This is a genomic window from Rhodanobacter sp. FW021-MT20, from assembly GCF_041107475.1.
Lineage (GTDB): Bacteria > Pseudomonadota > Gammaproteobacteria > Xanthomonadales > Rhodanobacteraceae > Rhodanobacter_A > Rhodanobacter_A glycinis.
Genome location: NZ_JBGBPX010000004.1, coordinates 57,672 through 114,005, shown reverse-complemented (window position 1 = coordinate 114,005; position 56,334 = coordinate 57,672). Strand labels below are relative to the sequence as shown.

The window sequence follows — 56,334 nt, the reverse complement described above, 5'->3', positions numbered from 1 at the left end:
AATCTCCGGCAACGCGATCGAGGTGCATGTCTCGCGACTGCGTTCCAAGCTCGGCGCGGATGCCACGGTGCGCAGCATCCGCGGCCTCGGCTACCGCCTTGAAGACGCCTGAGCCACGCCGCGCGCACAGCATTCGCGGCCGCCTGCTCGGCTATCTGCTGCTGCCCTTGCTGCTGCTGGTGGCAGCCGGCTTCTGGATCGACCACCACACCCTGGTGATGCCGGTCTATGCCGCGTTCGATCGTTCGCTGTCGCGCACCGCCACCGAGATCGCCGCGCACATCGAGCAACAACCGGATGGCCAGCTGAAAGTCCGTTGGCCGGAGCCGCCGGGAGCTTCGCGCGGTTTCGGAAGGCACCCGCCGCCGCGACTCACTTGGCATGGTCCATCGCACCGACCACCATCTCCGGGCTTTGCCGCCCCCTCCTTCGCGCACCACGCCCCACCGCCGCACTTCCACCCGCACGAGACCTTCCTGTTCCGGGTCAGTCGTGCCGATGGCAGCACCATCGCCGGCAATGCCGATCTGGTAGCCGCCCCGATCCAACACAACAACCTCGGCTATCGCAACGCCGACTATCACGGTACGCCGGTGCGCGCAGTCAGCTTGCGCACCACGGTGGCCGGCGAGGCGCTGCTGGTCACGGCCGCCGAAACCATGCACTGGCGCGACCGCGTGGTGCATCGACTGGACACCATCATCGGCCTCGGCGACAGCCTGCAGCTGCTGCTGGTGCTGGCCATTTCCATGCTCGGCATCACCGTGGCACTGCGACCGCTGCGCCGGCTGCGCGAGCAGATCGCCAGCCAGTCGCCGGAAAAACTCAAACCGCTGCCAACCGCCCCGATACCCGGCGAAGTGCGCCCGCTGGTCGACTCGCTCAACACCTTGCTGATGACGGTGCGCGACTCGGCGCAATCGCAGCAGCACTTCCTGACCAATGCCGCACACCAGCTGCGCACGCCGCTGACCGGGCTCAAGGCCCAGCTCGAAGTGCTGGCCCGCGAGAATGCCGGCGGCCCGCAACAAGCCCGCATTGCCGCACTGCAGGGCGGCATCGATCGCCTTGCGCATACCGCCAACCAGTTGCTGGCACTGGCCCGCGCCGAACCCTCCGCACACCGCGCCAGCGACTTCACACCGCTGGCGCTGCCCGAACTGGTCGGCGCCGTGGTGTCGACGTTGCTCGACCGGTCACTGGTGGCCGATGTCGATCTGGGCGCCGACTGCCAGCCGGCCGAGGTCGAGGGCATTCACTGGCTGCTGCACGAATTGCTGGTGAACCTGGTCGACAATGCGATCCGGCACACGCCGCCCGGCGGCCAGGTCACGGTGCGCTGCGGCACCACCGAGGGGCTGGCCTATCTGGAAGTGGAGGACGACGGCCCCGGGATCCCGCCGGACCTGCGCCAGCGGGTGCGCGAGCGCTTCTACCACGCCGGCGGCAATGGCCAGGGCAGCGGCCTGGGACTGTCCATCGTCGAGGAGATTGCCCGCACCCATCGAGGTCGGCTGCTGATCCTGGACGGCTCGACCGGTGGCGCACGCATGCGCGTCGAATTCCCGGCCGCCGGCTGATCCCGGTCAGGGGAGACGACGGCCCGCCGGTGGTACTTTGAATCGATCCTGACCGCCCCCACTGTGTCAGCCTCCCCGACGAGGATTCCCCGTGTCCATACCCAGTGCCGTCAAGCGCACCCCGATCAGCAGCCGCCAGCAACTCGTCGACTACATCGCCGCGGGCGAGAAGCCGCGCGAGGCGTGGCGTATCGGCACCGAGCACGAAAAGTTCGGCTTCCGCACCGACGACTTGCGGCCGCCCACCTTCGAGGGCGAGCGCGGCATCAAGGTGCTGCTGGAAACGCTGGCCAGCCGCTACGGCTGGGACGTGGCGCGCGAAGGCGAGAATCCGGTCGCGCTGTCGCGCAAGGGCGCCTCGATCACGCTGGAACCGGCCGGCCAGCTGGAACTGTCCGGCGCGATGCTGGAAACGATCCACCAGACCTGTTGCGAGGTGAACTCGCACCTCAAGGACGTGCGCTCGGTCGCCGATGAACTCGGCCTCGGCTTCCTCGGCATGGGCTTCCAGCCGAAATGGCGTCGCGACGAAATGCCATGGATGCCCAAGGGCCGCTACAAGATCATGCGCGAATACATGCCCAAGGTCGGCTCGCTCGGCCTGGACATGATGACGCGCACCTGCACCGTGCAGGTGAACCTGGATTTCGAAAGCGAAGCGGACATGGTGAAGAAATTCCGCACCAGCCTCGCCTTGCAGCCGATCGCCACCGCGCTGTTCGCCGATTCGCCGTTCACCGAAGGCAAGCCCAACGGTTACCAGTCGTATCGCTCGCACATCTGGGAAGACACCGACGCCGACCGCACCGGCATGCTCGATTTCGTGTTCGACGACGGCTTCGGCTACGAGCGCTACATCGACTACATCCTCGACGTGCCGATGTACTTCAGCCTGCAGAACGGCCAGTACCTCGACCTTGCCGGACAGGATTTCAAGAAGTTCATGGCCGGCGAGTTGCCCGCCCTGCCCGGCACCCACGCCACCATGACGGATTTCGCCGATCACCTCACCACCGCGTTTCCCGAGGTGCGCCTGAAGCAGTACCTGGAAATGCGCGGTGCCGACGGCGGCCCGTGGAACCGTTTGTGCGCGTTGCCCGCGCTGTGGGTCGGCCTGCTCTACGACGACGAGGCACTGGATGCCGCCTGGAACCTGGTCAAGGACTTCACCCGCACCGAACGCCACGCCCTGCGCGACGGCGTGCCGAAACAGGCACTGAAACTGCCGTTCCGTCACGGCAGCGTGCGCGACCTCGCCCGCGAAACATTGAAGATTGCCGCGCACGGGCTGAAGCGCCGCGCCCGCCTCAACCAGCACGGCGCCGACGAGAGCATCTTCCTCGAACCGCTGATCGAAATCGTCGAAGCCAACCAGACCCCGGCCGAACGCAAGCTGGAACTGTTCCACGGCGCCTGGGGCGGCAGCGTGGATCCGGTGTTCAAAGAGTTCGCGTACTAGCGAGCGCGCAGGAGCGCACCCTGTGCGCGATGCTCTTGGCGGCGTAACGAAGAGCATCGCGCACAGGGTGCGCTCCTACAGAAATTCCTAGCAGACCCAAGAAAAAGGCCGGCATTGCCGGCCTTCTTCTTGTCATCGGGCGAAACGTTTTATTTCTTCGGCGCAGCCTTCAAGCCACGATCGATCAGCATGGGCTGGATGCTCGGTTCCTGGCCGCGCCAGTCCTTGTACATCTTGGCCAGGTCTTCGGTGTTGCCGCGCGAGAGGACCATGTTGCGGAAGCGGTCGCCGTTGGCGCGGGTCAGGCCGCCGTTGTCCTTGAAGTCCTCGAAGGCGTCGTCGGCGAGCATCTCGGTCCACAGGTAGGCGTAGTAGCCTGCGGCGTAGCCGTTGCCCCAGATGTGCTGGAAATAGCTGGAACGATAACGCGGCGGCACGTAGCTGAGGTCCACGCCGTCCTTCTTCAGCGATTCGGCCTCGAACTTGTCGGCATCCTGCTTCGGCGCGCTGGCCGGCAGCATGTGCCAGTTCATGTCCAGCAGGGCGGCCGAGACCAGCTCGGTCATGTCGTAGCCCTTGTTGAACATGCCAGCCTTCTTCATCTTCTCGACCAGTTCCTTGGGCATCGGCTTGCCGGTCTTGTAGTTCGTCGCGTAGTGCGCGAACACCTTCGGGTTGGTCGCCCAGTGCTCGTTGAACTGCGAGGGGAACTCGACGAAGTCGCGCGCCGTGTTGGTACCGGACAGGGTCGGGTATTCCTCGTCGGCGAACATGCCGTTCAGGGCGTGGCCGAACTCGTGGAACATGGTGATCACATCATCCATCGACAGCAGCGCGGGCTGGCCCGGTGCCGGCTTGGTGAAGTTGGCGACGTTGTAGATGACCGGCTTGGTGCCGAGCAGCTTGGACTGGCCGACGAAGTTGTCCATCCAGGCGCCGCCGCCCTTGTTGTCGCGCTTGAAGTAGTCGCAATAGAACAGCGCCAGCGGCTTGCCGTCCTTGTCGTCCACCTCGAACACGCGCACGTCCGGCTGGTACACCGGGATGTCCTTGCGCTCCTTGAAGGTCAGCCCGTAAAGCTGGTTGGCGGCGTAGAACACGCCGTTCTGGAGCACGTTGTTCAGCTCGAAATACGGCTTGATCTGGTTCTCGTCCAGGTCGTACTTCGCCTTGCGCACCTGCTCGGCGTAGAACTCCCAATCCCACGGCTGCAGCTTGAAGGTCGGCTGGTGCAGCTTGGCCTGGTCCTGGTCGATCTGCTTCTGGATGTCGGCCGCCTCGGTCTTGGCACGCGCCACTGCGGCGGGCGTGAGCTGGGCCATGAACTTCATCACCGTGGCGGGATTCTTCGCCATCTGGTCATCGAGCTTCCACGCGGCATAGTTCGGGTAGCCGAGCAACTGGGCTTCCTGCGCGCGGATCTGGGCGAGGCGCTCGATGGTGTCGCGGGTGTCGTCGGCACCGCCCTTCTCGGCACGGTTCCACGAGGCTTCGTACAACGCCTTGCGGGTGTCGCGATCGCTGAGGTCACGCAACTCCGGCTGCTGCGTGGTGTTCTGCAGCGGGATCACCCACTTGCCGTCCAGCCCGCGCGCCTTGGCGGCCTGCGCCGCGGCGTCGATCTCGGCATCGGACAGGCCGGCCAGCTTGGACTTGTCGTCCACCACCAGCGCGCCGTCCTTGGTGGCGGCCAGCAGCTTGTTGGTGAACTGGGTGCTGAGCGTGGAGGCTTCCTGGTTCATCGCCTTGAGCTTGGCCTTGTCCGCGTCGGACAGCTTGGCGCCGGCATGCACGAAGTTCTTGTAGACCACTTCGACCAGTCGCTGCGATTCCGGATCGAGCTTCAGCGAATCGCGTTCGTCGTAGACCTTCTGGATGCGCTGGAACAGCTTGTCATTGAGGTAGATCGCGTCTTCGTGCGCGGCCAGCTTCGGCGCTTCGGTTTCCTGCACCTTCTGCAGCGCGTCGTCGGTGTTGGCGCCGGTGACGCCGTTGAACACCGCCATCACGCGAGTGAGCATCACGCCGGTCTTCTCCAGCGCCACATAGGTGTTCTCGAAGGTGGCCGGCTCGGGATTGTTAGCGATCTTGTCCACTTCGGCGAGCTGGCGCTTCATGCCTTCCTCGATCGCCGGCTGGTAGTCGCCGTCCTTGATCTTGTCGAACGGCGGCGCCTGGAACGGCAGCGTGCTGGCGGTGAAGAACGGGTTGGTGGCACTCACATCGGCCACCGGCGCAGCCGCCGTGGCGGCTTTGGCCGGCGCTGTGGCGGCCGGAGCCGGCGCGGTCTTCCCGGCGTCGTTGGTCGGCTGCGAACAGGCAGCAAGGGCGATCGAAGTGGCAATTACAAGCAGGCGCATGCGCGGCATGGACATTCCCCGGAATGGATGCGGCCGCGACATGCGGCCACGTAAGTCATGGCCGCCGACTGTACCCACAGCTGCCACATCTTCCAAGGGCGATTGCGCAAAAGCACGCCGCGGCAAAGGTCAGGCGTTGCGCACGTCCCGCAGCTGCCAATTCGCTCCGATCAGCCAGTTCAGGCGTTGGCGCAACAGGCTCATCGGCAGGCTGGTGAGCACTTCCACATCCACGTGCAGATCGGCCACATTCGCGCTGACCTGGGCTTGCGCGTCGGTCGCACCCAGCGTCGGATCGACGTCGTCCGGGTCGGCCTGCAGCGCGCGCCAGTGCTCGAACAGCACCGGACTGCGCAACGCCTCCTGCAGTGCCGCGGCGAAATCGCCGGGACCGGCACCGTCATAGCTCAGCGCCGGCTCGCTGCCGCGCGCGTGCGCCAGGTCATCGATGGAAAGGTAGTAACGGTTGCGACTGGCCATGGATCCTCCTTGTGATCGCCCCAGAATGCGTATATCCCGGCATGCTCCGCGTGAAATTCACCCCGCCAACGCCGTCAGGTCCAGGCTCGATGCCGCCTGCGCCGGCGCCACGCCATGCGCCAGGATGCCCAAGCACGGCGCGGGCAGCAGGTCGCGCAAGGTGGCGATGTTTTCATCCGGCGCATCCATCGACGGATCGATACGGTTGCCGACCCAGCCCAGCAGCGGACGCCCATCGGCCACGATCGCCTCGGCCGTCAGCAACGCATGGCTGAGGCAACCCAGCCGCAAACCCACCACCAGGATCACCGGCAATTGCCATGCCCTGGCGATATCCGAGGCGAACAGCCCCGGCGCCAGCGGCACGCGCCAGCCACCGACACCTTCCACCACTACTGCATCATGCTCGGCGCACAAGGCGTCGAAGGCCGCACGCAGCGGTGGCAGCGCGATGGTCACGCCTTCGTGCGCCGCTGCCAGGTGCGGCGACAACGGATCGCGCAGCGCCACCGGATTGACCCGCGCATATGGCAGCGGCGCGCTGCCGGCCGCCAGCAACGCCAGTGCATCTTCGTTGCGCAAGCCATCGGCCGTTTCCATGCAACCACTGGCCACCGGCTTCATGCCACAGGCCACCTGGCCGGCGGCGCGCAGTGCATGCAGCAGCGTGCAGGACGCATGGGTCTTGCCGATGCCGGTGTCGGTACCGGCGATGAAAAACGCGTGGGTCATCTCAACTCATTCCATGCTTGCGCTGGAAGCGCCTGGTCAACGGACCGATCAGAAACATCAGCACATACAGCCAGCCCGGCAACGACCACCACAGCGACGGAACCGTCAATGGCAGGGCCAGCGCCAGCAGCGCCGACAGCAGGCCCAGCACCGTCGGCACCATCCAGGTCAATTGCTCGCGCTGCGCGACCAGCGAACTCAGGCCCTCGCGTCGTTCGCAACGCGCGGCATGCCGGAACAGCAACGCCAGCGTGCCGGCCATGCAGGTGAACACCAGGCCATAGCAGACATACAGGACGCGCATCTTGGCCGACGTGTCGAGGACGAATTCGCTCGGCAGCGCACCCATGCTGAAGGCGTTGAACAAGCCCGCAAACATCATGTGCAGCGGATAGACGAAGATCAGCGCGAAGAACACCAGCAGCAGTGACAGGAACAATCCGCGTCCATCGGCTCGCAGGCAATGCTGGCGCCAGCGCACGTGACCATGCCAGAAGAACGCGATCATCGAAAAGCTCGCCGCGAACGCGGGAATGCCGCCGAGCATGTGCAGCAACTCGGCAGCGCTGGCCGGAATCGAATCACGGCCGATTACCAGCAAGGTCAGGGTGAACGCGAACGCGCCATCCACGAACATGTCCAGTCGTCCCGCCTCGATGCCTTCGCGATGTTCGACCAGGCTCATGCCGCCCTCCCTCCCGTGGTGACGAGCGCATAATAAGGCCTTTGCCGCCGGACCCGAATCCATGTTCGAACTGAAACCGCACGTTCACGCCAGCAAGCGCGAGCATTACGAGGAACTCGTGCAGCAGGCGCGCGGCCTGCTGGCCGGCGAACGCAACCTGATCGCCAACGCCGCCAACTTCAGCGCGCTGGTGTTCAACAGCCTGCCCCAGCTCAACTGGTCCGGCTTCTATCTGTACGACGGCACCGAGCTGGTGGTCGGTCCGTTCCAGGGCAAACCGGCGTGCATCCGCATCGCGCTGGGCAAGGGCGTGTGCGGCACCGCCGCGCAGACGCGCCAGACGCAGATGGTGCGCGACGTCAACGCACACGCCAACCACATCGCCTGCGACGCCGCCTCGCAATCGGAGATCGTGGTGCCGCTGGTGAAAGTCGACGGTTCGCTGCTCGGCGTGTGGGATGTCGACAGCCCGGTCACCGACCGGTTCGACGACGAGGACCGCGCCGGCATGGAAGCACTGTGCGCCGTGTTCATGGATGCCGTGCGCGCCTGACCGCTTTTGCGCGTAGCAGCCCGCTCGCGGGCAATGCTCCTGCTCTGAATCTTGCCGAAGAAAAAAGCATCACCCGCAAGCGGGCTCCTGCTCACCTGCAGCCAGGCATGACTCGACTCAGCGGTCGCGTGGCGTATGCAGCAACGCCATCACCGCCGCACGCGCTTCGTCCACGCCGGTACCGGCGCTGGACGAGAACATCTGCGCCGCCTGCCCTTCGCCGAGCGTCTTGCGCACCGCCGCCCAGGCCTGTGTCGCCTGGCTGCGCGACAGTTTGTCGGCCTTGGTCAGCAGCAGGTGGCAAGGCAGGTGGGTGGCCGCGCAAAAATCCAGCATCATCCGGTCGAACTCCTTCAGCGGGTGGCGGATGTCGGCGATCAGCACCACGCCACGCAAGCTCTGGCGTCGATGCAGGTAGAGATCGATCTCTCGCTTCCAGTGCTCGCGCAGTTCCTCCGGCACCTTGGCGTAGCCGTAGCCGGGAAGGTCGATCAGGCGGGCTTCGGTGCCATCGCCCAGCGGCGGCAGCGCGAACGACACCATCTGCTGGGTCCGCCCCGGCGTCTTGGAGGTGCGTGCCAGTCCCTTATGGTTGGTCAGCGTGTTGAGCGCGCTGGACTTGCCGGCATTGGAACGGCCGGCAAATGCCACTTCGGCGCCCTGGTCGGCGGGAAGCTGGTTGATGCGATGGGCGGCCAGCGTGAACTGTGCGCCTTGGAGTGGATTGGACATGGTTTGACCGGTTGCGGTGGCACGGAGATAATCCGGGGGTTTCTGCCAGTCATGGGTGCGCGCGACATTTCGAGCGCGCCGTGCAGCCACAAGCAGTTTTCCTGGAGACAAGTGTATGAGTTTTCGGCCTGTCGGTTCTCGACCTGCTGTAGTCAGCGCAGTCGCTCTCGCCCTTGCACTGTCCGCAGGCATGGTTTCGGCACATGCTGCCACCACTCAGGCCAAGGCTCCCGCTACCGCCAGCAGCACCGCCAAACCAGCCGCTGCCAGCACCTCCACGGCGCCCGCTGCCGCCGCCAGCGCCGCCCCTGCGGCCACGCCCGTCGCCATGGCCGCGGTGAAACCCGGCGATCCCAAGGCTGGCCAGACCAAGGCGGCCGCCTGCGGCGCCTGTCACGGCATGGATGGCAATTCCACCGATCCGCAATACCCGAAGCTGGCCGGCCAGAGCGAGCAGTACATCGTCCACCAGTTGCAGAATTTCAAGAGCGGCAAGCGCCAGAACCCGATCATGCTGGGCATGGCCACCCCGCTGTCCGAGCAGGACATGCATGACATCGCCGCCTGGTTCGCCAGTCAGAAGGTCCTGCCCGGCGTGGCCGACCAGGCGCTGGTCGAAGCCGGCGAAAAACTCTATCGCGAAGGCGATGCCAAGCGCGGCATTCCCGCCTGCATGGCGTGTCACAGCATCGACGGCAGCGGCAACCCCGGCGCGATGTATCCGCACCTCGGCGGCCAGCACGCGCAGTACATCGAGGCCCAGCTGAAGGGCTGGCACGATGGCGACAGCTGGGGTACCGATGCCCATTCGCAGATCATGCCGGCGATCGCCAAGAAGCTCGACGCGCAGGACATCAGCGCCGTGGCCAGCTACATCGAAGGCCTGCATGCGGCCGATGCCGCCGGTGCAGCCGCGCCGGCAGCCACCGCGCAATAAGGCTCCTGTTCCCGACCCCGGTGCGGGCAGCCGGGGCCGCGAGCACGCATTCCGCCCGCGACCGCCATGGCGGTCGACACTGTTGCCCCCAGAGGTCAAGTCATGCTGAAGCGTTTGCCGTTCCTTTGCGCCGCCCTGTTCGCGCTCGCTGCCTGCAGCAGTTCCAACAGTGACACCGCCGCCACGCCGGCGCCTGCCGCGCCTGCCACCACCACGACAGCCCCGGCCGCCAGCGCACCGGCGACACCGGCGCCCGCCAGTACCGCGACCGCTCCCGCAGCCAGCAGCACCGCCGCTGCCGCTGCCGCGTCGACGGACACCAGCACACCGCCGCCCGCTCCTGCCGCGGCACCCGCCGAACCGTTCGTGGACAACGGCAAGTGGGTCGAGGGCAAGAACTACTTCCTGATCCAGCCGGCGCAGCCGACCGACCAGCCCGGCAAGGTGGTCGTCACCGAAGTGTTCTCCTACGCCTGCCCGGCCTGCGACCACTTCCACCCGATCTGGGACCGCCTGGTGCGCAGCATGCCCGCCAACGTGGTGGTGGAATACCTTCCCGCCGCGTTCCGCCCGGACGAAAACTGGCCGCTGTTCCAGCGCGCCTACTTCGCCGCCAAGGCGCTGGGTGTGGCCGACAAGACCTACGACGCGATGTTCGATGCCGCCTGGAAGACCGGCGAACTGGCTACCTACGACCTCGCCGCCGGCCGGCCCAAGCCGAAGTCGGCCTGGCCCACTCTGGACGACGTGGCCAAGTTCTACGCCAAGTACGGCGTTGATCCGAAGCAGTTCATCGGCGTGGCCAACTCCTTCAGCGTGAACACGCAGATGAAGCGCGCCGACGATCAGCTCAAGGCCTTCGGCGTCGCCGAAACGCCGACCATCGTGGTCAACGGCAAGTACCGTCTGACCCCGATCAGCGCCGGCAAGAACTACGACGACACCATCGCGCTGACCAAGTGGCTGGTCGCCAAGGAAACCGCCGGCAAGTAAGCCGCATCCGCCACGCCCGGCCATGCCGGGCGTGGCCGTCGCTCCATTCGCAACCCAGCGGCGCGCGACTGCCGCGCCCGCGGAGAAACTCCATGTCCAAGCGATTCGCCTCGATGCGCATGCTCGCCCTGCTCGGCGGACTGGTGCTCGCCAGCGCCTGCAGCGCGGCCAGCAACAGTGCCACGGCGCCTTACACGAATGGCGACGAGTACGTGACCTTGCCCGGCCCGCACCAGCGCTACAGCAATGACGGCAAGGTGGAAGTGGTGGAGGTGTTTTCCTACGCGTGCATCCACTGCGCGGAATTCGCACCGGATGCGGAAAAGCTGCGCAAGGCGCTTCCGCCGGGTGTGAAGTTCAAGCTGTTGCCGGCACCGTTCAACCAGGCCTGGCTGCCGTACGCACGCGCCTTCTATGCCGCCAAGCAGTTGGGCGTGGTGCAGCAGACCCACCTGAAGCTGTTCGTGGAAAAGTTCGCCCAGCACTATCCGCTCAACTCGCTGGATGACCTGGCCGATTTCTACGCGCGCCAGGGCGTCAACCGCGCCAAGTTCATGCAAATCGCCACCTCGCCAGAGGCCACCACGGCACTCAAGGCCGATTTGGCGCTGATCCAGAAATGGGGCGTGGACGCCACACCGACCATCGTCGTCGACGGCAAGTACCGCAGCAACAACATCACCAGCTACAGCCAACTGGTCGCGCTGACCCAGTGGCTGGTCAAGCGTGAACTGGCCGAAAAGGGTGGCAAGTAAACACCCTCCGGCATGCCGGGCGTTCACGCCCGGCACCGTTTTCGCGGTGTAACGTGATCCGATGACCCGCAACGCTCCCGACACCGCCGGACGCCGCCTGCGCCTGCTGAGCTGCAACATCCTCGCCGGCGGCAGCGTGCAGCGTTACAGCGAATACGTCACCCGCAGCCTCAGCGCCGTGCTGCCGGGGCGCAGCAAGCTGGACAACCTCGACCGCCTCGCCGACCTGCTGCCACAGTTCGACGTGATCGGCCTGCAGGAAGCCGACGCCGGCGGCCTGCGCTCGGGTTTCCTCAACCAGACCCGCTACCTCGCCGAAACCTCCGGCATGCCGTTCTGGAGCCACCAGCCAAACCGGCCGATGGCGCGACTGGCGCACTCGGCCAACGGGCTGATCAGCCGGCTCGAACCGCAGGCGGTGATCGACTATCCGCTGCCCAGCCGCATCCCGGGCCGTGGTGCGCTGCTGGCCCGCTTCGGCGACGGTGACGATGCATTGGCGGTGATGATTGCCCATCTCTCGCTGAGCGCACAGGCCCGCGCGCGCCAGCTCGCCTACATCGCCGAAGTGCTGCAGGACTATCGCCACGTGGTGTTGATGGGCGACCTGAATACCGATGCGCGCAGCACCGAAATGGATCACCTGTTCTCGCGCAGCAACCTGCAGCCGCCGGCGCAACCCACGCCCACCTTCCCCAGTTGGAAGCCGCGCAAGGCGCTGGACCATATCCTCATTTCGCCATCGATCACGCTGGAGAAAGTCTGGACGCTGCCGCAGGCGTTCTCCGACCACCTGCCAATCGCTGCCGAAGTGCGCCTGCCCGCGCTTGCCGTCGGGAAAAAACGTTGAGCTTACGTCGACTGCTGTCGCTGGCGCTCCCTTGGCTGCTTGTCATCGTGGCGGCCCTGCTGGCAGCGTGGCTGCGTTTTGACCTGGTGCAACCGCCCGCGCTGGCGCACCAGTGCAGCGCCGGCAACGGCCCGGCGTGGTGCCCGTTGCGCACACTCGCCGTGCAAGCCTTCCTCAGCTATGCGTACGGCTACGCCGCACTGGCCGCCGCCGTGCTGGCACTGCTGTGGAAACACATCTTCCCCGCATGGCTGGCCGCTGCCTTGGGCGCATTCGCGTTGATGATGTATTGCCCCGACGCCGGTGCGCTCGCGCTGCTGGTCGGCAGCCTGCGCCTGCTACGGCTGCAGGCGACGAACACGGCGCCACTCGGCGAACACCGGCACGGCGATCGCCAGGCACAGCCCCAGCCATAGCCACGCCGCCACGTTCTGCCTGCATTCCTGCACCACGATCACCACACCGAGCAGCGGTGCCGCCACGGCGAGAAAGCGCTGTTCCAGCGACGGCATCGGCATGGCACGTTGCAGCAACGCCAATACCGCGTAGCCGATGCACGGCAGCGCAAACAGGCCCAGCGGGAAGTCGCGGTAGCGCCCGTCGAATACCTGCAGCAATCCGTACAGCGCCAGCGCAAACAGCCAGGTGAAACGCCAGCCCTGCCACGGCACCGTCGCGAACTCACCGTGATCCAGCCCGGCGGCGATCGCCCGCGCCAGGCGCAAGGCCACCCCCAACGCCAGCACGCAGGCGGCGATCGAGATCGACCAGTCCCAACCGTTCGTGCAGGCATACATCATCTGCCGCGCCTGCCACGCCAGCGCGGCACCTGCCGCCACGCCCGCCAGCGCTGCGGCGAGCCAGCCACGTGCGCCGCGGCGCCAGCCGGCCAGCAGCGCGAACAGCAAACCGCCTGCCGCAGCTGCCAGCCAGCCCAGCCACCAGCGCGGCACTTCGGTGACCGGGCCGCGCATCGGAAACTTCGGTTTCGCCTGCGCGTCGAAGATGCCCCAGTAGCCGCCCACGGTGCCTTCCTGCGTGCGCTTCCACGGCTGGTCGAACGCCTCGATCACGTTGTACGGCATCTTCACCGTGGCCGCGTAGGCAAGGAATTCGCGCAGGTAGCGCGCCTCGTTCACCACGCTGGGCACGGCGGCCCGGCGCGGGCGACCTTCGCTGGGCCAGCCGGTTTCGCCGATCATCACCCGCTTGCCGGGAAACGCCCGCTGCATCTGCGCATATACCCGGGCGACATGGCGCACGGCGTGTTCGGGCGAGACTGGCGCGTCCTCCCAGTACGGCAGGATATGGATGGTGAGGTAATCCACCGCCGCGGCCATGTGCGGATAACGCAGCCAGTTCTCCCAAACGTCGGCGTAGCTCACCGGCACCGACGCGGGAATCGCCGCGCGCACTTGTCGTATATCGGCCGTCAGCGCCTTGGGCGAAAGCTCGCCACGCAGCAACACCTCGTTGCCCACGATCACCCCGCGCAATGCCTGCGGATGTGCGCGCGCGTTGGCGATGCCCTGCGCGATTTCGCGGGCATTCGCCCTGGCGTCGCGGTCCAGCCAGATGCCCATCAGCACCTTCATGCCGTAGCGCTGCGCGATCGCCGGCACCGCCGACAGGCCTTGTCCCTGCGAATACGTGCGCACGCAATCGAAGCGCTGCGACAACGCGCGCAAGTCCTCATCGATACGGGCCGGGCTGATGAAGGCATGCGGATCGAACGGCGTCTCGCCCGACAACCGGTACGGCGCATAGGACACGCAGGCGATGCGCGTGGAAGGTGCATCCGGCAGATTCACCGGCCGTCCCGCCGACCACCACCACCCCAGGCCGGCCACAGCCGCCAGCACCAGCAACAGCCAGGCCGGCCAGGTCGATCGTGATGGAAGCGCGGGCGATGATGACATGCCGTTCCTTGGTGCGATGCAGGCAGTAACGATGAAGGCGAGCCAGCTTAACAGTCCGCTTCACGCCGGCCCGATACGGCGCATGAATTACACTCGTCAAGGAATGCATGCAGGAGCTCCCATGTCCCCCCACGTCCCCGCCCCTCGCCGCTTCCGCCATCGACTGCTCACGCTGTTGGGCGGCGTGTTGCTGGCCGGCTCGGCCACCGCGCAGGCGCCCGCCACCGACACACTGACCGCGCAACGCACCGCGTTCCGCCAGGCCTGGACTTCCGCCACCCAGCAGGGCGGCAACGGCTGGCGCGCGCTGGCCACGAACCTGCGCGACTATCCGCTGTACCCGTACCTGCCTGCCGCCGCACTGGAACACGACATCCGACAGGTTGACCTGCCTACCGTGCAGGCCTACCTGAAGCAGTATCCCGAGCTGATCCCGGCCCAGGACCTGCGCCGCAACTTCCTCGAAGAACTGGCGCGCCGCAAGGACTGGCAGGGCTTCCGCACGCTGTACCAGCCCGGCATCAACCTCACCCTGACCTGCGATGCCTTGCAGGCGAAACTGGCCGACGGCACGGCACTGAATTTCCAGCAGGATCTGGCCGCCCTGTGGCAGCACGCCAGCCTGCCGAACGCCTGCGATCCGGTGCTGCAGGCCGCCCACGACCAGGGATTGCTTACCGACGCACGGCTGTGGGCGCGCATCGATCGCGCTTTCGATGCCGACAAGGGCGGCACCGTCGCCGCGCTGGCGGGCTGGCTTCCCGATGACCAGAGGCAGACCGCGCTGAAACTGGCGCAAGCACTGCGCGACCCCGCCGCCGCGGCCACCGCCGCGGCCCAATGGCCCGACACCGTGCGGCTGCGCCAAGCCGCCGCCACGGCGCTGCAACGGCTGGCCCGGCGCGCACCGGACACGGCCAACACCGACTGGCAAACCCTGCAACACCATTTCCACTTCAGCAGCGCCCAGCGCAATGCCATACGCCACGCGGTGGTGCTGTTCCGCGCCACCGATTTCGAACCGGATTCGCTGAGCCAGCTGATCGCACTGCCGGCCGCGGCCCAAAGCGACGCCACCCGCGAATGGCGCGTGCGCGTGGCGCTGGCACAACAGGACTGGCGCGCAGTGCTGGCTGGCATCGAAGCGATGCCGGCCGAGCAGCAGAACGACGACGAATGGCGCTACTTCCGTGCTCGCGCCCTGACCGAACTGGGGCATGCGGATACTGCACAACCGCTGTTCCAGTCGCTGGCCGGACAAGCCACCTATTTCGGCTTCTTGGCAGCCGACCGCATCGGCGCCCCCTACGCCATCTGCCCGCTGCAGCCGACCATCGACCCGCAACGCGAGCCGGCCCTGCTGGCCATGCCCGGTCTGCAGCGTGCGTTCGAACTGTACGCGGTGGACCTGCCGCGACGGGCCCGCCGCGAATGGTCGCGCGCGCTGGCCGGTGCCGACGCGGCCACCCGTGCGCTGGCCGCCGACCTCGCCAACCGGCGCGGCTGGTACGACCGCGCGGTGTTCACCTTCAGCCACGGCGACATGCTGCACTACTACGACCTGCGCTTCCCGCTGGCGCGCCAGGACGGCCTGGTGGCGCAGGCCGACGAAGCCGGCATCGACCCGGCCTGGGCCTACGGCATCCTGCGCGCGGAAAGCGCGTGGATGACCGACGCGCATTCCGGTGCCGACGCCCGCGGCCTGATGCAGTTGCTGCCCGACACCGCCGCCGGCGTCGCCAAACGCAACGGGCTGGCCTGGGGCGGTGGCGACACGCTGTACGACCCGGCCGTGAACATCGCACTGGGCACGCGCCACCTGGCCGAGCTGGACGCCCGCTTCGGCGACGCGCCCTGGCTGGCCAGCGCCGCCTACAACGCCGGTTCGGCCAAGGTGAAACAGTGGCTGGGCGCGCGCGGCAGCCTGACCCCCGACGTATTCGTCGCCACCATTCCGTACAAGGAAACCCGCGAATACGTGGCGCGGGTGATGGCCTTCAGCGTGATCTACGACTGGCGCCTGCACGGCAAGGTGTTGCCGATGAGCGCGCGCATGCCAGCCTTCGTCGACCCGCCGGACGGGCAGCCACAACCCGCCGCAAGTCCAGCCGCCCATGCCGCGCGCAAAACCGTCGATTGCCCGGCCAGCGAAACGCCCGCGCCAGCCACTTCCGCACCGGCTGGCGCGACCAGCGCTCGCCAAGGGAAGCCATGAGCGCACAAAACCTTGTCGTCCTCGGCGGCACCGGTTTCGTCGGCAGCCGTCTGTTGTCGCGACTGTCGGCCGACGGCCACCGCATCACCGTGCTGTCGCGCAACCGCGAGCGACACCGCGCGCTGGCCGTGTTGCCCGGCGTGCAGGTGCGCAGCGTCGACATCTACGATGACGAAGCCCTGCGTCGTGCGCTGGATGGCGCCGACGCGGCCATCAACCTCGTCGGCATCCTCAACCCGCATGGCGCGCACACGTTCCGCCGCGCGCACGTGGAATTGACCCGTCGCCTGATCGCCGCCTGCAGCGCCACCGGCGTGCCGCGCCTGCACCAGATGAGCTCGCTGAAGGCCGGCCAGGGCCTGTCGCAATACCTCAAGACCCGCGGCGAGGCGGAGGCGTTGGTAAAAGCCTCACCGCTGCAATGGACGATCTACCAGCCCAGCGTGATCTTCGGCGAGGGCGACGGCCTGGTCCGCCGCTTCGCCAGCTTGCTGCGACGCCTGCCGGTGCTGCCGTTGGCACGCGCCAACGCCCGCCTCGCCCCCACCTGGGTCGGCGACGTGGCCGAAGCCATCGCCCGCTGTGTCCGCGACGACCACCCGGCCCGCCTGCGCAGTTTCGAACTGTACGGTCCCGAAGTGCTGACCCTCGGCGAGATCGTGCACGCCATCCGCGCTGCCGCGGGTCTGCGCACCCCGATCATCCCGCTGCCCGACGGCCTTGGTCGCGTGCAGGCGCAACTCGCCGGCCTGCTGCCCGGCACGCCGTTCTCGCTCGACAACTTCCGCAGCCTGCGTACCGATTCGGTGGGCAAGGTCGACGGCTACGCGGCACTCGGCATCGTGCCGCAGCCATTCACCCCATGGCTGCCGACACTGCTGCACGGTCCCGTGCGGCAGCGTCGGCTGGACGGCGCGCGAAAGCTGCAGCGCTGAACGATCGAACGACATCGCACAGTCGTGCCCGCCTCGTACACGCGATGCCCTGCGCTCCTCAGAGGGAAGACATTACCGGTGCGACGGCGGAACCGGTCGCGGCGCAGACGGACTATTGGCTGAGCGCATGGTTTCGACCATCCGTGGACGCCAGTCCACGCGCGGCGGCGGCATCGGACGTGGTCGCCACATGCGTTGGCGCAGACCCATGTCGGAATCGCTGACCAGGGCCAGCTGATCACCATCCTTCCAGACCCAATGCGCGGCCGCGCCATAAGGCGACGGCAACATCGACACATAGGCGAACTTCACGTCGTAGTTGCCGTCCTTGCGCGGTTCGGCACGCAGGGCCACGTTGACGATCACCTGACTGCCCACGGCATGCCCCTTGGTCATCGCCGGCTTCGCAATCCATTCGTTGAGGTTTTCCGTCAGCAGCCGCTGCAACCTCGGCGAAAGCTGCGTCGAAGGCAACACCTTGGTGACATGCCCCTTGGCATTCACCGCCACCAGCACCGGCATGACCTTGGGTTTGAAGTGCGTGAGCGACATGGATGACGCCATGGCCACGCCTCCGGACAGCATCATGGCTGCGCTTGCCAACACCATGCAAAACCGTTTCATGGGAACCTCCTGACTCGGGTCCGGAGAAGGTCACCTCTTCCGATGGAAACGCGCCCCGGAAGAGCGAACGCCTCAAGAGATCCTACTCCTTCTACCACCTGCCCACAGCGTCGGCATGCCGGGTCGCGACCAACGTGAAGCGAAACCCGTGAGGATCAGAGAGATCAGCGCCGGCGTCCACGGTTCTGTCCACGGATATCGGTGGGCAAGTAGCCGAAGCGCGCACGGAAGCGCGCGGAAAAACGCGATGCGGAGGCGTAGCCCGTGGCCAGCGCGACATGCAGTACCGGCACGTCGGTGTTCTCCAGCAACGCCAGCGCATGCGACATGCGCACATCGTGGAGCAGCTCGCGAAAGGCCACGCCCTCCATCGCCAGCTTTCGCCGCAAGGTCGGCACACTGGTCGCGGTCTCATGCGCAACCTGCTCCATCGACCACTCGGCTGACGGATCCGCCGACAGAAGCCGGCGCACCCGCTGACCGATCGACACCGGGCCCGGCGGCGGAAAATGGAAGCCCCGCTCGCCAAGCCACAGCAGCACTTCCTGCAGGCGGTGAATGGCGACGCTCGCCGGCAACCCGTCGGCGCCATCCATGCCATCGAAGGCGCGATGGAACGCCGCGCGAAATGCCTCATCCAGCGCCGTATGCCGCGCCACCCGCGGGCCGCGCGATGGGTGCAGGGCGTTGATTGCCATCAGCAATTCGGGTTGCCAGCAGATCCACAGAGCCCGATACGTACCACTGCGACCAGGCGTATTGGCAAAATCCACCACCTCGCCCGCCTGTACCGACAAGGCCTCGCCAACGCGCGCAACACACTCGCCGCCGGACCAGTGGATACGCTTGCACCCATCCTCGACCAGGATCAGCGATGCCTGTTCGACCACCACGCGATGCGTGGCCAGGTCGGAGCGTTGCACGACATGCCCGGCCGCGCCCACGCCGGGGCGAACCAGCATCGTGCGCGGCCCGGTGCCGAGCCGGACCGTGCCGGTGGCGCTACCTGTCATGGCGGATTCCATGTCGCATCAAATACCGTACGTTACCGTGAAGCTGGCTGCGCCAATCGCGTTCATGCGGGTGAGGAACCCCACCAGCGCACCACTCGCATCATCCGGCACCGGCAACGTATCCACTGCCACCGCGTGCAAGGTGAAAACATATCGGTGCGCCGCGCCGGGCGGCGGCGCGGCGCCGACGTAACCGTTGATGCCCAGGTCGGTCCGCGTTTGCCGCGCGCCGACGGGAAGCGGCATCAAACCGCTCCCCGCACCGGCCGGGAGTTCCATCGCCTCCGGCGGGATGTCCACCACCACCCAGTGCCAGAAGCCGGAGCCGGTGGGTGCGTCGGGATCGTACATGGTGAGCACCAGACTTTTGGTGCCTTCGGGCACACCTTCCCATGCCAGCCGAGGCGAGCGATTCTCGCCTTGATAGCCCGCACCATCGGACACCTGGGCCATCGGAAGAACGCCGCCCTCGTGAAGCTCGTCGCTAAACAATCGGAAAGCCATGCCTGCCTCGCACCTGTTGGAATGAGGAGCCACTTTGCCACTCGCAACATGCGTACTCGCGCCAGCGGCGCTCAATCTCCATGCCGATTCGCTCAAGGTGTCCCGGCCTGCAAAACCGGAATTTGTCCGCGACAAACGCCGTGGTGTCATGCGCCGCTCTGAGGCTACCCGTCGGCACAGGAATGATTCGGGTGGCCCGCGATGGCCAGACGGCGGACTGCTGCAAGGCAATTTCACGCGTTGGTCAGCACCCGTTCGATCATTCGTCGCTCACATCGGCATGGACGGCAGAGCCGCCGAAAACATCGCAAAGTGTACGTGCGTCACGTTTTTGCATGTCTCGTCGACGAGTGCCTGTGCGGCACCGCCCGCGTCAGCGGTCTCCGGTTTTCCGCACGCCCCATGTCACAATCCACCCATGCGCATCTATCTCGTCGGCGGCGCGGTCCGCGACAACTTGCTGGGTCGGCCAGTGGTCGATCGCGACCACGTAATCGTCGGTGCGCGGCCGGAGGAGTTGCTGGCGCAGGGCTACAAGCCGGTCGGCAAGGATTTCCCGGTGTTCCTGCACCCTGACACCGGCGAGGAATACGCGCTGGCGCGCACCGAACGCAAGACCGGGCACGGTTACCATGGCTTCGCCTTCCACGCCGACCCAACGGTAACGCTGGAACAGGATCTGGCCCGGCGCGACCTCACCATCAATGCGATTGCCGCCGATGAACACGGCAACCTGATCGACCCTTACGGCGGCGTGCACGACATCGAGGCGCGCGTGCTGCGCCACGTGTCACCCGCGTTCGCGGAAGACCCGGTCCGACTGTTGCGGGTGGCCCGCTTCACCGCGCGCTTCGCGCCACTGGGTTTCACCGTGGCGGACGAAACCATGGCACTTCTGCGACAGATGGTGCACGACGGCGAGGTGGATCACCTCGTGCCGGAGCGGGTCTGGGCAGAAACACGCAAGGCACTGGGCGAGGCACGGCCATCGGCATTCCTGCGCGTGCTGCGCGCATGCGGTGCGCTGGCCGTGCTGTTTCCCGAAGTGGATGCGTTGTACGGCGTCTCGCAACGCGCGGAATTCCATCCCGAGATCGACACCGGCATCCACGTGGAAATGGTGCTGGACGCCGCCGCGGCGATAGCGCCGGGCGACGACCTGGTCGGCTTCTGCGCGTTGGCCCACGATCTCGGCAAGGCGTTGACGCCGCCCGACATGCTGCCGCGCCACATCGGCCACGAGCAGCGCGGTGTGGCTGCAGTGCAGGCGCTGGCCACCCGATTGAAGGTGCCGACCGAACATGCCGCGCTGGCCGAACTGGTCTGCCGCGAACACCTCAACGCACACCGTGCGTTCGAGCTGAAGCCTGCCACCGTGCTGAAGCTGCTGGTCGCGCTGGATGGGTTGCGCCGGCCCGAACGGCTGGACGTTTTCCTGGCGGCCTGTGTTGCCGACAAGCGCGGCCGGCCGGGCCACGAGCACGACGACTACCCGCAGGCCGACTGGCTACGCCGCGCCCGCGACGCCGCGGCGGCCGTCGTGGCGGCGCCTTTCGTGGCGCAAGGCCTGCAGGGCCCCGCCATTGGCGCGGCGATGGAACGCGCGCGGATCGACGCGATTGCGACGGCGAAGAGTGAACTTCCGTCTCGGCAGGTCAATCCCTCGTAGAAGCGGCTTCAACCGCGATGGCTTGGCTCAGATCACACAGGAGCATCGCGGCTGAAGCCGCCGCTCCTGCGCAAGCCGTGGCGCACACTGATTGGGCTACCGCAACAACCGGCGCTCAACACCCGCCAGCACATGCGCCAGCGGCGTGCGCAACAGCAACAAGGCCAGCGCGATACCGACACCGTCAGCCAGCACGTCGAGCGCATCGGCATCACGCGGTGGGTCCAGCCACTGCGCGAACTCGATGAAGATGCCGAAGCCGAGGCACAGCAGCGCGCTGCCGATGCGGCCGCGGCGGGAGTGGTGGATGTTGCCCCACCAGCCCATCAGGCAGGTTAAGGTGAAGGCGTGCAGCAGCTTGTCGCCTTGGGGGAAGTCGAGCGCAATGTCGGGATCGGGCGTCAATGCCATCCACAGCGTCCATGCCATCACCAGCACGCCGATAACCGTCCAGGCGCGATGCCAGCGCAACCGCACCAGCGCTTCGCTCACAAGCGGCCGCCCTGGTCGGCGGCGAGCAACTCGGCGGGCAGCGGCAGCACGTCCAGTCCCCGCGCCAGCAGCATGGCCTGGAAGCTTTCGCCCATCTGCTCCGGCAGGGTCAGCCGCTTCACCTGCTGTGCCAGGCGGTAACGCGTGGCCTCGTCGGCGGCCTGCGTGTAGGCATCCTCGAACACCTGCTGCAAGTCGCTGCCGATCAGGAATTGCGCTTGCGGCAAATAGGCGGCCACGCCGAAGCCGGCTTGGTTGCCGGCTTCGGCCAGCGCGGTGAAATCGACCGAGGCGGTGAGGTCGTTCAGCCCCGGCCACCACAGCGGGTCGGCGTGGGCGTGGTGGCGGTAATGCGCCATCAGCGTGCCGTCGCAGCGCTCCGGCAGGTAGAACTCGCGGCGCACGTAGCCGTAGTCGACGAACAGCATCACGCCGGCGTCGAGCGTGCCGGCCACGGCCTGCATCCAGTACGGCAGCTGCGGCAGGACTTCCGAACGGTAGCCGTCCGCGAAGGCTTCGCCGAGGTCGCGCTCGACATGCCGCACGGCGCCGGCCACCAGGGCATCGGCAGGCCGGTCGGTGCGGGCGAGGCGACCTTCGCCGTCCAGCACCACGTGTTCCTCGTACACCTCGCCGTCGCGTATCGCGAAGCGCGTGGTGGGCAGTGCATCGATCACCTCGTTGGCGAACAGCACGCCGCGCCATGCCTGCTCGGGCGGGCGATCCAGCCATTGCACCCGCGCAGCCAGTTCCGCCGGTAACGCCGCGACGAGGCGCTCGTGCTGGCGCTCGCGCAGGTCGGCACTGGGTTCAAGGATGAGGTAATGCCGCGGCAACGTGCCGCTTTCGGCGAAGGCCTTCAGCGCCACTTCGGCGAAGGCGCCACTGCCGCCGCCCAGCTCCAGGAAATCCGCCTCGTCACCCAGCTCGGCCAGCACCGGCCGCACCGTGTTCACCACGCAACGCGCAAACAATTCGCCCAGTTCGGGCGCGGTGACGAAATCGCCGGCCTCGCCGAACTTGGCCTTGCCGGCGCTGTAATAACCCAGCCCCGGCGCGTACAGGCAGCGCTCCATGTACTGCGAGAACGGCAACGGCCCCTGCGCGACAATCAATTCGCGCAGATGCTGCAGCAGTTGATCGGAATGCGCGCGCTCATCGGCGCCGGGTTCGGGGAGACGGGAAGACATGCGGGCGACTGGTTCGGCAAAGGGGTAAGGATAGCCGATGCGTCGGCCGGGGCCGTTCGTCTTCCCCCACTCCGTTCACCCTCAACGTAGGCCCGCAAGAGCCGGAGTCGAAGGGCGTTTCGACTTCCTCGCTCCTCAAAGCCGTGGCCATCCATGGCCACTCTCCGCGTGCGCTCGCTGGCGCGAGCTACGCTCAACGCGAACGGTTGAGGTTGGATCAGGTTTTCGCCAGATTGCCCCTCACCCCACCCCTCTCCCCGGCGGGGAGAGGGAGAAACAGCACGGCCTCCCCGATCGGGCGAGGGAGCAAAGCCGCGATCAGAAGTCCTTCTGCAGGCTCAGATACACGCCGCGGCGCGGGCCGAACTGCGGCGCGCCGACGCCGATGCCGCTGCCGTCGCGCAGCTCGTACGTGCGATCCAGCGCATTGATCAGCGCCAGTTGCGTGTGCAGCTTGCCGGTGCTCTGGAAATTGAAATCGTGCGACAGGCTCAGGTTGAGCTGGAAGTAGGATGGCATCGAGGCGCCGTTCGGTACCGCGCCATCCTTGCGCAGGCCGCTGCCGAACAGGTAGTCCGCGCCGATGCGGGTGGCGTCGGCGAAGCTGTAGCTGATGCCGCCCGACGAGGAATAGGTCTGGTCGTGGTCAAGGAAGATGTAGTGATCGGCGATGTAGGCCAGATCGTCCGGGCTGAAGTTGTACTGGCTGGTGATCACCTGGCTGCCCATGGCGCGGCTGGCAGCGAGGTTGAAGTAGGCGTTGAACGGTCCGTCGTTGTAGTTGGCGGTGAATTCCACGCCCTTGATGCGGCCCTTGGCGTAGTTGAAGGTGGAATACACCAGCGCGGCGCCGAACTGGCCTTCGTCCTGCAAACGCTGCACCTTGCGATAGTAGGTATCCAGGCCCAGCGTGAGGTGGGGACCCACGTTCTGCTGGATGCCGGCGTCGAAGTAGTCCGAGCGCTCGGACAACGGCGTGTTGTTGCCGTTGTCCGGCAGCGCATTGGTGGTGCCGTTGAACTTGGCGATATTCGCGGCGGTAATCGCTTCGGTGGCCGGCGGCGTGAAGTAGCGTGAGTACCCGGCGTGCAGCGTGGTGCTGCTGCCGGCCTGGTAGACCAGACCCAGGCGCGGGCTGAGCTGGCTCTCGGTACGGAATGCCTTGTACACGTCGCCCCGCAGGCCGTAGTTCACGGTCAGATTCTGGCCGATGCTCCACTCGTCCTGCACGTAGGCCGACCAGGTCCTGGCGGTGACACGGTTGGCGTCGATGATGTCGATCGGCGTGGTGCTGCTCTGGTTGCCGTTGGCATCGGCCGGGAATACCCAGGCATTGTTCGTGCTCGGCGCGCTTTCATAACTGCCGTAGAGGCCGTAGCGCAAGGTGTGGTCGTCACCCAGCGGGGTGGCGAAATCGGCCTGCAACGTGCTGGCGCGGTTGCTGCGCGAAATGCCGGACGCCACGCCGTTGAACATCAGGTCGCCGATCCTGTCCGGGGTGAAATCGAGGCTGGAATAGCGCTGGCCAAGCGACACCTGGTAATCGGTGCTGCCCAGCCTGCCCTGCAGCGAAAGCACGCCGAAACGGGTCTGTTCCCGCTGCTGCTCGTTGAGGTCGGCCGAGTTGAAATCGGTCTGGTCGAGATAACCGAACGCGGGCTGCTGGTTCGGGTTGTTCGGGATCTGGAAGCGGCTGTTGGCCGCGCCGAACATGAAGCTCAGGCGCGTATCGTTGTTGATCAGGTAGGAGATGTCGCCGAACGCCTTCACCTGGTTGGTGTGATCGTGGATCGGCTTGCGGCTGGACGTGGGGTTCTCGACACCTACGTCGTTCTCCAGGTAGTTCGCCGTGAGGAAGTAGCTCCAGCGATCGTTGCTGCCCCAGATCGAGGCATTGGGGTTGATCGAGCCGAACGAACCGCCGGTGATCCCCACGCTGCCGCCGTTGCCCAGGTCGTGGCCGCTCTTGGTGGTGATGTCCACCACGGCCGCGGTGCGCAGGCCGTATTGCGCCGGCAACGCGCCGTCGAGCAGCTTCACGTTCTGGATGGTGCGCGAATCCAGCGTCTGGCCGAAGCCGGAGATCGACTCGGGGATGATCACGCCATTGATGCGGTATTGCAGGTTGGCATGGTCGCCGCGCACATGCAGGCCGCCGTACGAATCCTGCACCACGCCCGGCGCCTGCAACAGCACCTGGTTCACCGGCGTGGCGGCGCCCAGCGGCAGTTGCGCGATCGCCTTCTGGTCGATCACGTACTGGCTGGAGCCGGTATCCGGCGACAACGCGTTGCGCGCCTGATCCAGCGCGGCCGACACATGCACCGCATCGAGCTGCTTCACCGACAGCGGCGGAGAAGCCGGCGCGGGATCGTCCGTGGCGGAAGCCGCATTCGATGACACAGCGGCCGCGCTGGCGGGGCCCGCAACCAGGGCAAAGGCAAGGCTCAGGGCAAGTGGGGTGAACTTCACGGGCAACTCCAGAAGGGGGATGAGCTTGAAATGTAATGTTATAACGTTACCATCACTTCACCCAAGTGCTCTGGCCCAGAAGTCATGCCCGCGGTCTCGTGCAGGCGAATCGCCAGCGCCAGCGGCGAATTCGATGTCGGAACCGGAATGTCCCGGGCCGTCGCCCAAGGCGTGTCCAACTGGCGCATGTGGCTTGCGCTCCGATCGCCGCGACCCGGGCGCGCGTGGCCGCTGGCTTGTATCAGGGTGATCCCGCTCCCCGTTCGACCGTTCTTCACGCAACAGGCCCTAGCATCGACACCTGTCTTTCGCCCGCAACGGTGATGCGCCATGAGCAAATCCAGGCCAACCGGCTCCGGCGACGCACTGCCGGCCGTGATCGATCCGGACGATGCCGGCGGCAGGGTTTCGCGCGCCATCCTCGATTTCGTCAGCCACATCCCGGCCAGCCGCGTGGACAACCACGCGCAGCCGGAAGCCGAGGCACGTCGGCTGGCCAACCGTGCCGCGCAACGCGCCGCGCTCACTGCCGGTTCGCTGGCGTTGCCGCCGGGTCCGTTGGGCTGGCTCACGGTGCTGCCGGAGCTGTTGGCGATCTGGAAAATCCAGGCGCAGCTGGTTAGCGACATCGCCGCCGCCTACGGCCGCCATGCCGAACTCGGCCGCGAGCAGATGCTGTGGTGCCTGTTCCGCCACACCACCGCGCAGGCATTCCGCGACGTGGCGATACGCATGGGCGACCGGCTGCTGTTCCGCCGCTTGTCGCACGGCATGATCGAACGCATTGCCAAGCAGGTGGGCGTCAAGCTCAGCCGTCGCGCGCTGGGCGAAGGCTTGTCGCGCTGGATGCCGGTGATCGGCGCACTCGGCGTGGGCGCCTACGCCTATTACGACACCGGCCAGGTGGCCGCCACCACCATCGCCATGATGGAGCAGGGTTTCGGCACCGCCGATGAGGGCGACGCCGCCGAACCGGCCGCCACGCCACGCAAGCCATCGACGACGAAACATGTCGTCGCCCGACTTGTGCGCCGACGCGGCAAATCCGATACCGAGTGAGTGCCACGGATGACGCCCCGGCCGCTTTGCGGCAAGCTGGCCGCATGAATCGATGCCGCGCAGGAGCCCCCGCATGAAAGCACGCCACGAGCGCCCCATCGTCCTTGTCACCGGCGGTGCGCGACGCGTCGGCGCGGTGATCGCCCGCACGCTGCACGCGGCCGGTTACGACCTGGCCCTGCACTGTCGTCATTCGGTGGCTGAAGCCGAGGCGCTGGCCGCCGAACTGGAACAATTGCGCGCCGACAGCACGCTGGTGCTGCAGGCCGATCTGGCTGACCCGGAGGCACCGGCGGCGCTGATCGACACCTTGCTGGCGCAGACCGGCCGCCTCGATGCACTGGTCAACAACGCCTCGGCGTTCTTTCCCACGCCGGTAGGCAGCGCCACGCTGGCGCAGTGGGATGACTTGTTCGCATCGAACGCGCGCGCGCCATTCTTCCTGGCCCAGGCCGCCACGCCCGCCCTGCGCGCGGCACGCGGTGCGATCGTGAACCTGGTGGACATCTACGCCGAGCGTCCGCTCGCCGATCACCCGCTGTACTGCATGGCCAAGGCCGCACTGGCGGCGATGACGCGCTCGCTGGCACTGGACCTGGCCCCGGAAGTACGCGTCAACGGCGTGGCGCCAGGCGCGGTGCTGTGGCCGAACAACGGCATGGCTTATACCGACCAGCAGGCGTTGCTGGCGCGTACGCCGCTGGAACGCGCCGGCTCGCCCGAGGACGTGGCCGGCGCCGTGCGCTGGCTGTTGCATGACGCGCCGTTCGTCACCGGCCAGATCATCGCGGTGGACGGCGGCCGCACCTTGTCGGTGTAAGCGCCGGGCCCGATTCGCGGTTGCGACGCGGCTACTTGTCGTTCGCCTTGGCGACGTCGTGCACATCGTCGACCAACGCCACGATTCCGCGATGCGCATCGCTGTCGACATCGTCATCGAACAACACGCTGTCGATGGTGCGTTTGGCCGTATGCACGCTCAACGTCACGCGCCTGGCCGCGATGACTTGGCGCAACACGTCCAGCGTGGTCTGGAATCCGCGCGTGGACGTTTCGCCCGCCAATTGCCTGGCCGCGCTGTAGTCGCGGTGATCCTGGTGAGCCATTTCGCTGTAGCGCGTCGGCAGCGGCGCTTCGGTCAGCGGCACCTGGCGGCCATCGATATCCAGCACGGCATCATGGATCACCGCGTAACCACCCTGGGTCTGCACCACCAACACGGCATGCTCCGGCGCGTTGGAGGTCCAGCCTCCGCCCAGCGCACTGCAGATCGCGCTCTTGCCGCAATTCGTCATGCGGGGAGTGATCCACACCTGCTGCATGCCATCGGCATGGCTGGTTTGCGCACGGATCTTCGGGTGGTGATGGAAAACGGCGCAGCCGTTCAGCAACAGGGCGATTCCCAGGGCGACGACAAGCTTGCTATGCATGGTTCCTCCTTGATGATTTCGGTCGCAATGCCGGACCCATCCGGGTTCCGGCAGCCGCGGCGACCCTGTCGCCCGGCAGGTGAATCAGGTCATGTCGGCGGGGGTTTCCAGCGACACGACCTCGAGCGGCTCACGCTCATGCGGAAACGCGGCCCACATGGCCGCCATCGTGCGGCCATCGCGTGGATGGCGCAAGTCGGGTGCGATGTCCGCCAGCGGCTTCAGCACGAAGGCGTACTTCAATTCCTTGCGCGGTATCTGCAAATGTCCGGGGCCATCGATCACGCGGTCGTCGTACAGCACGATGTCCACGTCCAATGTGCGGCTGGCATAGCGCGGTTGGTCGCGACGACGGCCATGCCGATCTTCCAGCGCATGCAGCCAGTCGTTCAGCGCTTGCGGTTCGAGATCGGTCTCCAGCGCCACCGCCAGGTTGACGAAGTCGGGACCGTCGAAACCCACCGCCTTGCTGCGGTAGGCCGGCGACACGTCCAGCGCACCGAAGCGCGCGCGCAGTTCGTCCAGCGCGACGGGAAGGTAACGGTAGGGCTCCAGGTTGGAGCCCAGGCTGAGGTAGGCGCGAGCCATCATTGCCCTGGGGAAGAGGGAGACCGTGATTCTGCCTGCCTGTCGCCCACGTGCGCCAGTCCGGCTTGCATGTCGTATCCGGTGGGCTGCTGGTACAGGCGCAGACCGAATTCCGGCAGGATAGCGAGCAGGTGGTCGAAAATATCCGACTGCACGTTCTCGTGCGGCACGAAATCGGTGACGGACGTATAGCAGTAGATTTGCAACGGAATGCCCGCAGCACCCGGCTCGAGCTGGCGCACGGCGCACAACATGTCGTGATTGATCTGCGGATGCGCGTCGATGTAGGCCTGCATGTAGGCACGCAGGCTGCCCAGGTTGCTGAGGCGGCGCTGGTTGACGGCCAGCTTGCCCTGCTCGCCCAGCGCCTCGTTCCATTCACCCACTTCCTTCTGCTTGCGCGCGAAGTAGTCGCCCAGCAGCCGGAACTGGCGCAAGTGATCGATCTCGTCGCCCGCCAGGAAACGCACGCTGGTGACATCGATGTTGATCGCGCGGCAGATGCGCCGCCCGCCACTTTCGTACATGCCGCGCCAGTTGCGGTAGGACTGCGAAATGAGGTGCCAGGTGGGAATGGTGCTGACGGTCTTGTCCCAGTTCTGCACCTTGACGGTATGCAGGGCCACGTCGATCACGAAACCGTCGGCGCCGTCATCGGGCATCGAGATCCAGTCGCCCACGCGCAGCATGTCGTTGGAGCCCAGCTGCACGCTGGCCACCACCGACAGGATAGTGTCCTTGAAGATCAGCAGCAGCACCGCCGAAATCGCCCCGAGGCCGGCCAGCAGCGACAGCGGCGAACTGCCGATCAGGCAGGCGATGATGATGATGGCGCCAACCATCCAGACGAGGATCTTGCCCAGCTGCACGTAGCCCTTGATCGAGCGTTCGCGCCCCCGCGGCGTGGCCACGTACAAGTCTTCCAGCGCCGACAGCGCGGCATTTGCCGCCATCACCGCGAACAACGCGATCAGCGACAGCACGATGCCCGACACCACGCTTTCGACGCCGGCTGGCACCCCCGGTACCGCCTTGATGCCGTATTTCACGATCAGCATCGGCACCATCCGCGCCAGCCACAGGAAGGTGCGCCGCTTGAACAGCGCGTCGTCCCACTGCCACGCGGTCCGCCGGGTGACGCTGCTGACCACGCGCAGCAGGATGCGACGCACCAGTTGGCCGGCCAGCCAGGCCAGCGCCAGCAGGGCCAGCACGCCCAGCAGCGTGCGCATCCAGGGCATGTCCAGCAGGTGTTGCAAGGTAGCCATCCGATTGCTCCTGTGTCGGCTCGGGACCCGCGCGACGAAACACGGCGGATCGGGGCGGCAAGGGCCGCGGAGAGGCCGCGCGGGGCCTCGCGTACAAATCTGGCGATGCCGGGGGCGTCAACCCAGCCCGTGCCGGCGTACTACTGCGGTCGCGTACCGCGCTCGATGCGCACGCCCACCGATTTTGCCCCGCGCACCGCGCCGGGCTTGGACAGCTTCAGCCGCACCCAGCCCACGCCGAACTCCTCGCGGATGATCGCGGCGCAGCGCTCGGCCAGGGTTTCCACCAGGCCGAAGCTGGAGCCGCCCACGTAGTCGATCAGGCGCTTGGACACATCCTTGTAGTTCAGCGTCAGCGCGATGTCGTCGCTGGCGGCCGGTTTGGTGTTGTCGAACGCCATCTCGATATCGAACGACAAGGTCTGGCGCACGCGCCGTTCCCAGTCGTAGATGCCGATCACGGCCTCGATGCGCAAGTCTTCGATGAAAACGATATCCATCGCTACAGGGTCGATGATGACGGCACGGGGATCAAGCCGCCGGCGGCAAGGTTTCCAGATTCCAGCGCGGAAACACCTGCACGGTTTCGTCCTGCTGCTGCCCGGCGGCGAGGCGGATCGCCCCGGCCAGCGCGATCATCGCGCCGTTGTCGGTGCAGAACTGCAGGCGCGGGAAATAGGTGCGGAAACCGTCGCGTTCGCCAGCCGCCGCCAGTTCCGCGCGCAGGCGTCGGTTGGCGCCCACGCCGCCGGCGATCACCAGCCGCTCGGCCCCGGCCGCGTCCAGCGCACGCCGGCACTTGATCACCAGCGTGTCCACGATCGCTTCCTCGAAGCCGCGGGCGATATCGGCCCGGGTCTGCTCGGACTGGTCGGATTTCTGCCAGGCCAGCAACACCTGGGTCTTCAGCCCGGAAAAGCTGAAATCCAGCCCCGGCCGGTCGGTCATCGGGCGCGAGAACCGGTAGGCCCCGGAGGTGCCCTGCTCGGCCAGCTTGGCCAGCGCCGGACCGCCGGGATAGGGCAGACCCATCAGCTTGGCGGTCTTGTCGAAGGCTTCGCCGGCGGCATCGTCCAGGGTGTCGCCGAGGATGTGGTATTGCCCGATCGCCTTCACCTCGACCAGCATCGAATGCCCGCCGGAGACCAGCAGCGCCACGAAAGGCGGCTTCGGCGGGTCGTCTTCCAGCAACGGCGCCAGCAGGTGGCCTTCCATGTGGTGCACGGCGATCGCCGGCACGCCCAGCGCCCAGGCCATCGCCCGGGCCGCGGAAGCCCCGACCAGCAAGGCGCCGACCAGCCCCGGCCCGGCCGTATAGGCCACGCCGCCCAGGTCGGCCGGGGTCAATCCGGCGTCGGTCAGCGCCTCGCGCACCAGCGGCAGCAGCTTGCGCACGTGGTCGCGGCTGGCCAGTTCGGGCACCACGCCCCCGTAGTTGGCGTGCAGCTTGACCTGGCTGTACAGCGCGTGTGCCAGCAGGCCGCGACCGGGCGCGTCGGGCTCCCAGCGCAACACCGCCACGCCGGTTTCGTCACAGGAGGATTCGATGCCCAGCACGGGCTTTGAAAAAGTCTTGGTATCCACGTTATACTTCGCGGCTCGCCCTATTCCACAGGCTCGTAATGTACGGGCCAGTCTAACACCGGAGTCTCCATGCCCAGCGTAAAAGTCCGCGAGAACGAGCCGTTCGAGCTTGCCCTGCGCCGCTTCAAGCGCACTTGCGAAAAGGCCGGCGTCCTCGCCGAAACCCGCAAGCGCGAGTTCTACGAGAAGCCGACCCAGGAGCGCAAGCGCAAGCGCGCCGCCGCGGTGAAGCGCCACATGCGCCGCCTCTCGCGTGACGTCACGCGCAAGACGCGCCTGTACTGAGCCTTGCCGTCCGCCTTGTGCGGACACCGGTTTCGCGTCCGCGCGACCGGGCTGGCCCAGGCTGCTGGCGCGTCCAATCGCAGCCACTGCCACAAAGCCTCTAGCACTGGCCGGCGTTGCCCACGGGTGACGCCGGCTTTGTGCGTTTGCGGAGAAAAACCATGACGCTCAAGCAGCAACTCACCGATGACATGAAGGCTGCCATGCGCAGCGGCGACAAGCACAAGCTCGGCGTGGTCCGGCTGATGCTGGCCGCGATCAAGCAGCGCGAGGTGGACGAGCGGATCGAGCTGGATGATGCCCAGGTCCTCGCCGTGCTGGAAAAGATGCTCAAGCAGCGCAAGGATTCGATCAGCCAGTACGACGCTGCCAACCGCAAGGACCTGGCCGACGTCGAGCGCGCCGAAATGACGGTGATCGAGGTCTACCTGCCGGCCAAGCTGAACGAGGCCGAGCTGGACGCGCTGATCGCCGCCGCCATCGCCGACACCGGCGCCAGCAGCCCGCGCGACATGGGCAAGGTGGTCGCCGCGGTGAAGGAAAAGGCCGCCGGCCGCGCCGACATGGGCGTGGTTTCCGGCAAGATCAAGGCGCGCCTCGCCGGCTGAACCGCGGGCCGTGTGAAGACGGCCCTCATTGCGCAGTCTTCACGCCGCCCGCCCGACACTGCCCCGTACCGCCGCGCCCGCGGCTTTTAGGGAAACGGGAGCCGTCATGCTCAAGTGGGCCATCATCTTCGCCATCATTTCACTGGTCACCGGCCTGCTCGGTTTCCGCGGCATCTCCGGCGTCGCCGGCACCATCGCCAAGATCTTCTTCGCGATCTTCCTGATCCTGTTCCTGATCGCCATCCTGGCGGTAATCGGCGTGTTCCACATTCTGTAGACGCCCGAAGCACCACAGCCCCCAAGCTCGCCACAGCACTCACCGCGCGAACCCGCACGGCACCTTCGCCTCCTCTCCCCTCCGGGGAGAGGATTGAGGTGAGGGGTGGGTGCTCGCGACGGCCCCGCCCTGAAACAAGGCTTCCGCGAGCCTGGCCCCTCACCCCCGCCCTCTCCCCAAAGGGGGGAGGGAGAAAGGCTCAAACCACCACACGCTCCATCCGCCGGTGTCCCGGTACCACGCCCTGCGCGTTCGCCAACGACGAAACCCGCTCCCCGGTCACCTCGAACCCCAGTCGTTCATACAGCGCCTGCGCCCGCGGGTTGCTGGTGGCCACGTCCAGCACCATGCGTCGGCGGCCAGCCTGTACGCCACGCCGAACCAGTTCGTCGATCAAGGCCCGCCCGATGCCTTCTCCACGCAACACCGGCGTCACGCCCAGGTGGGCGAGGTAGTGCATGCCGCGGGCCGGTGGCGGAATCACCCGCTCCACACGCAATCCGCGCACGATCACCCCCGGCGCGTGGCGTGGCCCGTAATGCGCAAGGATCTGCCGCGCCGCCGCCAGCGTGAATGCCAGTGACGATTCACCGCCAAAGCCGGCGCCCACGGCCACCACCGCACCCTCCAGCTCGCCGATCAGGTGATTGCGCCAGCCGAATTCACCGGCACCGTCGATGAAGGCCCGCCGCAGGAAAGCCTGTGCGTCACTGCGCCCCGGTACCGCGAACACGTAATCGAACGCGGCCGGACCGGAACTGTGGATCAGTGGAACGACGGCCTCCACATCCCCTGCAGTGGCTTGGCGAAAGCGTGGAACGGCGGACTTCGCGTCAGGCATCAGCTCTCTCGCCGGGATCGGGGATCGATGCATGCATGCTAGCCGGCTGTCCGCGTGGATCGGCGCCAGCGCCACGAATCTGGCCGGAACGCCCACCCGGGATGGCCGGACCCACCCCGCACCCGCGCGGAACCCGCCTGGCGGCGGGTGGCCCGCGCCCGAATCGTAGCCAACAGGCTCTAAACTAGGGTGCTTATGCGTGGCCTGATCCCCGACAGCTTCATCGATGAACTGCTTGCCCGCGTCGACATCGTCGACGTGATCGAGCGGCGCGTGCCGCTGAAGAAAGCCGGGCGCGAATGGACCGCCTGCTGCCCGTTCCACGACGAGCGCACGCCTTCGTTCTACGTCAGCCCGGTCAAGCAGTTCTTCCACTGCTTCGGCTGCGGCGCGCACGGCAGCGCGATCAAGTTCCTGATGGACTACGAGCGGCTGGAATTTCCCGACGCAGTGGAGGAGCTGGCGCAATCGGTGGGCCTGACCGTGCCACGCGAAGGCGGCCGCGACGAGCGCCCGCGCGAGGACAAGACCGACCTCTACGCCCTGCTCGATGCCAGCGCGCGCTGGTATCAGGAGCAGTTGCCGAAAAGCGCCGAGGCGCAGGCCTATTGCGGCAAACGCGGACTGGACGCGGAGACCATCGCACGCTTTCGCCTCGGCTGGGCGCCTGCCGGCTTCGATGGCGTGATCAAGGCCCTGGGCAACAACGAACGACGGCTGCAATTGCTCACCGAAGCGGGCATGGTGGCCAGCAACGAGCGCGGCAACAAATACGACCGCTTCCGCGAACGGTTGATGTTCCCCATCCTCGACCGGCGCGGCCGCGTGATCGCTTTTGGCGGAAGAATCATCCAGAAACCGGCCGAGGGGACGCCGGCCGACGCCCGCAAGGGCGATGGCCCGAAATACCTCAATTCCCCCGAAACCACGCTGTTCCACAAGGGCCGCGAGCTGTTCGCGCTGTGGCAGGTGAAGCAGGCCAACGCAAACCTGCAACGCATCGTGGTGGTGGAGGGCTACATGGACGTGATCGCGCTGCACCAGGCCGGGCTGCCGATCGCGGTGGCCACGCTGGGTACCGCGACCACGCCCGAACATACCGAAGTGTTGTTCCGCGCCGCGCCCGACGTGGTGTTCTGCTTCGACGGCGACCGCGCCGGCCGCGCCGCCGCGTGGAAGGCGCTGGATGCCGCGCTGCCGCGCCTGCGCGACGGTCGGCAGGCCTATTTCCTGTTCCTGCCCGACGGCGAGGACCCGGACACGCTGGTACGCAAGGAAGGCAGGGAAGGCTTCGAGCAACGCCTGAAGAACGCCACACCGCTATCCGAGTACTTCTTCACCGAGCTGTCGCATGAAGTGGACATGGCCAGCCTCGATGGCCGCGCGCGCCTCGCCGAACGCGCGCGCCCGCTGATCGGCCGGCTACCCGACGGCGCGTTCCGCGACCTGATGGCCGACGAGCTCGAAAAGCGCACCGGCGCGCGCGCCATGCTGCAGCCACAGGCTTCCGCCCATCGCACCGTGCAGCGTCCGACCACCGTGCAGCGCTCGCTGGTACGCAGCGCCATCGCCCTGCTGCTGGCACAGCCGGGACTGGCCGACGAAGTGGAGAAGCCTTATCGCTTCCTGCGCCTGGACAAGCCCGGCATCGACCTGCTCGCCGAGCTGCTCGACACAGCCCGGGCACGTCCCGGCATCAACCCCGCCAGCCTGGTGGAACATTTCGCCGAACGGCCGGAATATGCCGCCCTGCAAAAGCTGATCGCCGCCGTCGTGGTCGGCGAGCCGGAACTGCAGCGCGTCGAATTCCACGACGCCTTGCTGCGCATGGAGCAGCAGGCCGTGGCACTGCGTCGCACCGCACTGCAGGCGAAGATGCGGGAAGGCACACTGGACCATGCCGAAAAAGGCGAACTGCGCGAATTGCTGGCCGCGCGCGTGCCCCCCGCGGCGGCGCCATGAAGCCGCTCGCCCTCATCATGCGAGCCGGTGCCATGAAGCCGCTCGCCCCCATCATGCGACCCGGTGCCATCGCGCCCCCGGCCGCCCATCCGACAACCTGGAGCGTCGATGGACCTGCTTGAACGACTCATCACGATCTTCGCCCAGAACGGCTATCTCGCCGTATTCACCGCGCTGATGATCTGCGGCGCCGGGCTGCCGCTGCCCGAGGACGTGACCCTGGTCGCCGGAGGCGTGATCGCCGGGCTGGGCTACGCCAACGTGCACGCGATGTTCGGCCTGTGCATGTTCGGCGTGCTGCTGGGCGACAGCGCGATCTTCCTGCTCGGCCACCACTACGGCGCACGCATGATGCGCTGGCGGCTGGTGGCCAAGGTGCTGACCCCGAAGCGCTACGCCATGGTGCAGGAAAAGTTCGACCGTTACGGCAACCGCATGCTGTTCTTCGCGCGCTTCCTGCCCGGCATGCGCACCACCGTCTATGTCACCGCCGGCGCCACCCATCGCGTATCCACCGTGCGCTTCCTGCTGATCGACACGCTGGCCGCATTGATCAGCGTGCCCTTCTGGGTCTACCTGGGCTATCTGGGTGCGAACAACCACCAGTGGCTGATGAAATGGATGCACCGCGGCCAGAACAGCCTGTGGCTGCTGGTGGCCCTGGTGCTGCTGGTCCTGCTGGTGCTGTGGTGGCGGCAGCGACGCCAACGCACCAACGACTGCTGAACTTCCCGCAAGCAAGGCTCAGCCATCGTCGTCCGGCGACCAGTTGAAGCCCAGCGTTACCCAGTGGCCATGGCGATCGCCCCCGCCCAGCAGATCCATGCTGACGGCATTGGGCAGGCGCAAACGAAGACCACCCTGCGCTGCGCGATAGCCATCGCCCTCGACGTACGCCTCGGCCAGCCATGACCAGTGCGCTGCCGCCCGGTATTCCAGGCCCACGCCGCCGGTCAGCCATCCATGCGCGAGATGTGGCGCGTGCCAGCCCAGGTCGACCTGCAGCGTCAAACGGGGCTCAAGCGGCACACTGGCGGCCAGGTTCGCCGTAGCGGCGTCGAAACCACCGTCGCCGTGATGCCAGTCACCACCCAGCGCCACGGCCAGGCCCGGCGTGTGCTCGCCCATGTCAACCAGCGTGTGCTTGATGTCGGCATACAGCATCGGCCCAGGAGAGGCTGCCAGGTTCTCGCTGGCACCCACGCTGTACTCCAGCCCGCCCACTGCGCAGGCTGGCATGGTCGTGATTTCCGACGCACCCGGGCGCGCGCTCAGCCATGACTCGAGCTGGCAGTGCCCATCCGCCGTAGTGCCGGCATCGTCTACCAGCAGGCTGGCGCCGGCCCGCACCCCACACGGCGCCAGCACCAGCGCCGCCAGCAAGGCCGCACTGAACTTGTGCATGACACGCCCTCCATGGCTATAGCCAGCGCCCGCTGTAGCGACGCATGTACAGCACCTTCACCACCTGGGTAAGCGCGCAATACGCAAGCACCGTCAACACCAGCCAGCCGAAATAGGCCAGCGGCAATTCCACCATGCCCAGCTTGGTGCCGATCACGGTGTAGGGGATCACCATGCCGATCGCGATGATCGCCGTGGTCAACCCGAGCACGGGAGCTGCGGCGATGCTTTGCAGGAACGGAATCTTGCGGGTGCGGATCATGTGCACCACCAGCGTCTGCGTGAGCAGGCTTTCGACGAACCAGCCGGACTGGAAGAATGCCTGGTGTTCCGGGCTGTTGGCGCCGAACACGAACCACAGCAACGCGAACGTGGTGATGTCGAACACCGAGCTGGACGGCCCGATGCAAAGCATGAAGCGCCCGATATCGCTGGCATTCCATTTGCGCGGCTTGCGCAGGTAATCGTCATCCATGCGATCGAACGGAATCGACAGCTGCGAGATGTCGTACAGGAGGTTCAACACCAGGATCTGCAACGGCAGCAGCGGCACAAACGGCAGGAACAGGCTGGCGATCAGCATGCTGAGCACGTTGCCGAAGTTGGAGCTGGCCGTCATCTTGATGTACTTGATGATGTTGCCGAAGGTGATGCGCCCCTCGATGACGCCCTCCTCCAGCACCATCAGGTTCTTTTCCAGCAGGATGATGTCAGCCGACTCCTTGGCGATATCGGTGGCGGTATCCACCGAGATGCCCACGTCGGCCTCGCGCAACGCCGGCGCGTCATTGATGCCGTCGCCGAGGAAGCCGACGGTATGGCCCTGGCGTTGCAGCGACTTCACCACGCGCGCCTTCTGCAACGGCGACATCTTGGCGAACACCGTGGTGCGTGCCACCAGCGCATCCAGTTCGGCATCATCCAGCGACTCGACGTCACGCCCCTGCGCGGAGTGCTCGACATCCAGACCCACCTCGCGGCAGATCTTGCGGGTCACGGCCTCGTTGTCGCCGGTGATGACCTTCACCGCAACCCCGTGATGATGCAGCGCCGCGATGGCGGTGCCGGCGCTGTCCTTCGGCGGATCGAGGAAGGCCAGGCAACCCACCGCGACCAATTCGGACTCGTCGGCAATACCGTAGGCACGATCCGACGGCGCTTGCCGCTTCACCGCCACCACCAGCACGCGCAGGCCATCCTCGTTGAGCCGGTGCGTCATCGTGCGGATCTCGGCGCGCAACTCGTCGGTCATCAGCAAGGTCTGCTCGCCGATGCGCGCGGACGCGCAGATCGCCAGCATTTCCTCGACCGCGCCCTTGCACACCAGCAGATGCTGACCTTCGTGATCGCCCAGCACCACCGACATGCGCCGGCGCTGGAAGTCGAACGGAATCTCGTCCACCACGCGGTAGCTCGCGGCCATGGGTTCGAGATCGCGATGGGCCAGCACGGCCTTGTCCATCAGGTTCTTCAGGCCGGTCTGGAAGTGGCTGTTGAGATAGCCGTACTCCAGCGCGTCATCGGACTCTTCGCCGGCTAGGTCGAGATGACGCTCCAGCACGATCTTGTCCAGCGTCAGCGTGCCGGTCTTGTCGGTGCACAGCACGTCCATCGCACCGAAGTTCTGGATCGCGTTGAGCCGCTTCACCACCACCTTGCGCTTGGACATCGCCATCGCACCCTTGCCCAGGTTGGCGGTGACGATCAGCGGCAACATCTCCGGCGTCAGGCCGACGGCTACCGACAGCGCGAACAGCAACGCCTCCCAGAAACCCTGCTTGTACCACTGGATGCCCAGCACGATCGGCACCATCACCAGCATGAAGCGGATCAGCAGCCAGCTCACGCTCTTCACGCCGCGATCGAAGCTGGTCTGCACGCGCTCGCCGGCCAGGCTGCGTGCCAGCGAACCCAGGTAGGTCCGCGCACCCGTCGCCACCACCACGGCAGTGGCGGTGCCGCTGACCACGTTGGTTCCCATGTAACAAACGGAACCCAGGTCGAGCGGATTGGAAGGCAACGATGCCTCGTCGTCGTGCAGGACTGGCGCAGCCTTCTCCACCGGCAGCGATTCGCCGGTGAGAATCGCCTGGCTGATGAACAGATCCTTGGCATGCAGCAGGCGCAGGTCGGCGGGCACCATGTCACCCGCGGCCAGGTGCACGATGTCACCGACCACCAGCTCGCCCACCGGCACTTCGATGCGTTCGCTGTGGCCATCGGAGGCACGCCGCGTGGCGGTGGCGGTGTTGCGCACCATCGCCTTCAACTGCTCCGCTGCGCGCGTGGAGCGGTACTCCTGGGTAAAGCTCAGCACGGCGCTGATACCCACCATCACCATGATGATCAGCGGTCCGGCCAGGTCTTCCGGATCGGTGGCCAGTTGCACCCCGACCAGCACCAGCAACACGATGATGAAAGGGTTCTTGAACGCATGCAGCAGCTGCGCCGACCAATGCGGCGGCTTCTCGTGCGATACCTCGTTGACGCCGTCGCGGTCCAGCCGCTCGCCAATCTCCGTCTCGTCAAGGCCGCTCAGGCGGGTATCCAGCGCCTCAAGCAATTCATCGTTGTGGCGATAGGCCGCCTGTGCCGCCAGCACCTGTGCCGCCGCACTCTTGCTGACCGCCTTGGCAGCCGCATTCTGGAGGGTTTTCCTGATCATGCCCGCTTCCGTCTGTCACTCGTTTCCGTCACCGGCGCGGGCGGCGGAATCAGTCCGCCAGCCACCTGCCCATGGGTGTGTTCGGCCGTCTGGACGGCCGTTTGAGGGGCACGGATGGCGGAGGCCATCCCTTGCGTGGAGCGGCAAACATCACTGATTCGCCGCCATCGCGTATCGCGGAGGCTCGTCGCTGGCACGCGCCAGCGGCTGCATTTCCGTCTCGACACGGCGCAGTTCAACCACATTGCCGGCATGCGCCAGCGGGGCGGGGACAGTGACCGTGCGACGCACGGTCTCGCGACGACCGGACAGGGACAGACGCCCTGCGGCACGCAGATGAAAAAGTTCGCGAAGGAGCTTCATGGCCCATCTCCTCGTAACGGTGTCACGGCACCGTCGGGAGGTAGGCCGGACTTCCCTAGTCGAGGAAAGCGCCGGCCGACCGCAGGCGGTCGCCGCAGACGATCAGCTTGTTATGCAATGCCGGCATCCGATGCTCGCGGATGTCGACGTTGCGACTAGGGTAAACGTCCATATGCCTTGTTCAGTAAGGACTGGAAAGCCGCTCGCAAACGCGCCAGCGGGCGCGCGCATTGTCGTGCTGCGATGCGCAAGTGTCAAGCCCTGTCACGCCTTTGGACAGGCACCCGTGCTGGCTCGTGGGCAATGCTTCGATGTGGCGTCAGAAGCATCGCGGCTGAAGCCGCTCCCGCCCCAAGAGGATGCGTCCAACGAAGAAACAGGTCCTTAGCCGACAGGCCGCAATGCCAATCCCGTCTGCAGCGCCGGCGCCATCAGCCAGTGATCGGCCAGCAGGAAGGCGAACAGCGCCATCAGGTAGATCACCGAGTACTTGAACACGCGCATCGCGAAATATTCGTCCGGCGGATTCATCAGGCGGATCGCGTAGTACAGGAAGCCCGCGCCCAGCACCAGCGCGCCGCCCAGGTACAACAGACCACTGCAGCGGGTGATCGCCGGCAGCATCGTCACCAGCACCAGCAGCACGGTGTAGAACAGTACCTGCCACCGCGTGTAGGCCACGCCATGCGTGACCGGCAGCATCGGCACGCCGGCACGGGCGTAATCGTCGCGGCGGAAGATCGCCAGCGCCCAGAAATGCGGCGGCGTCCACACGAAGATGATCAGGCACAGCTGCAGCGCGAACGGGTGCAACGCGCCGGTGGCGGCAGTCCAGCCCAGCACCGGCGGGATCGCCCCGGCGAGGCCACCGATCACGATGTTCTGCGGCGTGGCGCGCTTGAGATAGGCGGTGTAGACCAGCGCGTAGCCGATCAAGCCGCCGAAAGTGAGCACGGCGGTCAGCACGTTCACCAGCAAGGCCAGCACCAGCATCGAGATGATGCCCAGCACGATGGCGAACACCAGCACCTGGCGTGGCTTGAGATGGCCGGTAGCCAGCGGACGCCGCGCGGTACGCGCCATCAGCTTGTCGATGCGCTCGTCGATCAGATGGTTGAACGCCGCCGCCGAACCGGAGGCCATCCAGATGCCCAGCGTGCCGAACACCAGCGCGCGCCACGGCGGGATGCCCGGCACGGCGAGGAACATGCCGATCACTGCGCAGAACACCAGCAGCGCCACCACGCGTGGCTTGGTCAGCTGGAAGTATTCGCCCATCACGTTCATGCGCGTGCCTCCAGCTTGCCGAACATCCGGTCGCCACGGCGTGGCTGCGTGCGCGCCAGGTTCGCCACCAGGGTGAACAGCAACAGCGCGGCACAGCCGTTATGCATGGTGGCCACCGCCAGCGGCAGTCCGAAGTACACATTGCTGATGCCCAACGACACCTGCGCCACCAGCACCACCGCCACCGCGATGCCGCCGAATCGCAAGCCACGCTTCACCAGCCGGTACGCCAAGCCAAGCAGGTAGCAGAACACCACCAGCGCGCCGAGCCGGTGCACCATCTGGATCGCGGTGCGCGCCGACTGATCGAGGATGCCACCTTCGAAATTCACGCCGATACCGCGCCACAGGATGAAACCCTGGTGGTAATCGGCCGGCGGCATCCACTGCCCCAGGCATTCGGGGAAGGAACCCGGACCATAGCCGCAAGCCAGCGCCGCATAGTTGGAAGACGTCCAGCCGCCCAGCGCAATCTGGCAACCCAGCAGCACCAACCCCACGATCACGCCCTTGCGCAGGCCGGCCATGCGATCGTCTTCCGCGCCCACGCCGGCATAGCGCAAGGCCGCCCAGGCCAGCAACGCAAAGGTGGTCATGCCGCCGAGCAGATGACCGAGTACCACGATCGGCTTCAGCAGCAGCGTGACCGTCCACATGCCGAGCATCGCCTGGAAGATGATCACCGCCAGCGCCAGCACGCTGATGCGCCAGGCGCCGGGGCGTCTCAACCCGATCGCCGCGAGCAGGGGCAAGGCGATCGCCAGCACCGCCAGGCCCGACGACCACACATGCTCGCCGCGCATGTACATCGTCACCCCCGCAGCCGCGAATACCGCGCTGACGATCACCAGCACGCGCGTCCAGCGCTGTCGCCACGCGGCCAGCAAGGCCATCACCAGCACCGCCACGCCCAGCGTGCCGGCCAGCATGCGGTGTACTTGCTCGCGCCACGCCTTGTGCGCCTCGTACGGGCGCCCGGGGAATTCGGCATCGGCCTTCGCCACGGCATGGGCGTGTTCGGGCCAGGTCACCTGGCCGTAACAGGTCGGCCAGTCCGGGCACGACAAACCGGCGTTGGACAGCCGCACGAACGCGCCGAACATCACCAGCCCGAACGCGAACACCGCGGCGAACAGCGACAAGCCGCGCAAAATCCTGGTTGAACGGTCGGACATCAGCGGATCACCTTGCGCATGTCTTGGAGCAGGCCGGACACATCGAATCCGGCAGGATAACGCGACAGTACCGTACCGTTGGATTCCACCAGCAAGGCGCTGACGCTGTCAGGCGTGGCCGGACGGTAGGCATCGAGCTTGTGATCGACATCGGTCCCGAGCCGCCAGTAGTTCTTCATGGCAGCCAGTGCCGTGGCATCCGCCGGCGGTGCGCCCACGTAGAGCAGGCGCAGGCGCGACTCGTTCTTGTTGAGCATCACCCGCGCCTTGGCCATGCCGGTCAGCGCCGCGAAGCAATGGCTGGCGCAATCGGGGCCGGGCAATGCGATCAGGGTGAGGCGCGGCGTGCTGGCACGCCATGGCCACGTGCTGCCATCGTCGAGCTTCACCTGCAAATGTTCCTGCTGGAAATTGCGCTGCGGCAACACCGGCTCGCCATGACTCTTCACGCCCGGCTGCCAGCCGCTCTTCGTCAACACCAGCGCCACCAGGAACGGTGCCGCAAAAATCGAGGCCACCAGCAACAGCTTCAGGCGACTCGCGCGCACGCGTTTCGGATCGACGTGGCCGGGGACGGATGGGCTCATGGCTTGGGGCTCTTTGACTTGGGGCGACGCTTCTTGCGATGCAGGACTAGGAAAATCACCACCGCGGCCAGCGCGAAGGTGAACCACTGGAAGGCGTAGGCCCGATGCCGGGCCGGCGGCATCGAACCGAAATCGAGGGTGTGCTCGCGCACGTAGATCGCCGCGGGATCGGCGTCCAGCGTCAGGATGCGCGGATAGAGCGTGCGCCCCAGATCGCCAGCTACCTGCTTCATGTCCAGGTAGATCGTGGTTTTGGGCCAGTGCGCCTGCCGGCCCAGCGCATCGCCGCCCATCTCGAAACCGTGACCGGGTGGCGGCTGGTACAAGCCCTGCAGCGTCAGCAGCCCGGTCGGCAGGGGCGGCACTTGCGGCTGCTGGTCGGTGCCGTTGCCGGGCAGGAAACCCAGGTCGACCAGCAGCAAGCGGTCATGCCCCCGCGGCCGGAAGGGCACGTACACCTCGATCCCGCCACGGCCGTCGTGCTTCGGGTTGTCCAGCAGGTAGGCGCGATCGACCAGGTAATGGCCCTGCACGCGCACGCGCGGATAGGCATTGGCCGGCGGTTCGGCGGACACGCTGTCGAAGTCCTGCAGTGGCGCGCTGGCGGCCGCGGCATACAGTCGCAGAAGACCGTCCTTGTAGTCCGCGCGATGCAGCTGCCAGACGCCCAGGCGCACGAACAGCAAGGCGCCAGCCACGGTCAGCAGTACCCACCACCACTTCGGACGCCGCAGCCAGCTCACGCGGACACCCTGTTCGCGCGGGCTATACTGCGGCTGTCGAAGGCGTTCGGGCGATACACGTGGAAACCATCTCAAAGATTGCGCTGGTGATCATGTTCCTGGTGGTGGTGTTCAACCTCGGCCAGGCGCTGTATTTCATGATGACCGACAAGGACGACGACCGCCGTACGGTATGGGCGCTGACCCGGCGCATCGGTCTCTCGCTGGTGCTGATCGCCATGATCGTCATCGGTCACAAGCTCGGCTGGATCCACCTGCACGGCGTGGGCCAGTAAACCCCGATTGGTCATTCTAGCCGGCCCCTCGCGCGGGCCGAAGTGCCTGCGTCACCACGTCCGGCGCCTTTCCCGTCCCTGCAAACGAATCGCCCGCCTTGCGGCGGGCTTTTCGTGATGCAACCTCGCAGATACCAATTGCGTCTCGTCAGAGCACGTAGACGAACATGAACAGGCCCAGCCACACCACGTCGACGAAGTGCCAGTACCACGCGACGGCCTCGAAGCCGAAGTGGTGCTCCTTGTTGAAATGCCCCGCCAGCACACGCAGCCAGATGATCGCCAGCATGATCGTGCCCAGCGTCACGTGCAGGCCGTGGAAACCGGTGAGCATGAAGAAGGTCGCGCCGTAGACGCCGGAATGCAGCGTCAGGTTCAGTTCGCGATAGGCCTCCATGTACTCGTTGGCCTGGCTGAAGATGAAGCAGGCGCCCAGCAACACGGTAACCCCGAGGAAGATCAGCACCTTGCCCCGGTGACCGGCACGCAGCGCGTGATGCGCGATCGTCACCGTCACGCTGGAAGTCAGCAGGATCAGCGTATTCAGCAGCGGCAGGCCCCAGGGCTCGACGGTGCCGAAAGTGCCACCCACGTGTTCCGGCCCGTTGCCGCCGCCGGCACCCCACGATGCCGCGTAGTGGTTCCACAGGAACTGGTGGGTCAACACGCCATGGCCGTCACCGCCGAGCCACGGCACCGAGTAGTTGCGCAGGTAGAACAGCGCGCCGAAGAACGCGCCGAAGAACATCACCTCGGAGAAGATGAACCACATCATGCCCATGCGGAACGAGGTGTCGACCTGGTGGTTGTAGCGGCCGGCCAGCGACTCGCGGATCACCGAGCGGAACCAGCCGAAGAACATGCACAGGATGCCGATCGCACCGATCGTGATCACCGTCTTGCCGAAACCGCTGTCGCCCGGCTCGGCGTTGAGCCAGTGGGCGGCGCCGAACACGGTGAGGAACAGCACCACTGCGGCCACGATCGGCCAGTGGCTCCTGCTCGGTACGTAATAGATGTCTTGCTGCTGACCCATGGTGATTTCCCGTGGATTTTCCTGATGACTTCCGATCCGGCGAGGGCGGCGGTTCAGGCCCGCCCGGCACGGCGATCCGATGCGACTAGCGCAGCCCCATGTGCTGGACCCACAGCAACTGCGCTATCGAGAACACGAAGAATGACACGGCCACAGCCCCGGCGATCATGGCGGTGCGGCGGGCGCGTCGCAGCCGACGGCTCTGCTCCGGGTCCAGCGCCTGCTGGTCCAGCACCATCCGGTTTCCGGAAATGTTCGCCTGGGAAGAACCATCCATCACTCAGTCCTCCACATGGCCGTGCGCCAGCTCTTCGTCACGAACGATCGGCGCAATGGCGAAGGTGTGGTGCGGCGCCGGCGAAGGCACCGTCCATTCCAGTCCCTTGGCGCCTTCCCAGACGCGATCGGTGGCCTTCTTCTTCGAGAAGAACACGCAATGGATCAGCACGCCGATGAAGATCAACTGCGAGGCGCCGAACAGGAAGCCGCCGATCGAGCTGATCATGTTGAAGTTGGCGAACGCCACGTTGTAGTCGGGAATGCGTCGCGGCATGCCGGCCAGGCCGAGGAAATGCTGCGGGAAGAACAGCACGTTCACCCACACCACGCTGTTCCAGAAGTGGATCTTGCCCCACGTCTCGCTGTACATGTGGCCGGTCCACTTCGGCAACCAGTAGTACGCCGCCGCGATGATCGCGAACAGCGCACCGGTCACCAGCACGTAGTGGAAGTGCGCCACGATGAAGTAGGTGTCGTGATACTGGAAGTCGGCCGGCACCAGCGCCATCATCAGGCCGGAGAAGCCGCCGAGCGTGAACAGGATGATGAACGCGATGGCGAACAGCATCGGTGTCTCGAACGTCATCGAACCGCCCCACATCGTCGCCACCCAGTTGAACACCTTGATGCCGGTCGGCACCGCGATGAGCATGGTGGCGTACATGAAGAAGATCTCGGCGCCCATCGGCAGGCCGACCGCGAACATGTGGTGCGCCCACACGATGAACGACAGGAAGGCGATCGCCGCGATCGCGAGCACCATTGCCTTGTAGCCGAAGATCGGCTTGCGCGCGAAGGTCGGCACGATCTCCGAAATGATCCCGAACGCCGGCAGGATCATGATGTAGACCTCGGGATGCCCGAAGAACCAGAAGATGTGCTGGTACAGCACCGGGTCGCCACCACCGGCGGCATTGAAGAAGTTGGTGCCGAAGTACTTGTCGGTGAGCAGCATGGTCACCGCCCCCGCCAGCACCGGCATCACAGCGATCAGCAGGAACGCCGTGATCAGCCAGCTCCACACGAACACCGGCATCTTCAGCAGGTCCATGCCCGGCGCGCGCATGTTGAGGATGGTGGCGATGATGTTGATCGCGCCCATGATCGAGCTGATGCCCATCAGGTGGATCGCGAACACCACGTAGGCCAGCGAACTGCTCTGCAGCGACAGCGGCGGATACATGGTCCAGCCGCCCGACGGGCCACCACCCGGCAGGAACAGGGTGGACAGCATCAGCAGGAACGCGAACGGCAGGATCCAGAACGACAGGTTGTTCATGCGCGGCAGCGCCATGTCCGGCGCGCCGATCATCAGCGGGATCATCCAGTTACCCAGGCCGACGAAGGCCGGCATGATCGCGCCGAAGATCATCACCAGCGCATGCATGGTGGTCATCTGGTTGAAGAAGTACGGCTGTACCAGCTGCAGGCCCGGTTTGAACAGTTCGGCGCGAATCACCATCGCGAAACTGCCGCCGATGAAGAACATGGTCAGCGCGAACACCAGATACAGCGTGCCGATGTCCTTGTGGTTGGTGGACATCACCCAACGCCGGAAGAAACCCTTCGGCGCGCTGTGGTGATCGTCGTGGTGATCCTGGGTGGCTGCGTGGGCCATGACCTTGCACCTCTACCTTTTGAACAGTGCAACCTCGTGAGGCTGCTTCATGATCTGCGCGATCGGGATGATCGCTACACGTTCGACGCGGGCCGCGCGGGCAGCCCGAACATCAACCCTTGGCGCTGCCGACTGCCGGTGCCACCACCTGTGCGGTCTGCGGCGCCGCTGCACTGGCGGCGGGCGCCGGCGCGGACGCCTTCTCCTGCGCGGCCAGCCACTTGGCAAAATCGGCCTTGGACACCGCCTTCACCACGATCGGCATGTAGCCGTGGTCCTGGCCGCACAACTCGGCGCACTGGCCGCGGTACACGCCCGGCTTCTCGATGTTGGTCCAGGCCGCGTTGATCACGCCCGGGATCGCATCCATCTTCCAGCCGAACGCCGGCACGAACCACGAGTGGATCACGTCGCCAGCGGTAATCACGAAGCGGATCTTGGTGTGGATCGGCAGCACCAGCGGCTTGTCCACATTCAGCAGATAGGTGTTGTAGCCGTCGGTCTTGACCGCGTACGGGTCAAGGCCCGAATGGAGCTGGCGCGTCTCGTTGCTGAGGTCGTCGAGCTTGGACATGAAACCGACCTTGCTGATCGGCTTGCCTTCGTAGTCGACGTAGTCGTAACGCCACTTCCACTGGTAGCCCGTGATCTTCACGGTCATCTGCGAACCGGTGGTGTCGTAGAATTTGCGCATGCCGTTGGTGGCCATCCAGGCAAGGCTGGCCAGGATGATCACCGGGATCGTGGTCCAGATGATCTCCACCACGGTGTTGTGCGACCACTTCTCCGCCACCGCGCCGCGCGACTTGCGGAAGCGGAACATGGCGATGAACATCGCGCCGTACACCAGGATGCCGATGACCACGCATACCAGCAGGGAGACCATGTTGAGGTCATAAGGCACATGCGAATAGGTGGTGGCACCCTTCGTCATGTCCATCTGCCAGGGAACCGGATTCGCCCGGGCCACGCCGCAGAGCAATGCGAAAGCCCCCGTGGCCACTACCGTGGCCATTCGCCGGATGCCGTGATGCCTGATGCCGCCAGATGTCATGTCTTGCACCTTTGTTGAACCTACCTGCGCGGCTGATCATTCAGACGATCCAGCAGCACCTTGAGTTTCCGGGACAGCTCGACACGTTCCTCATCGGTGAGGAAAGCACCGATTTCCAGCTCGCGTCCGTGCGATGACAACAACAGGTGGTGATGCCCCCCACCCGGTTTCAGCAACACGCGGACCCAGTATGTCTGGAATCGCGCGCTGCGTTTCGCCGGTAGCGATTGCACCTCCAGTGACGTGGCATCGAGCACGATTCGCTCGCTGCGGTCACCTGCCCGCCAGGCCACGCTCAAGGCGAGAGCCACAGCGGAGGCCTCGACGAGGGCAAACAGCGGAGCAAACACGTTCCCCTGCCAGGCCCCCAAACCCGCCGTTGTCAGCACCAGCGCTGCCAGCACCACGATCAAGCGACGCAAGCCGCGTCGGCTCAGTGCGCGATTGGGCCTAAGCCACAACGTCACGCAGGGCAAGCCGGTTACGGCTGGTCGAAGCACGATCATGAGAGTCCGGCGTGCCTGGAACGGATCGATAATAGGGTGCCGCGACGCAACGGGCAAGAATGTCGCAGGGGCTTGATCCAGATCAGACCGACGCCATGGCACAGATCGTCGATCGGCGCAGCACTCCATGCGGATGCGTCCGGGCATTTCCGGGGCGTACAATCTCGCGTTTCACCCCCACCCATCCCTGCTTTTTGGCACGCCCGTGACCCAGCCCATCCTCAGCCCTGAACTTCCCTCCAGCATCGCACCGGCTCGTGCGCGCATCACCGCCGCCTGGCTGCGCGACGAAACCGAGGCGGTCAACGACCTGCTGGCCCAGGCCGACCTGCCCGAAGCGGAGCGCGAGCTCGTCGTGGAGCGTGCCGCCGCGCTGGTTTCGCGGGTACGCGCGCGCGCGAAGGACCAGAGCGTGGTCGAATCCTTCATGCGCCAGTACGACCTGTCCAGCGAGGAAGGCGTGCTGTTGATGTGCGTGGCCGAGGCGCTGCTGCGCATCCCCGACACCACCACCGCCGACAAGCTGATCCACGACAAGCTGGGCGATGCCGACTGGCGCAAGCACCTGGGCCGCAGCGAATCGCTGCTGGTCAACGCCTCCACCTGGGGTCTGCTGCTGACCGGTCGACTGATCAACATCGCCGACGGCACACGCGGCGACTTCAATGGCGCGTTGCGCCGGCTGGTTACCCGCGTCGGCGGCCCGACCATTCGCGTGGCGGTGCGCCAGGCCATGCGCATCATGGGCTACCAGTTCGTGATGGGGCGCAGCATCGAGGAGGCGCTGGAACGCGCGGCGAAGAAGGAAAACAAGGCCTACCGCTACTCCTTCGACATGCTGGGCGAATCCGCGCTTACCGCGCATGATGCCGAGCGCTACCAGCAGGCCTACCGCGACGCGATCGCCGCGCTCGGTGCCCATGGCCCCTACGCCAACCACACCGACGCCCCGTCGATCTCGGTGAAGCTGTCGGCGCTGTTCCCGCGCTACGAACTGGCCCAGCGCGAACGCGCCCGCGCCACGCTCACCGAACGCCTGCTGGAGCTGTCGCAGCTTTCCATGAAGCACGGCATCGCGCTGTCGGTCGACGCCGAGGAAGCGGACCGCCTCGAACTTTCGCTGGACATCATCGGCGACGTGTTCGCCCATCCCTCGCTGGAAGGCTGGAACGGCCTGGGCATCGTGGTGCAGGCCTATGCCAAGCGCACCCCGTTCGTGATCGACTGGCTGGTCGAGACCGCCATGCACGCCAAGCGTCGCTGGTATGTCCGCCTGGTCAAGGGCGCGTATTGGGACGCCGAAATCAAGAAAGCGCAGGAACAGGGCCTCGGCGGCTACCCGGTCTACACCCGCAAGCCGAATACCGACGTGTCCTACCTGGCCTGCGCGCGGCGCCTGTTCAACGCGGGCAGCGATCTCATCTATCCGCAGTTCGCCACCCACAACGCGCACACCATCGCCGCCGTGCACCACATCGCGCAGGGTCGCCCGTTCGAATTCCAGCGCCTGCACGGCATGGGCGTCGAGCTGTATGCCGACGTGATCAGCGAGAAGACCTACCACGTGCCGTGCCGCGTCTACGCACCGGTCGGCTCGCACCAGGACCTGCTGCCGTACCTGGTGCGCCGCCTGCTCGAGAACGGTGCCAATACCAGCTTCGTCAATCGCATCGTCGACGAAAGCCTGTCGCCGCGCGAGCTGGTTGCCGATCCGTGCCAGACGGTCCGCGCGTTCGACTCCATCCCGCATCCGCGCATCCCGCTGCCGGCCAATCTTTACGGTGAACTTCGGAAGAATTCCATGGGCGTCAATTTTGCCAACGACAATGAACTGAACGACCTGGCCGAGGCGATCAATGCCCAGACCGGTCCGTGGACCGCCGGCCCGCTGGTGCCTGGCGCAAAAAGCACCGGCGCCTCGGTCGACGTCACCAATCCCGCCGACCGGCGCAACAAGATCGGCAGCTACGTCACCGCCGACGAAGCCACGGTGGAAAAGGCCATGGCCAATGCCGCCGCGGCCAAGGACAGCTGGAACAACTTCCCGGTCACCAACCGCGCCGCCATCCTCGACCACGCCGCCGACCAGCTCGAGGCGCGTCGCGCCGAGTTCATCGCGCTATGCGTGCGCGAGGCCGGCAAGAGCCTGCCCGACGCGATCGCCGAGATCCGCGAGGCCGCCGACTTCCTGCGCTACTACGCCACCATGGCGCGGCGCCTGTTCACCGAGCCCGAGCTGCTGCCCGGCCCCACCGGCGAAACCAACCAGCTGTTCCTGGAAGGCCGCGGCGTGTTCGTCGGCATCAGCCCGTGGAACTTCCCGCTGGCGATCTTCGTTGGCCAGGTCGCGGCGGCATTGGCGGCCGGCAACACGGTCATCGCCAAGCCGGCCGAGCAGACCAGCCTGATCGGCCATCTGGCCACCCAGCTGCTGCACGAAGCCGGCATCCCGAAGGACGTGCTGCAGTTCGTGCCGGGCGACGGCGCCACCGTCGGCGCCGCGCTGACCCGCGACCCGCGCGTGGCCGGCGTGGTGTTCACCGGCTCCACCGACACCGCCTGGGCGATCAACCGCGCACTGGCCGCGCGCAACTCGCAGATCGCCGTGCTGATCGCCGAAACCGGCGGCCAGAACGCGATGATCGCCGACTCCTCCGCGCTGCCCGAACAGATCGTCAAGGACGTGATCGCCTCGGCGTTCCAGTCTGCCGGCCAGCGTTGCTCGGCCGCGCGCGTGCTGTACATCCAGGACGACATTGCCGACAAGGTGATCGAGATGCTGGCCGGCGCGATGGCCGAACTGAAAATCGGCGACCCGGGCCTGCTTTCCACCGATGTCGGCCCGGTCATCGACGAGGACGCCAAGGCCATCCTGGTCGAGCACGCCGCGCGCATGGACAAGGTGGCGAAGAAAATCGGCGAAGCACCGATGGATCCGGAGCACACCGCGCACGGCACCTTCTTCGCCCCGCGTGCGTATGAAATCCCCTCGCTCGATACGCTGACCCGCGAGATCTTCGGCCCGGTGCTGCATGTGATCCGCTGGAACGCCAAGGATCTCAACCAGGTCATCGATGCCATCAACGCCACCGGCTACGGCCTGACCCTGGGCATCCACAGCCGTATCGACGCCACCGTCGACTACATCAGCCGGCACGCCCGCGTCGGCAACTGCTACGTCAACCGCAACCAGATCGGCGCGGTGGTCGGCGTGCAGCCGTTCGGCGGCGAAGGCCTGTCCGGCACCGGCCCGAAGGCCGGCGGCCCGCACTACCTGCTGCGTTTCGCCGGCGAGCGCACGCTGACCATCAACACCACCGCCTCCGGTGGCAACGCCTCGCTGCTGACCATCGGCGAGTAAGCGGCATCGAGGGCTTTCTTCGGCGCACGAGGAAAGCCCGTTCGCTTTCGTGGGCGTCGGCAGCGACCACCTGCCGACGGCACGTTCAACGTTTCCCGGCCTTCTTCGCCGCGACCTTGCGTCGTGGCGTGCCCGGTGGCGGCGTGTCGCCAGCCTGCACCTGATGTGCACGGAGGATGGCGGGAATCAGGCCGGGAAAGCGCTGCTCGATCTCCTCGCAGCGCGTGGTATTGCGCATTTCCACCCCGCAACGTTCGCTACGGACCAGGCCGGCCTCGCGCAACGCACGGAAGTGCTGCGACAGCGTTGATTTCGGAATCGTGCGGTCGCTGACCTGCTGGAATGCCGTGCAGGTCGCCCCGCCGCGACAGGCCAGCCCGGCATAAATGGACGCACGCACGGGGTCCGACAAGGCATGGAGAATGCCTTCCACGGTGATGTCGTCAATCGAAGGGTGGATCAAGGGGCGCATGCGTGCAGTTTACCCCTTGACGGCAGGTTCTATAGTTCATATATCCTGAACTACGGTAGTTAAGAACTAACCCTCCCCCACCCCGCAAGGATCCACCCCCATGAGCAAGCTTGAAGGCAAGACCGCCCTCGTTACCGGCGCTTCCAAAGGCATTGGTGCCGCCATCGCCAAGGCGCTCGCCGCCGAAGGTGCCGCCGTCGTCGTGAACTACGCCTCCAGCAAGGCTGGCGCCAATGCCGTGGTAGCCGAAATCACCCAGGCCGGCGGCAAGGCCATCGCCGTGCAAGGCAACATCGCCGATGCCGCCGATGCGCAGTCCGTCGTCACGCAGACGGTCGAGAAATTCGGTCGCCTGGACATCCTCGTCAACAACTCCGGCGTCTACGAGTTCGCCCCGATCGAGGACATCAGCGAGCCGCACTACCGCAAGCAATTCGACGTCAACGTGCTGGGCCTGCTGCTGGTTACCCAGGCGGCGGCGAAGCATCTGCGCACGGGTGCCAGCATCATCAATATCGGCTCGGTGGTCTCCCGCGTCACCCCACCCGGTTCGGCGGTGTATACGGCCACCAAGGCCGCCGTGGAAGGCATTACCGGCGCGCTCGCGCGCGAGCTGGGTCCGCGTGGCATCCGCGTCAATGCATTGAACCCCGGCATGGTGGAGACGGAAGGCGCTCACGCCGCCGGCTTCATCGGTTCCGACTTCCAGGCCCAGATCGTCGCCCAGACGCCGCTGGGCCGCATTGGCCAGCCGCAGGACATCGCCGCCATCGCCGTGTTCCTGGCCTCCGATGATGCCGGTTGGCTGAGCGGCGAAAAGCTCTACGCCAGTGGCGGCATGCGCTGAGCGTTGGTGAACCATTGGAACGCCCGGCGCGGCCATGGAGGGCCAAACGTGGAGCAGTCACGCCAGTGACTGTTTCGCGCCGGCGCGTACGGACATGCCCCGGGCGCGCCGATGGAGATGCCACGAGAGGTGGGATTGCCACAGGCCCGGGTAACTGTCAGAGCTGCCGCCATGGGCTGCCGCACGACACTTCGCGGCCCGCTTGTGCAATGCGCAAGCGGTTCGCGGCGCATGCGTGGTAGAAAAGGGGGGAACGCCGGCCACGCCCGGCCCGCCTGTGTCGGAGCAATCGCACCATGGCACGTCCCGCCGCTCTGCTCGATCCGTCCCGTGCCAGTGCCGCCGCGCTGGTGGCGGATGATCCGCGCTTCACCGCCGCCGAGTTTCCCTCGAACAAGCTGCTCTACCTGAGCCAGCTGGCAGACGAACGTGGCATCGACTGTCGCGCGTGGTTCGCCGGGTTGTCGCTGAATCGCGCGCAATTGGCCGATCCGGCACTGCGCGTGTCCTATCGCCAGGCCAGCAGTTTCGTGCGGCGCGCACTGGCAGCGCTGGCCAATGCCGGCGTGCCGGATGCCGGCCTGCGCATCGGCCGCCAGGGTACGGTGGGCGGTTTCGGCCTGCTCGGGCTGGCGATGATGACCTCGCGCACCTTCGGCGAGGCGATGCAGTCGGGCATCCAGTACCACAAGATCTGCGGCTGCCTGCTCGACCTCGCCTTCGAAGTGGTCGATGAAGGTACGGTGGCGCTGGTCGCCACGCCGCAGTTCGGCGATGTCGAGTTGCTGCCGTTCTTCTGCGAGGAGCTGTTTGCCAGTTCCACCATGATCGCGCGTGAACTGGTCGGTTCCGAGCTGGCGCCGCTGCGCGTGGAGCTGGGCTATCCGCGTCCCGCTTATGCCGACGCCTATGCCGAACTGTTCCGCTGCGAACTGCGCTTCGGTGCGCCGCAATGCCGCTTGCTGATCGAGACAAGCTGGCTGGCCCGGCCGTTGCCCGGCTACAACCCGCTCACCGCGAAACAGGCACTGGCGCTGTGCGCACAGCAACGCACGCCGGACGGCGGCGAACCGCACCAGGAAATCGTCGCGGCGGTGGAACGTCTGCTGCGCAACCAGTTGCGCGAGCAACCGAAGCTCAACGACGTGGCGCACACGCTCAACCTCAGCGAACGCTCGCTGCGCCGCAAGCTGGCCGAGAGCGGCCGCATCTTCCGCGAGATCCACGACCGCGTGCGCGCCGAGCGCGCGCTGCAATTGCTGCAGGCCGGCAGCCTGAGCGTCGCCGCCATCGGCAGCGAAGTCGGCTTCAGCGATCCGCGCGAATTCCGCCGCGCGTTCAAGCGCTGGACCGGCATGGCGCCGCGGGAAGCTCGCCGCACTGCCGCTTGAGATGCTGTAGGAGCGCACCCTGTGCGCGATGCCCTTTAATCGAGGTGAAAAGCATCGCGCACAGGGTGCGCTCCTGCAGAAACTCTTCCACACTGGCCGTTTTGCCCCCCGCTTGCAGGCCGCTTTGCCCTCCCATCACGCATCAGATTGCGTGACAGTGGCAGCATCTGACGATGCCGTTCGAATGGGGAGTTCAACGATCATGCGCAAGACACTCATCACGATTGCCCTGGCCACCGCGCTGGCCGGTTGCGGCAGCGACCACGCGCCGGCTCCGCAAAACCAGACCGATGCCAGCTTCGAGGCGAAGCTGCAGGAGCAGCTGCTGGATGCCAAGCCCGGCAGCGTGATCGACATTCCCGCCGGCCATTATTCGCTCAAGCGCGGTCTCAGCCTGCGCACCGACGGCGTCACCATCAAGGGCGCCGGCATGGACAAGACGGTGCTGTCGTTCAAGGGCCAGGTGGTGGGGCCGGAAGGCCTGCTGGTGAACGCCAACGACTTCACCATCGAGAACCTGGCGATCGAAGACACCAAGGGCGACGGGCTGAAGATCAACCACGGCAAGAACATCACCATCCACGGCGTGCGCGTGGAGTGGACCGGCCACACCAAGACCAGCAATGGCCCGTACGGCATCTACCCGGTGAAGACGCAGAACGTGCTGATCGAGGACTCGGTGGCGATCGGCGCATCCGATTCGGGCATCTACGTGGGCCAGTCCAACAACATCATCGTGCGCAACAACCGCGTCGAGCGGAACCCGGCCGGCATCGAGATCGAGAACTCGGTGGACGCCGACGTCTACGGCAACACCGCCACCAACAACTCCGGCGGCATCCTGGTGTTCAACATGCCGGACCTGCTGATGGAAGGCCATTCCACCCGCGTGTTCAAGAACAAGGTGATCGGCAACAACCACGACAATTTCGCGGCGAACGGTTCGGCGGTCGCCAGCGTGCCGCCCGGTTCCGGCGTGGTGGTGAACTCCAACGACAAGGTGGAGATCTTCGACAACGACATTGCCGACAACAAGACGGCCAACATCATCATCTCCAGCTTCTACTCCACCAATTACTCCAGCCGCCTAGGCGTGGCGGCCGACTACAACCCGTATCCGAAGGGCATCTTCGTCTACGGCAACCGCCTGAAGGGTGGCGGCGATTCGCCCAGCGGGCTGGAATTCAAGACGCTGAAGACCATGGTCTACGGCATCACCGGCCACTTCCCCGACGTGTTGTGGGATGGCTACGCCGATCCGAAGGGCAAGGTAAACGGCCAGGTGCCGGCGGACGATCGCATCTGCATCCAGGACGTCAGCGGCGTGCTCGATGCCGACGGTCCGGACGGCTACAAGCACCCCAGCACCGACATGAAGCCGTTCCAGTGCACGCTGCCGAAGCTGCCGGCAGTGGTCCTCAATCCCGAACCGAAGATCTGAGCGCATGCTGGTGAAATTCGCAAAATACTCTGCATTGTTGGCGCTGGCACTGCTGGCCGGCTGCCATCGCGGCATGCCGGCGGTGGCGTTCCATGCCGACGGCCAGCCGGCGAAACTGAGCGACTGGCATATCGTCGAAGCTCGTGACGGCAAGCTCGAACTCAACACCGGCGTGGTGCCGTACGGACTCAACACGCACCTGTTCACCGACTACGTGCACAAGCTGCGCACGATCTGGATGCCCAAGGGCACCACGGCGAAGTACACCAAGGACGGTCCGTTCGACTTTCCGGTCGGCACCGTGGTCAGCAAGACCTTCTATTACCCGCGCGCCGGGGACGGCAAGTTCACCGACGTGGCGCGCACCTTGCGCTATGACGGCGACTCCGCCGGGCTGGGCCTGAACTTGGCCACCGTACACCTGATCGAGACCCGCCTGCTGGTACGTCGCAAGGACGGCTGGGCGCCACTCACCTACGTGTGGAACGACGCGCAGACCGAAGCCACCCTCGCCCGCACCGGCGCAGTGGAACCACTGACCCTGGTCGATGCCCAGGGCGGCCGCGAGGATTTCAACTACGTGGTGCCCGACGAGGGGCAATGCGTGACCTGCCACGAGGCCAACATGATCAGCCGCAAGATCCAGCTGATCGGCCCGCAGGCGCGCCACATGAACCGGGATTACGACTACGGCAAGGGTCCGCAGAACCAGCTGACCTACCTGGCTTCCATCGGCTACCTCAGCGATCTGCCGAAGATGGCCGACATTCCGCACGATG

Annotated in this window: 56 protein-coding genes (2 of these 56 running past the window's edge); 25 read left to right on the top strand and 31 right to left on the bottom strand. The window is 66.1% G+C overall.

Annotated features, from left to right (window positions below):
• From AB7849_RS07165 to AB7849_RS07155, 3 genes are all read left to right on the top strand, one after another.
• Window positions 1-112, top strand: partial view of a response regulator gene (locus AB7849_RS07165; protein ID WP_008215920.1) — the 3' portion only. The gene continues 554 nt to the left of window position 1, outside the view; 112 of the gene's 666 nt are visible here — the last part of the coding sequence; the start codon falls outside the window, past its left edge; the stop codon is at window positions 110-112.
• Window positions 99-1,580 (top strand): sensor histidine kinase, encoded by a 1,482-nt coding sequence (locus AB7849_RS07160; protein ID WP_369500758.1) that lies wholly within the window; start codon window positions 99-101, stop codon window positions 1,578-1,580. Before AB7849_RS07165 ends, AB7849_RS07160 begins: the two co-directional genes overlap by 14 nt.
• Window positions 1,581-1,671: 91 nt before the next feature.
• Complete coding sequence (locus tag AB7849_RS07155) at window positions 1,672-3,039, top strand: glutamate--cysteine ligase (protein ID WP_008215925.1); 1,368 nt, start codon at window positions 1,672-1,674, stop codon at window positions 3,037-3,039.
• Between the two features lie 149 nt (window positions 3,040-3,188).
• On the opposite strand, the gene dcp is transcribed toward AB7849_RS07155, so the two are convergent.
• The 4 genes from dcp to AB7849_RS07135 form a co-directional block, all read right to left on the bottom strand.
• A complete protein-coding gene (gene dcp, locus AB7849_RS07150) occupies window positions 3,189-5,408 on the bottom strand; it encodes a peptidyl-dipeptidase Dcp (RefSeq protein ID WP_037102143.1) in 2,220 nt (739 codons plus the stop codon).
• Window positions 5,409-5,528: 120 nt separating this feature from the next.
• A complete protein-coding gene (locus AB7849_RS07145) occupies window positions 5,529-5,879 on the bottom strand; it encodes a hypothetical protein (protein ID WP_008215929.1) in 351 nt (116 codons plus the stop codon).
• A 57-nt stretch (window positions 5,880-5,936) separates the two neighbouring features.
• Window positions 5,937-6,611 (bottom strand): dethiobiotin synthase, encoded by a 675-nt coding sequence (gene bioD / locus AB7849_RS07140; RefSeq protein WP_008215931.1) that lies wholly within the window; start codon window positions 6,609-6,611, stop codon window positions 5,937-5,939.
• 1 nt (window position 6,612) lies between these two features.
• Entirely contained in the window at window positions 6,613-7,296 is a 684-nt protein-coding gene (locus AB7849_RS07135) for a TMEM175 family protein (protein WP_008215933.1), read from the bottom strand.
• A 61-nt stretch (window positions 7,297-7,357) separates the two neighbouring features.
• On the opposite strand from AB7849_RS07135, the gene AB7849_RS07130 reads away from it, so the two are divergent.
• Window positions 7,358-7,849, top strand: coding sequence for a GAF domain-containing protein (locus AB7849_RS07130; RefSeq protein WP_008215934.1), 492 nt, complete (start codon window positions 7,358-7,360; stop codon window positions 7,847-7,849).
• A gap of 117 nt (window positions 7,850-7,966) precedes the next feature.
• On the opposite strand, the gene yihA is transcribed toward AB7849_RS07130, so the two are convergent.
• Complete coding sequence (yihA, locus tag AB7849_RS07125) at window positions 7,967-8,581, bottom strand: ribosome biogenesis GTP-binding protein YihA/YsxC (protein WP_008215935.1); 615 nt, start codon at window positions 8,579-8,581, stop codon at window positions 7,967-7,969.
• Window positions 8,582-8,771: 190 nt separating this feature from the next.
• Between yihA and AB7849_RS07120 the strand changes: the two genes are divergently transcribed.
• The 5 genes from AB7849_RS07120 to AB7849_RS07100 all read left to right on the top strand — a co-directional run bounded on the left by AB7849_RS07120 (window position 8,772) and on the right by AB7849_RS07100 (window position 12,532).
• Window positions 8,772-9,518, top strand: coding sequence for a c-type cytochrome (locus tag AB7849_RS07120; protein WP_245734942.1), 747 nt, complete (start codon window positions 8,772-8,774; stop codon window positions 9,516-9,518).
• A gap of 102 nt (window positions 9,519-9,620) precedes the next feature.
• Window positions 9,621-10,511: a thiol:disulfide interchange protein DsbA/DsbL gene (locus tag AB7849_RS07115; protein ID WP_369500757.1), complete on the top strand. Its 891-nt coding sequence runs from the start codon at window positions 9,621-9,623 to the stop codon at window positions 10,509-10,511.
• Between the two features lie 92 nt (window positions 10,512-10,603).
• Window positions 10,604-11,266 (top strand): thiol:disulfide interchange protein DsbA/DsbL, encoded by a 663-nt coding sequence (locus tag AB7849_RS07110; RefSeq protein WP_008213591.1) that lies wholly within the window; start codon window positions 10,604-10,606, stop codon window positions 11,264-11,266.
• Between the two features lie 61 nt (window positions 11,267-11,327).
• Window positions 11,328-12,116 carry an endonuclease/exonuclease/phosphatase family protein gene (locus AB7849_RS07105; RefSeq protein WP_369500755.1) on the top strand — a complete coding sequence of 263 codons (789 nt, stop codon included), beginning with the start codon at window positions 11,328-11,330 and terminating at the stop codon, window positions 12,114-12,116.
• On the top strand, window positions 12,113-12,532 hold the full coding sequence (locus AB7849_RS07100) for a hypothetical protein (RefSeq protein ID WP_008213587.1): 420 nt from the start codon (window positions 12,113-12,115) through the stop codon (window positions 12,530-12,532). Before AB7849_RS07105 ends, AB7849_RS07100 begins: the two co-directional genes overlap by 4 nt.
• On the opposite strand, the gene AB7849_RS07095 is transcribed toward AB7849_RS07100, so the two are convergent.
• Window positions 12,455-14,035, bottom strand: a complete 1,581-nt coding sequence (locus tag AB7849_RS07095) for a glycoside hydrolase family 17 protein (protein ID WP_369500754.1) — start codon at window positions 14,033-14,035, stop codon at window positions 12,455-12,457. The genes AB7849_RS07100 and AB7849_RS07095 overlap by 78 nt on opposite strands.
• A 121-nt stretch (window positions 14,036-14,156) precedes the next feature.
• Between AB7849_RS07095 and AB7849_RS07090 the strand changes: the two genes are divergently transcribed.
• The gene (locus AB7849_RS07090) at window positions 14,157-16,250 is read left to right on the top strand and encodes a transglycosylase SLT domain-containing protein (protein ID WP_369500752.1); all 2,094 of its coding nucleotides are present in this window, start codon (window positions 14,157-14,159) and stop codon (window positions 16,248-16,250) included.
• A complete protein-coding gene (locus AB7849_RS07085; RefSeq protein WP_369500751.1) occupies window positions 16,247-17,185 on the top strand; it encodes a complex I NDUFA9 subunit family protein in 939 nt (312 codons plus the stop codon). Before AB7849_RS07090 ends, AB7849_RS07085 begins: the two co-directional genes overlap by 4 nt.
• A 72-nt stretch (window positions 17,186-17,257) precedes the next feature.
• Here AB7849_RS07085 and AB7849_RS07080 read toward each other — a convergent pair whose 3' ends face one another.
• The 3 genes from AB7849_RS07080 to AB7849_RS07070 all read right to left on the bottom strand — a co-directional run bounded on the left by AB7849_RS07080 (window position 17,258) and on the right by AB7849_RS07070 (window position 19,326).
• Window positions 17,258-17,809, bottom strand: coding sequence for a hypothetical protein (locus AB7849_RS07080; protein WP_037101308.1), 552 nt, complete (start codon window positions 17,807-17,809; stop codon window positions 17,258-17,260).
• Between the two features lie 164 nt (window positions 17,810-17,973).
• Entirely contained in the window at window positions 17,974-18,822 is an 849-nt protein-coding gene (locus tag AB7849_RS07075) for a helix-turn-helix transcriptional regulator (protein WP_369500750.1), read from the bottom strand.
• Between the two features lie 18 nt (window positions 18,823-18,840).
• Window positions 18,841-19,326: a YbhB/YbcL family Raf kinase inhibitor-like protein gene (locus AB7849_RS07070; protein WP_008207847.1), complete on the bottom strand. Its 486-nt coding sequence runs from the start codon at window positions 19,324-19,326 to the stop codon at window positions 18,841-18,843.
• 418 nt (window positions 19,327-19,744) lie between these two features.
• Between AB7849_RS07070 and AB7849_RS07065 the strand changes: the two genes are divergently transcribed.
• On the top strand, window positions 19,745-20,995 hold the full coding sequence (locus AB7849_RS07065; RefSeq protein WP_369500749.1) for a multifunctional CCA addition/repair protein: 1,251 nt from the start codon (window positions 19,745-19,747) through the stop codon (window positions 20,993-20,995).
• Between the two features lie 96 nt (window positions 20,996-21,091).
• Here the strand turns inward: AB7849_RS07065 and AB7849_RS07060 are convergent, their stop codons facing one another.
• From AB7849_RS07060 to AB7849_RS07050, 3 genes are all read right to left on the bottom strand, one after another.
• Window positions 21,092-21,487, bottom strand: a complete 396-nt coding sequence (locus tag AB7849_RS07060) for a VanZ family protein (RefSeq protein WP_008211175.1) — start codon at window positions 21,485-21,487, stop codon at window positions 21,092-21,094.
• On the bottom strand, window positions 21,484-22,677 hold the full coding sequence (locus AB7849_RS07055; RefSeq protein ID WP_008211174.1) for a class I SAM-dependent methyltransferase: 1,194 nt from the start codon (window positions 22,675-22,677) through the stop codon (window positions 21,484-21,486). Before AB7849_RS07055 ends, AB7849_RS07060 begins: the two co-directional genes overlap by 4 nt.
• Before the next feature lie 318 nt (window positions 22,678-22,995).
• A complete protein-coding gene (locus tag AB7849_RS07050) occupies window positions 22,996-25,149 on the bottom strand; it encodes a TonB-dependent receptor (RefSeq protein WP_008211171.1) in 2,154 nt (717 codons plus the stop codon).
• A gap of 330 nt (window positions 25,150-25,479) precedes the next feature.
• Here AB7849_RS07050 and AB7849_RS07045 point away from each other — a divergent pair, with 330 nt between their 5' ends.
• A complete protein-coding gene (locus AB7849_RS07045) occupies window positions 25,480-26,208 on the top strand; it encodes a hypothetical protein (protein WP_008211170.1) in 729 nt (242 codons plus the stop codon).
• Between the two features lie 73 nt (window positions 26,209-26,281).
• On the top strand, window positions 26,282-27,028 hold the full coding sequence (locus tag AB7849_RS07040; RefSeq protein ID WP_008211168.1) for a pteridine reductase: 747 nt from the start codon (window positions 26,282-26,284) through the stop codon (window positions 27,026-27,028).
• A 31-nt stretch (window positions 27,029-27,059) separates the two neighbouring features.
• Here AB7849_RS07040 and AB7849_RS07035 read toward each other — a convergent pair whose 3' ends face one another.
• The 5 genes from AB7849_RS07035 to tsaD all read right to left on the bottom strand — a co-directional run bounded on the left by AB7849_RS07035 (window position 27,060) and on the right by tsaD (window position 31,078).
• Window positions 27,060-27,638 carry a hypothetical protein gene (locus tag AB7849_RS07035; RefSeq protein WP_008211166.1) on the bottom strand — a complete coding sequence of 193 codons (579 nt, stop codon included), beginning with the start codon at window positions 27,636-27,638 and terminating at the stop codon, window positions 27,060-27,062.
• Between the two features lie 84 nt (window positions 27,639-27,722).
• Entirely contained in the window at window positions 27,723-28,226 is a 504-nt protein-coding gene (gene folK, locus AB7849_RS07030) for a 2-amino-4-hydroxy-6-hydroxymethyldihydropteridine diphosphokinase (RefSeq protein WP_008211164.1), read from the bottom strand.
• Window positions 28,226-29,494, bottom strand: coding sequence for a mechanosensitive ion channel family protein (locus AB7849_RS07025; protein ID WP_008211162.1), 1,269 nt, complete (start codon window positions 29,492-29,494; stop codon window positions 28,226-28,228). The genes folK and AB7849_RS07025 overlap by 1 nt, the downstream gene beginning before the upstream one ends.
• 140 nt (window positions 29,495-29,634) lie before the next feature.
• Window positions 29,635-29,994, bottom strand: coding sequence for a dihydroneopterin aldolase (folB, locus tag AB7849_RS07020; RefSeq protein ID WP_008211160.1), 360 nt, complete (start codon window positions 29,992-29,994; stop codon window positions 29,635-29,637).
• A 31-nt stretch (window positions 29,995-30,025) separates the two neighbouring features.
• Window positions 30,026-31,078, bottom strand: a complete 1,053-nt coding sequence (gene tsaD, locus AB7849_RS07015) for a tRNA (adenosine(37)-N6)-threonylcarbamoyltransferase complex transferase subunit TsaD (RefSeq protein WP_369500748.1) — start codon at window positions 31,076-31,078, stop codon at window positions 30,026-30,028.
• Between the two features lie 69 nt (window positions 31,079-31,147).
• Here tsaD and rpsU point away from each other — a divergent pair, with 69 nt between their 5' ends.
• The 3 genes from rpsU (at window position 31,148) to AB7849_RS07000 (ending at window position 32,248) form a co-directional block, all read left to right on the top strand.
• Entirely contained in the window at window positions 31,148-31,363 is a 216-nt protein-coding gene (rpsU, locus tag AB7849_RS07010; RefSeq protein ID WP_008208668.1) for a 30S ribosomal protein S21, read from the top strand.
• Between the two features lie 161 nt (window positions 31,364-31,524).
• The gene (locus AB7849_RS07005) at window positions 31,525-31,971 is read left to right on the top strand and encodes a GatB/YqeY domain-containing protein (protein ID WP_008208666.1); all 447 of its coding nucleotides are present in this window, start codon (window positions 31,525-31,527) and stop codon (window positions 31,969-31,971) included.
• Window positions 31,972-32,077: 106 nt separating this feature from the next.
• Complete coding sequence (locus tag AB7849_RS07000; RefSeq protein ID WP_008208664.1) at window positions 32,078-32,248, top strand: DUF1328 domain-containing protein; 171 nt, start codon at window positions 32,078-32,080, stop codon at window positions 32,246-32,248.
• 199 nt (window positions 32,249-32,447) lie between these two features.
• On the opposite strand, the gene AB7849_RS06995 is transcribed toward AB7849_RS07000, so the two are convergent.
• Window positions 32,448-33,089 (bottom strand): GNAT family N-acetyltransferase, encoded by a 642-nt coding sequence (locus AB7849_RS06995; RefSeq protein ID WP_037098471.1) that lies wholly within the window; start codon window positions 33,087-33,089, stop codon window positions 32,448-32,450.
• A gap of 195 nt (window positions 33,090-33,284) precedes the next feature.
• On the opposite strand from AB7849_RS06995, the gene dnaG reads away from it, so the two are divergent.
• Window positions 33,285-35,051, top strand: a complete 1,767-nt coding sequence (gene dnaG, locus AB7849_RS06990; RefSeq protein ID WP_369500747.1) for a DNA primase — start codon at window positions 33,285-33,287, stop codon at window positions 35,049-35,051.
• Window positions 35,052-35,159: 108 nt separating this feature from the next.
• Entirely contained in the window at window positions 35,160-35,777 is a 618-nt protein-coding gene (locus AB7849_RS06985) for a DedA family protein (protein ID WP_008213408.1), read from the top strand.
• A gap of 18 nt (window positions 35,778-35,795) precedes the next feature.
• Here AB7849_RS06985 and AB7849_RS06980 read toward each other — a convergent pair whose 3' ends face one another.
• From AB7849_RS06980 to AB7849_RS06950, 7 genes are all read right to left on the bottom strand, one after another.
• Window positions 35,796-36,455, bottom strand: a complete 660-nt coding sequence (locus AB7849_RS06980) for a hypothetical protein (protein WP_008213406.1) — start codon at window positions 36,453-36,455, stop codon at window positions 35,796-35,798.
• Window positions 36,456-36,471: 16 nt separating this feature from the next.
• Window positions 36,472-39,120, bottom strand: a complete 2,649-nt coding sequence (mgtA, locus tag AB7849_RS06975) for a magnesium-translocating P-type ATPase (protein ID WP_008213405.1) — start codon at window positions 39,118-39,120, stop codon at window positions 36,472-36,474.
• A 150-nt stretch (window positions 39,121-39,270) separates the two neighbouring features.
• Window positions 39,271-39,483, bottom strand: a complete 213-nt coding sequence (locus tag AB7849_RS06970) for a hypothetical protein (protein WP_008213404.1) — start codon at window positions 39,481-39,483, stop codon at window positions 39,271-39,273.
• Between the two features lie 384 nt (window positions 39,484-39,867).
• Entirely contained in the window at window positions 39,868-40,770 is a 903-nt protein-coding gene (cyoE, locus tag AB7849_RS06965; RefSeq protein WP_008213403.1) for a heme o synthase, read from the bottom strand.
• Window positions 40,767-41,945, bottom strand: coding sequence for a COX15/CtaA family protein (locus AB7849_RS06960; protein WP_092702523.1), 1,179 nt, complete (start codon window positions 41,943-41,945; stop codon window positions 40,767-40,769). Before AB7849_RS06960 ends, cyoE begins: the two co-directional genes overlap by 4 nt.
• Window positions 41,945-42,532, bottom strand: coding sequence for a hypothetical protein (locus AB7849_RS06955; protein ID WP_008213402.1), 588 nt, complete (start codon window positions 42,530-42,532; stop codon window positions 41,945-41,947). Before AB7849_RS06955 ends, AB7849_RS06960 begins: the two co-directional genes overlap by 1 nt.
• A complete protein-coding gene (locus tag AB7849_RS06950) occupies window positions 42,529-43,275 on the bottom strand; it encodes an SURF1 family protein (RefSeq protein ID WP_008213401.1) in 747 nt (248 codons plus the stop codon). Before AB7849_RS06950 ends, AB7849_RS06955 begins: the two co-directional genes overlap by 4 nt.
• Window positions 43,276-43,334: 59 nt before the next feature.
• Between AB7849_RS06950 and AB7849_RS06945 the strand changes: the two genes are divergently transcribed.
• Window positions 43,335-43,550, top strand: coding sequence for a twin transmembrane helix small protein (locus AB7849_RS06945; protein ID WP_008213400.1), 216 nt, complete (start codon window positions 43,335-43,337; stop codon window positions 43,548-43,550).
• A 148-nt stretch (window positions 43,551-43,698) separates the two neighbouring features.
• On the opposite strand, the gene AB7849_RS06940 is transcribed toward AB7849_RS06945, so the two are convergent.
• The 5 genes from AB7849_RS06940 to AB7849_RS06920 all read right to left on the bottom strand — a co-directional run bounded on the left by AB7849_RS06940 (window position 43,699) and on the right by AB7849_RS06920 (window position 47,998).
• On the bottom strand, window positions 43,699-44,586 hold the full coding sequence (locus AB7849_RS06940) for a cytochrome c oxidase subunit 3 (protein WP_008213399.1): 888 nt from the start codon (window positions 44,584-44,586) through the stop codon (window positions 43,699-43,701).
• A gap of 85 nt (window positions 44,587-44,671) precedes the next feature.
• Window positions 44,672-44,863, bottom strand: a complete 192-nt coding sequence (locus AB7849_RS06935; RefSeq protein ID WP_008213398.1) for a hypothetical protein — start codon at window positions 44,861-44,863, stop codon at window positions 44,672-44,674.
• Between the two features lie 3 nt (window positions 44,864-44,866).
• A complete protein-coding gene (gene ctaD / locus AB7849_RS06930; RefSeq protein ID WP_369500746.1) occupies window positions 44,867-46,483 on the bottom strand; it encodes a cytochrome c oxidase subunit I in 1,617 nt (538 codons plus the stop codon).
• A 112-nt stretch (window positions 46,484-46,595) separates the two neighbouring features.
• Entirely contained in the window at window positions 46,596-47,537 is a 942-nt protein-coding gene (gene coxB / locus AB7849_RS06925; protein WP_092702533.1) for a cytochrome c oxidase subunit II, read from the bottom strand.
• A 20-nt stretch (window positions 47,538-47,557) separates the two neighbouring features.
• Window positions 47,558-47,998 (bottom strand): DUF2244 domain-containing protein, encoded by a 441-nt coding sequence (locus AB7849_RS06920; protein ID WP_037100806.1) that lies wholly within the window; start codon window positions 47,996-47,998, stop codon window positions 47,558-47,560.
• A gap of 178 nt (window positions 47,999-48,176) precedes the next feature.
• Here AB7849_RS06920 and putA point away from each other — a divergent pair, with 178 nt between their 5' ends.
• A complete protein-coding gene (gene putA, locus AB7849_RS06915) occupies window positions 48,177-51,404 on the top strand; it encodes a bifunctional proline dehydrogenase/L-glutamate gamma-semialdehyde dehydrogenase PutA (protein ID WP_425599895.1) in 3,228 nt (1,075 codons plus the stop codon).
• Between the two features lie 85 nt (window positions 51,405-51,489).
• On the opposite strand, the gene AB7849_RS06910 is transcribed toward putA, so the two are convergent.
• The gene (locus AB7849_RS06910; RefSeq protein WP_037100797.1) at window positions 51,490-51,876 is read right to left on the bottom strand and encodes an ArsR/SmtB family transcription factor; all 387 of its coding nucleotides are present in this window, start codon (window positions 51,874-51,876) and stop codon (window positions 51,490-51,492) included.
• A gap of 100 nt (window positions 51,877-51,976) precedes the next feature.
• On the opposite strand from AB7849_RS06910, the gene AB7849_RS06905 reads away from it, so the two are divergent.
• From AB7849_RS06905 to AB7849_RS06890, 4 genes are all read left to right on the top strand, one after another.
• Window positions 51,977-52,723, top strand: a complete 747-nt coding sequence (locus tag AB7849_RS06905) for a glucose 1-dehydrogenase (RefSeq protein ID WP_008213386.1) — start codon at window positions 51,977-51,979, stop codon at window positions 52,721-52,723.
• Window positions 52,724-53,019: 296 nt separating this feature from the next.
• The gene (locus AB7849_RS06900) at window positions 53,020-54,114 is read left to right on the top strand and encodes an AraC family transcriptional regulator (protein ID WP_369500745.1); all 1,095 of its coding nucleotides are present in this window, start codon (window positions 53,020-53,022) and stop codon (window positions 54,112-54,114) included.
• A 202-nt stretch (window positions 54,115-54,316) separates the two neighbouring features.
• Window positions 54,317-55,555 carry a parallel beta-helix domain-containing protein gene (locus AB7849_RS06895; RefSeq protein ID WP_008213380.1) on the top strand — a complete coding sequence of 413 codons (1,239 nt, stop codon included), beginning with the start codon at window positions 54,317-54,319 and terminating at the stop codon, window positions 55,553-55,555.
• 4 nt (window positions 55,556-55,559) lie between these two features.
• Window positions 55,560-56,334, top strand: the 5' portion of a protein-coding gene (locus AB7849_RS06890; RefSeq protein WP_008213378.1) for an SO2930 family diheme c-type cytochrome. Its footprint extends 371 nt past the window's final position; 775 of the gene's 1,146 nt are visible here — the first part of the coding sequence; its start codon is at window positions 55,560-55,562; its stop codon lies off the right edge, out of view.

Bases quoted from the DNA above. Each gene is read 5' to 3' on its own strand.
- dcp (WP_037102143.1), bottom strand. From the start codon at position 5,408: ATGCCGCGCATGCGCCTGCTTGTAATTGCCACTTCGATCGCCCTTGCT.
- AB7849_RS07145 (WP_008215929.1), bottom strand. From the start codon at position 5,879: ATGGCCAGTCGCAACCGTTACTACCTTTCCATCGATGACCTGGCGCAC.
- bioD (WP_008215931.1), bottom strand. From the start codon at position 6,611: ATGACCCACGCGTTTTTCATCGCCGGTACCGACACCGGCATCGGCAAG.
- AB7849_RS07135 (WP_008215933.1), bottom strand. From the start codon at position 7,296: ATGAGCCTGGTCGAACATCGCGAAGGCATCGAGGCGGGACGACTGGAC.
- AB7849_RS07130 (WP_008215934.1), top strand. From the start codon at position 7,358: ATGTTCGAACTGAAACCGCACGTTCACGCCAGCAAGCGCGAGCATTAC.
- yihA (WP_008215935.1), bottom strand. From the start codon at position 8,581: ATGTCCAATCCACTCCAAGGCGCACAGTTCACGCTGGCCGCCCATCGC.
- AB7849_RS07120 (WP_245734942.1), top strand. From the start codon at position 8,772: ATGGTTTCGGCACATGCTGCCACCACTCAGGCCAAGGCTCCCGCTACC.
- AB7849_RS07115 (WP_369500757.1), top strand. From the start codon at position 9,621: ATGCTGAAGCGTTTGCCGTTCCTTTGCGCCGCCCTGTTCGCGCTCGCT.
- AB7849_RS07110 (WP_008213591.1), top strand. From the start codon at position 10,604: ATGTCCAAGCGATTCGCCTCGATGCGCATGCTCGCCCTGCTCGGCGGA.
- AB7849_RS07105 (WP_369500755.1), top strand. From the start codon at position 11,328: ATGACCCGCAACGCTCCCGACACCGCCGGACGCCGCCTGCGCCTGCTG.
- AB7849_RS07095 (WP_369500754.1), bottom strand. From the start codon at position 14,035: ATGTCATCATCGCCCGCGCTTCCATCACGATCGACCTGGCCGGCCTGG.
- AB7849_RS07090 (WP_369500752.1), top strand. From the start codon at position 14,157: ATGTCCCCCCACGTCCCCGCCCCTCGCCGCTTCCGCCATCGACTGCTC.
- AB7849_RS07085 (WP_369500751.1), top strand. From the start codon at position 16,247: ATGAGCGCACAAAACCTTGTCGTCCTCGGCGGCACCGGTTTCGTCGGC.
- AB7849_RS07080 (WP_037101308.1), bottom strand. From the start codon at position 17,809: ATGAAACGGTTTTGCATGGTGTTGGCAAGCGCAGCCATGATGCTGTCC.
- AB7849_RS07075 (WP_369500750.1), bottom strand. From the start codon at position 18,822: ATGACAGGTAGCGCCACCGGCACGGTCCGGCTCGGCACCGGGCCGCGC.
- AB7849_RS07070 (WP_008207847.1), bottom strand. From the start codon at position 19,326: ATGGCTTTCCGATTGTTTAGCGACGAGCTTCACGAGGGCGGCGTTCTT.
- AB7849_RS07065 (WP_369500749.1), top strand. From the start codon at position 19,745: ATGCGCATCTATCTCGTCGGCGGCGCGGTCCGCGACAACTTGCTGGGT.
- AB7849_RS07055 (WP_008211174.1), bottom strand. From the start codon at position 22,677: ATGTCTTCCCGTCTCCCCGAACCCGGCGCCGATGAGCGCGCGCATTCC.
- AB7849_RS07045 (WP_008211170.1), top strand. From the start codon at position 25,480: ATGAGCAAATCCAGGCCAACCGGCTCCGGCGACGCACTGCCGGCCGTG.
- AB7849_RS07040 (WP_008211168.1), top strand. From the start codon at position 26,282: ATGAAAGCACGCCACGAGCGCCCCATCGTCCTTGTCACCGGCGGTGCG.
- AB7849_RS07035 (WP_008211166.1), bottom strand. From the start codon at position 27,638: ATGCATAGCAAGCTTGTCGTCGCCCTGGGAATCGCCCTGTTGCTGAAC.
- folK (WP_008211164.1), bottom strand. From the start codon at position 28,226: ATGGCTCGCGCCTACCTCAGCCTGGGCTCCAACCTGGAGCCCTACCGT.
- AB7849_RS07025 (WP_008211162.1), bottom strand. From the start codon at position 29,494: ATGGCTACCTTGCAACACCTGCTGGACATGCCCTGGATGCGCACGCTG.
- folB (WP_008211160.1), bottom strand. From the start codon at position 29,994: ATGGATATCGTTTTCATCGAAGACTTGCGCATCGAGGCCGTGATCGGC.
- rpsU (WP_008208668.1), top strand. From the start codon at position 31,148: ATGCCCAGCGTAAAAGTCCGCGAGAACGAGCCGTTCGAGCTTGCCCTG.
- AB7849_RS07005 (WP_008208666.1), top strand. From the start codon at position 31,525: ATGACGCTCAAGCAGCAACTCACCGATGACATGAAGGCTGCCATGCGC.
- AB7849_RS07000 (WP_008208664.1), top strand. From the start codon at position 32,078: ATGCTCAAGTGGGCCATCATCTTCGCCATCATTTCACTGGTCACCGGC.
- AB7849_RS06995 (WP_037098471.1), bottom strand. From the start codon at position 33,089: ATGCCTGACGCGAAGTCCGCCGTTCCACGCTTTCGCCAAGCCACTGCA.
- dnaG (WP_369500747.1), top strand. From the start codon at position 33,285: ATGCGTGGCCTGATCCCCGACAGCTTCATCGATGAACTGCTTGCCCGC.
- AB7849_RS06985 (WP_008213408.1), top strand. From the start codon at position 35,160: ATGGACCTGCTTGAACGACTCATCACGATCTTCGCCCAGAACGGCTAT.
- AB7849_RS06980 (WP_008213406.1), bottom strand. From the start codon at position 36,455: ATGCACAAGTTCAGTGCGGCCTTGCTGGCGGCGCTGGTGCTGGCGCCG.
- mgtA (WP_008213405.1), bottom strand. From the start codon at position 39,120: ATGATCAGGAAAACCCTCCAGAATGCGGCTGCCAAGGCGGTCAGCAAG.
- AB7849_RS06970 (WP_008213404.1), bottom strand. From the start codon at position 39,483: ATGAAGCTCCTTCGCGAACTTTTTCATCTGCGTGCCGCAGGGCGTCTG.
- cyoE (WP_008213403.1), bottom strand. From the start codon at position 40,770: ATGAACGTGATGGGCGAATACTTCCAGCTGACCAAGCCACGCGTGGTG.
- AB7849_RS06960 (WP_092702523.1), bottom strand. From the start codon at position 41,945: ATGTCCGACCGTTCAACCAGGATTTTGCGCGGCTTGTCGCTGTTCGCC.
- AB7849_RS06955 (WP_008213402.1), bottom strand. From the start codon at position 42,532: ATGAGCCCATCCGTCCCCGGCCACGTCGATCCGAAACGCGTGCGCGCG.
- AB7849_RS06940 (WP_008213399.1), bottom strand. From the start codon at position 44,586: ATGGGTCAGCAGCAAGACATCTATTACGTACCGAGCAGGAGCCACTGG.
- AB7849_RS06935 (WP_008213398.1), bottom strand. From the start codon at position 44,863: ATGGATGGTTCTTCCCAGGCGAACATTTCCGGAAACCGGATGGTGCTG.
- ctaD (WP_369500746.1), bottom strand. From the start codon at position 46,483: ATGGCCCACGCAGCCACCCAGGATCACCACGACGATCACCACAGCGCG.
- coxB (WP_092702533.1), bottom strand. From the start codon at position 47,537: ATGACATCTGGCGGCATCAGGCATCACGGCATCCGGCGAATGGCCACG.
- putA (WP_425599895.1), top strand. From the start codon at position 48,177: ATGCGTCCGGGCATTTCCGGGGCGTACAATCTCGCGTTTCACCCCCAC.
- AB7849_RS06910 (WP_037100797.1), bottom strand. From the start codon at position 51,876: ATGCGCCCCTTGATCCACCCTTCGATTGACGACATCACCGTGGAAGGC.
- AB7849_RS06905 (WP_008213386.1), top strand. From the start codon at position 51,977: ATGAGCAAGCTTGAAGGCAAGACCGCCCTCGTTACCGGCGCTTCCAAA.
- AB7849_RS06900 (WP_369500745.1), top strand. From the start codon at position 53,020: ATGGCACGTCCCGCCGCTCTGCTCGATCCGTCCCGTGCCAGTGCCGCC.
- AB7849_RS06895 (WP_008213380.1), top strand. From the start codon at position 54,317: ATGCGCAAGACACTCATCACGATTGCCCTGGCCACCGCGCTGGCCGGT.